Below are 57671 nucleotides of genomic sequence, written 5' to 3'. Positions count from 1 at the left end.
TTCTGGACCGACGCGCGGCGCGCCGCCGGGACGACGGGGTGAACGCGCTCAGCCTCGGCATGGCCGCGATCGCGGCGGGAGACGCCGAAGAGGCCCGCAAGCAGGCGCGCCGGGCGGAAAGACTGCTTGATGATCCCGCCAAGACCCGCCTGCTGTCCGCCCAGGCGGCGGCGCTCGGCGGCGACAGCGATGCCGCGGGCCGCTATTTCGACGAGCTGACGGAAAGCCCCGAGACCAAGTTTGTCGGCCTTATCGGCAAGCTGCGCCAGGCCCTTGATTCGGAAGACCGGGAAACCGCGCTCCCGCTGGCCCGGAAGGCCCGGAACCTGCGGCCGGACTCCGCCTTTGCCGCCCGCACCCTCTTCACGCTCGAAACCGAGGCGGAAGATTGGGACGAGGCGCAGAAGACCCTTTTCGATGCGGTACGCCGCGATCTCATTCCGGAAAGTGAAGCCAAACGCTACCGCGTCGCCATCGACATGGAGCGCGCGCGCCTTAAGGAAGCTGAAGGCCAGCTTGGCGAGGCCGCCGATTTCGCGCAGCGCGCCCTCAAGGTCGAGCCGGCATTCGCTCCGGCGGTGAAGATCGTGGCCGCGGCCGAGACCTCCAAGGGGCGGATCAAGAAGGCGCAGAAACTGCTGGAAGATGCCTGGCAACAGGCGCCGCATCCGAGCTTCGCGAAACTTTATGCGGATCTCTGGCCGGAAGATTCACCGGCTCAGCGCTTCAAGCATATCCAGAAACTCGTCGGCACCGGGACGGAAACCACCACCGGGCGGGTCGCGCTTGCCGAGGCGGCGGTCGCGGCAGAGCTCTGGGGCGAGGCCCGGACGGCGCTGGACGCCGTGCCGGTGCCGGAGCGACGGGCCGCGGTCTTCCGTTTGCTGGCTTATCTGGCTCAGGCCGAACGCGGCAATGCGAGCGAAGCCCGCGCCCTGCTTGAGCGCGCCGGCGCCGCTGCGCCCGATCCTGCCTGGACCTGTTCCGACTGCGGCGCCACCGCCGAGGTCTGGACCGTGTCCTGCGGCAATTGCGGGCACTTCGCCAGCCTGTCCTGGAAACAGCCGCCCCGGGTCTCGACCCTCGTCAGCCTGCCGCCGGAAGCGTTCTCCGAACCGGTTGCGCCGGAGCCAGCGCTGATCGTGGGCGACATTGACGCAGCCGAAGCACCGGCGCCGGATCCGGCACCGGAACGGGCCCCCGTTCCGCCAGGGAAACCGGCCGCGGCGGCAGACGGCCCCTCCAAAGAGGGGGAAGACACGCCCAACCCCGAAGACGTGGTGCGCCGTCTCGCGTGACTCTTACTGCAAGCTGAGTTAAATTGTCGGTTGGTTCCGGTACAATACCGGTTTGGGGCAAGCCGCCCCGGGTGAGCATAGGGTCCAGAATGGAGCCGTTCCGATGACATCCATATCCTCAATATCGTCTCTGTTCCGACCCACTCCGCCGGAGCCCCGCACCGTCGGCACCTCCGATACTGCACGCGGCGAGAAATCCGCGCCCCTGCCCACGTTCCGCACAGCCGGCCCGGTCGCCTTCTCCGCTTCCGTCACCTCCGGCACCCGAACGCAGAGCGGTCTCTCGGAACTTCTCGGCGACGAACTTGGCACGATCTTCGGCGCCCTCAACAAGCGCGGCGACTCCGAGGCGTTTCTGACGGAAGCGCTCGACAGCCTGAAAGACCTTACGCAGAAGGCCCTCGAAGATCCGACCGTGAGCGGGATCCAGATCCGAATTTCGAGCGTCAGCCAGCAATTTCGCTCGGCCGACGGCGAAGGCGGCGTCTTTTCCAGCATTTCCCAGCTCTCGATCGAGGTCGGCCTGGTCCGGGATGGCAAGGTTGCCGCCGGCGATGTCGAACTCCTGTCTTTCGAAGGCAAGAAGCTGTCTCTTACCGAGACGCAGAAACAGTCCGGCATTGTCAGCGGCCTGTTCACCATCGATGACAAGGAAGCCCAGACCGCGCCCAACAAGGCGCAGTCCGCCGCAATCGAAAAGGCCCTGGAGCGGCTGCGTCTCGTCAATGACGCGCTGGCGGCTTTCCGCAAGGGCGACCTGCGTCCGCTGCAGGAGATCGAGACCCTGTTCCGCGGCGGCACGCTCGACGCCGAGACCGTCCGCGCGCTTTCCAAGGCCAAGGACGTCACCGGGAGCAAGGTCTTTCCGGGGAGCGGCATTCTCGAGCTCTAAGCTCTTCCGGCACTCGACAGCACTCCGGGCTTCCGGCTAAACCGGGCGCAGGGGACAGATGTCCCGCATAGCGCGCCCATACCGGATAGGCCCATGTATATCTCGACCGACGATCAGAAAAACGAAGCCCGCGCGTGGTTCGAAGCCCTGCGTGACCGGATCTGCGCGGCGTTCGAGAAGATGGAAGACGACTACGAAGGCCCGTTGAAGGACAGGCCCGCCGGCCGTTTCAAGCGCAAGAGCTGGGAGCGCGAGGGCGGCGGCGGCGGCGTGATGTCGTTGATGCAGGGCCGGGTCTTCGAGAAGGTCGGGGTGAATGTCTCGACCGTCCACGGCACTTTCTCGGAAGAGTTCAGGAAATCCATCCCGGGCGCAGACGAGGATCCGCGCTTCTGGGCCTCCGGGATCTCGCTGGTCGCGCACATGCAATCGCCGAAAGTGCCCGCCGTGCACATGAACACACGGCACATCACCACGACGAAATCCTGGTTCGGCGGCGGCGCGGACCTGACGCCGATGGTTCCGGAACAGGTCGACACGGACGCTTTCCATGCCGGTTTCAAGGCGGCCTGCGACAGGCACGATCCGGCCTACTATCCGAAATTCAAGGAGTGGTGCGACGAGTATTTCTTCCTGAAGCACCGCAACGAGCCGCGCGGTGTCGGCGGGATCTTCTACGATTATGTCGACGGCGATTTCGAAAAGGACTTCGCTTTCACCCGTGACGTCGGCACCGCCTTTCTCGAGACCTATCCGCAGATCGCGCGGCGGCGCATGAACGAGGACTGGACCGAGGAAGAGCGACACCATCAGCTGGTGCGCCGCGGGCGCTACGTGGAGTTCAATCTGCTCTACGACCGGGGCACGCTCTTCGGGCTGAAAACCGGCGGAAACGTCGAAGCGATCCTGATGAGCATGCCGCCACAGGTGATTTGGCCTGCCCCGGACGGTCTCTAAGGCACCAAGTGATACTCCTATTTCAGTTGGGATTCGGATAAGTTTGCATTAACTTCTTATTTACCGTCCGGTGAAGAGGTCGCCGGAGGGCGTGTTTTGTGTGGCATGAGTGATGTCGATATCCGGAGCGCTTTTATTTCCGACGACGATTTCGCCTGAAGGACCTGTTGCGTCTTTCGGTGCGGATGCGCGTACGAGAGAGCTGCAGCCGGTCGGCAACGAGCGCTTTACGCAGACGCGCGAAGACCAGGCGCAAGCCCCGACGGACGAACGGGGGCAGCAGACTTCGTCACAGCCGCCTCAGCCAATCGTAAATCCAGCCAATCTCTCCCAAGCTCAGGAAGCCGGAACGCCGTCTCAACCCGCGGCGGGCCCGGAGCAACAGGTGCAAGCCGGGAGTGACGAGGAAGCGCCCCGCGCGTTCGCCGATCCGACTCGGCTTCGCGAGATGCAGCAGGGCGAGGATGGCGCAAGCGACGAGATCAGGCTCGGACTCCAGGGCGACGAGGAATCGACCGACATTGCGGCACGCCTCGTCCCGGTGGACGGCGTCGAGAACGCCGAGTCAGTTGCCCTGGACGGCCGCCCGGACTCGATCAGGGTCGGAGACCTCATCAGCGAGGATCAGCGCCTGACCGGAGATCCGCTGGAAGTCCCCAATTACGACATCGATCCGGACGAGCGCTCGATCCAGATCTTCAATGAGCGCCTGACCCGGACGACCGAGGTCCTACAGTTCCTGAGCAGCCGCCCCACTGCGGGCACGGCACGCGGCGTCAGCATCGTCGTCTGAGCCGCCGCGCTTCAGGCGAAGCGCATTTCCGCCTCTCCAAGTCCCGGAAACTCGATCTTTGCGGCAACGCCAGGGCCTGCGAACGAGACCCCGTTCCAGGATCCGGTCGTGATCACATCCCCTGCCTTGAGGCCGCGTCCAGCCATGGAGCCGGTGCGCTCCAGCGCGTGATCGGCAAGCCAAGCCATGAGCGCGAAGGGATCGCCGCCCTTGAAGCTGCCGGTATCCTCGAAGACAACCTTGCCGTCGAACAGGACCCGGACCGGCTGATTGGGGATATCGAGCGCTTCCGGCACGGGCATTTCCCTACCGAGCACCAGAGAGTCGTTGGCCTGGAAGTCCATCAGCGCCCAGAGCGGATCGACTTTCGGCCAGTCCCGGAGACGCGACTCCACGATTTCCATAGTGACGATCAGGCTGGAGACCGCCGCACGCAGATCCTCCGCCGTATAGGGGACATCGCGTGCCGGGAGATCCCGGCCGAGGCGAAAGGCGATCTCCGCCTCGACGCCGAAATTGCGATGCGCCGCCGACGGCAGCACCTGGCCCGAGGGATAGAGTTTCGATGCCGCGATCGGCGCGGCCGTCGGCGCAGCGCCCGGGCTGCTGCCGACCTTCCAGGCGCCGGGCGTGCGTCCGAGCAGGCCGAAGGTGGCATCCTGGATCGCGAAAGCCTCCTGCTGCGTTGTAGGCGCGTCCCCGTCCGGGATGTCGGCGATCGGCACGCCGCTTTCGAAGGCCGCGTGGAGTTTCGCAGCGATTCGGGCAATCTTGTCGCTCATATCTTTTCCTCGGCAATCATCCGGCGGGTTTCGGCAAGGCAGGCGTCCCGGTCCGGAACAAAGTCCCGTGCGATCCACCACGCTTCCAGGCGGCGGAGAGCCTCGCCGACGGACGGGCCTCGGGCAAGCCCCATTTCCATGAGGTCTGCTCCGCGCACCGGCAGGTCCGGTTTCGGCCAGGCCTCCGACGCCTCGATCATGGCCTTGGCATTGGCGGAACTGATCATGCCGCGGGCAACCTGCAGGCGGACCATGTCCTCATAAAGCGCGTTGCCGAGGCGGTATATATCCGGCCGGACCGAGTCCGCACCCGGGTCGATTTCGGAGCTGGAAAGCGCATGGAAGCGGGTCGCTTCGGCATTCGAGAACCGCATGCGCTCTGAGGCGCGGAAAGCATGGCCGTGCCGTTCGGGCGCGAGGGCGGCGAGCCGAAGAACCGGGTCCGCCGCTTCGCCATCGATCTCAATCAGGCGCAACAGCGCCTCCAGATCGTAGGGGCCGGGCAGGAAGATCTGGAGCACGCCCGCGCTTTCCATCAGGTCGAGCACCGGAAGAGGAGACGGCGCCGAGAGAAGCTTGAGGAACTCGACCCGGATCCGCTCGCCGGACAGGCTGTCGATCAGTCCCGCGTTCTCGCGGCAGGCTCTGAGCCCGGCCGGATCGACCTCGCCCTTGCCGTAATAGGCGTGAAAGCGGAAGAAGCGCAGGATCCGGAGCACGTCCTCGCGGATCCGCGTTGTCGGATCGCCGACGAAGCGGACCTTGCCGGCCAGCGCGTCGCCGTGCCCGCCGAAGGGATCGTCGATACTGCCGTCCGGGCGCAGGAACATCGCGTTCATGGTGAAGTCGCGCCGCGCCGCGTCCTCGCGCCAGTCCTCTGTAAAGGCCACGACGGCGCGGCGGCCGTCGGTCTCGACATCGAGCCGGAGCGTGGTGATCTCGAAATGCTCGTGATTGACCACGGCCGTGACCGTGCCGTGATCGAGCCCGGTCGGAACCACGCGGATGCCGGCCTCATTGAGCAGTTCCATCACCTTTTCCGGCGTGTGGCGGGTGGCGATGTCGACATCGGCGATCGGGAGATCGAGGACGGCACTGCGCACGCAGCCGCCGACGAAGCGCGCCATATCGCCGTCCCGGTTCAGGACCTCCATGACGGCGCGGGTCTCGGGAGCCGTCATCCAGGGTTTCGGGGAAAGGCGCATAGACGGATTCCGGACTCAGATGCCGCGTTCAGGCATCGACGCGGGGCAACAGGACGTCGACGAAATTGACCAGCATGCCGGCCGTCGCGCCCCAGATATAATAGTCGCCATAGGGCATGGCGTAGAAGCTGCGTGTCTGGTTGTTCCATTCGCGGCTGTGGCGCTGGTGGTTCGCGCGGTCGAGAAAGAACGGCAGCGGGACCTCGAAAATCTCCTGCACCTCGCCCGGCTCGGGCCTGAGCTCGAACGGCGGGGTCAGCAGGCCGACGACCGGCGTGATCTCGAAACCGGTCCGGGTGCGGTAGAGATCGAGCTGGCCAACAACCTCGATATGCCGGCGGTGCACGCCGATCTCCTCTTCCGTTTCCCGGAGCGCGGTATCCGCCGGCCCTTTGTCCTGTGTTTCGGCCCGTCCGCCGGGAAAGCTGATTTGCCCCGGATGCACCGGCAGATCGTCCGACCGCCTCGTGAAGAGAAGCGTCAGACCGCCCTCGCGTTCGACCACCGGGATCAGGACTGCGGCAGGGCGCTGGCGCTCGGCCACTTCCATGCCGGGATTGAGATCGTGATCGCCGCGCCCGGCACCGTTCCGGGCGGCGCTCGTCAGCGCCGCACGCAACCGCTCCCTGTCAAAGATGCCGGTCATATAGACCCCAACTCGTGAAAAATACCGTCACTCCAGAGACCAAGCACAGTTTCGCCATCGCGCTCCATCGCTATCGCCTGATCGACCAAATCGTAGAATACCGATCTTGTGATCAGTGCATCCAGCCCGTTTCCGGTATCGATATAGGGGCGCGGCTCGCCGCTTTCCGGATTGGTCTCGACGCGAATCTGGTGTTCCGGTCCGGCGGCCACAATGCGGTCAAGGTTTGTGCGGAGCATGAGTCTCCGAGTTGTCATGTCCTCCGCGCCGGTCTCGTCGTACCATGCGGCGACGATGGTGAAAGGCGCATCGTCAACCGTGATTCGGCCGCGCTCGACCGGAGTGCGGAGCGAATAGCCGCCGTCGTCGTCCCGGTGGAGGACGGTGGCGAAGAGCTTCACTAGAGGGAGCCGATTGATAGGAGTGCCAAGATGATACCAGGTGCCGTCGCGATCGATGCGGATTCCGTAATGCCCCATATCGATTTGTTTGCGCGGTTCCGGCTTGCCAGTTGCTGCGGCTGCGATACGCTCTAACTGATCTGATGACGGGGGGAGATCGGAAGACGCGTTCGATGCGGTCATCGGTAATGGCTGCTTCTATGAGTTCTTCGGCGTGCGCCGGCCAGTTCCGGCGGGCCAGTGATTAGAAGGAAGTATAGAGTCCATGACCAATTCCTCCACTCTCGATCAACGGCTCGAAACCGAGACCGTCGAAAAAATCGATGCCCTCGGCGCCCGTATGGCGAAAGCGCGAGCGCAGGTAGAGACGGTGATCTTCGGCCAGCGCGACGTCGTCGACCAGACGCTGACCACGGTTCTTGCCGGCGGTCATGCCCTTCTGATCGGCGTTCCCGGTCTCGCCAAGACGCGTCTCGTCGAAACCCTCGGCATCGTGCTCGGGCTCGACGACAAGCGCATCCAGTGTACCCCGGACCTGATGCCCGCCGACATCATCGGCGCCGAAATCCTCGAGGAATCGGACGACGGCAGGCGGCATTTCCGTTTCGTGAAGGGACCTGTCTTCGCGCAGATCCTGATGGCGGACGAAATCAACCGCGCCAGCCCGCGCACCCAGTCGGCGCTGCTGCAGGCGATGCAGGAACGGACGGTTTCGGTCGGCGGCCATACCTATGAGCTGCCCGCGCCTTTCCTGGTGCTCGCGACCCAGAACCCGCTGGAACAGGAAGGTACCTATCCGCTGCCCGAGGCTCAGCTCGACCGCTTCCTGCTGCAGATCGATGTCGGCTATCCCGACCATGACGCCGAGCGCCGCATGCTGCTCGCGACCACCGGCAGCGAGGATGTGAAGGTCGAGCCGGTGCTGAGCGGCCCCGAGTTGATCGAGGCGCAGAAGCTGTTGCGCCAGATCCCGGTCGGCGAGAGCGTGGTCGAGGCGATCCTCGGGATCGTCCGTTCCGGCCGTCTCGAGACCACCGAGGTGGAGGAAGTGAAGCGCCATGTGGCCTGGGGGCCGGGACCGCGCGCCAGTCAGGCGCTGATGCTCGCGGCCCGCGCCCGCGCGGTGCTCGACGGCCGGCTTTCGCCCTCGATCGAGGATGTTCTCGAACTGGCGCCGCCGGTGCTCCGCCATCGTATGGCGCTGAATTTTGCGGCCCGTGCCGAGGGCGTCTCGCTCGACGACATCATCCAGCGGCTGCTGGCCGACTACCGCTGATCCGGGGCGCGCGCCATGCGTCATCACGCCGAGGAACTCGCCGGTAAATTCCCCCCGCTGCTCGTGGCGGCGGAACGTGTAGCTGCGACCGTCTCCCAGGGCATGCACGGACGGCGGCGGGTCGGCATGGGCGAGGCGTTCTGGCAGTTCCGCCCTTATCAGGTAACCGACTCGGTGCGCCGGATCGACTGGCGCCGCACGGCCCGGAGTGACGAGGTCTATGTCCGCGAGACGGAGTGGGAGGCTTCCCAGAGCGTCTGGATCTGGCGCGACGCCTCACCGTCCATGCGCTTCGCCTCCGATCGAACCCTGCCGGAAAAGGCGGCGCGTACCGATCTTCTGGTCCTCGCGCTTGGCGCGCTGCTCACCGAAGCCGGGGAACGGATCGCGCTGCTCGGAGAAGGGGCGCCGCCGCGCGGCGGGCGGAGCGGGTTGAACCTCTTCGCGAACACGCTGGAAAATGCGCGTAGCAGCGCCGCCAGCCTGCCGGCGCTTGAACATCTTCCGCGCCACGCCGTCACCGTCATGGTTTCCGATTTCATGGAACCGGCGGAGGACTATGCCGCGATCATCGGCCACTTCGCCGCCTCCGGCGTCTCCGGTTTCCTGCTGCAGGTGACCGACCCGGCCGAGGAGGCCTTCCCGTTCCAGGGGCGCATCCGTTTCGAAGGCACCGAAGCAGAGAGCGCGCACCTGCTCCGCCGTGCCGACAGGGTGCGCGAGGCCTATGTCGAGAAGCTGGCGCTGCACCGCGCCCGGCTGAAGGATGCCTGCCGTACGGCAGGCTGGTTCTTCGCCCAGCATGTCACCTCCGAAGCGCCGGAAGCGGCCCTGCTGCAACTCTATGCCGCGATGACGCGGCAGAACGGGTAGGGAAGCGCCATGCTGAGTCTCGGCCCGCTCGCCTTCGCGTCTCCGTGGATACTCACCGCGCTCATCGTGCTGCCGGCGATCTGGCTGCTGATCCGGATTACCCCGCCGTCGCCCCGCACCGTCGCCTTTCCGGCGATCCGTCTGCTCTATGGGCTGCAGTCGCCGGAGGAAACGCCGGACCGCACGCCCTGGTGGCTCTTGCTGCTGCGCCTGCTGTTTGCAGCCCTCGTTATTCTCGCGCTGTCGCAGCCCCTGATCGGCGCCAAGGAGGAGCTCGACGGCGGAGGTCCGGTGGTGATCGTCGTCGATAACGGCTGGGCGTCCGCGCCCGGCTGGGCCGAACGCAAGGCCGCGGCGCTGGACCTGATCGAGCGCGCCGAGCGGGCCGGACGGGAAATCGCGGTCTTCCCGACCGCGCTCTCGGACTCGGCGGCGCTGGAGCGCGGCGGCCTCATGGCGCCAGAGGCGGCCCGCACTTTCGTCAATGCGCTCGCGCCCCAGCCCTGGGCCAGTGTGCCCTCCGTCGCGGCGGAACGAATGGAGACGGCACCGATCCAGCGGCCGGCCTCGGTCTTCTGGCTTTCCGACGGGATCCAGGACGCGGACGATGCCGCTATGGCCGAGCAGCTGATCCGCTTCGGCGCCCTGACGGTTTATGAAGGCGGCCAGCAGCCGATCGCATTGACGGCCCGGATCGGAGACGGCAACGCCCTGACCGCGCGGGTCACGCGGCTGAAACCGGGCGCGCAGCAGATCGTGAATATCCGCGCCGTGGCAACCGACGGACGGGTGCTCACCCGCACAGCCGCCACCTTCGCCGAGGGCGAGCCGGCGGCGGAGGTGAATGTGGAACTCCCCCTGGAGCTTCGCAACGAGCTCGCCCGGCTGGAGATTGCCGACCTGCCCGGCGCGGCCTCCGTCGCGCTCCTCGACGAGAGTTTCCGGCGGCGTCCGGTCGGCCTCGTCTCGGGCACCGGCTTCGCCGATTCCCAACCGCTGCTGGAGGAGATGTTCTTCATCGACCGGGCCCTGTCGCCGTTCAGCGAGGTCAGCCGCGGCACGCTCGCGGAGTTCCTCGAGCGCGACATCTCGGTGATCGTCCTGCCCGATACCGGCCTGCTGCCGCCGGCGGAGAAGCAGAAGCTGTTCGACTGGGTCGAGAAGGGCGGCACGCTGATCCGCTTTGCGGGTCCGCGCCTTGCCGCCGCCAGCCTGGAAAACCGCGGGCTCGGCGAATCCGAGCTGCTGCCGGTCCGTCTGCGCGGCGGCGACCGCTCGCTCGGCGGCGTGCTCTCCTGGTCGGAACCGGCCGCGCTCGCGCCGTTCGACGGCGAGACGCCGTTCGCCGATCTCCCCGACTATGACAACGTGCTGATCTACAAGCAGGTGCTGGCCGAGCCCTCGATCGAACTCGCGGACCGGACCTGGGCGAGCCTCATCGACGGGACGCCCATCGTGACCGCCATGGCGCGCGAGGACGGCCGCATTGTCCTCTTCCACACCACGGCCAACACCGACTGGAGCGACCTCTCGCTCTCCGGCGCCTTTGTCGAGATGCTCCGGCGCATCGTCGCGGTCAGCGCGGGCGTCGGGCAGCGGGCGGAAGGCGGTGCCGCGGCACCGGTCGAAACGCTGGACGGCATGGGCCAGCTCGGAACGCCGCCGGCGAGCGCACGTGCCGTTTCCTTCCTGAAGGGCGAGGCCGCGTCGGTCGATCACGAGCATCCGCCCGGCTATTACGGCAGCGAGCTCTCCCGCACGGCGGTCAATCTCGGGCCGGAAGCGGCAAAGATGACGCCGCTGGAAGCCCTGCCCGGCGGCACGTCGCGGGTCAGCTACGGCGGCGGCGACGAACTCGATCTCGCGCCATGGGCGCTGACGGCGGCGGTCCTGCTGCTGCTCGCGGACTTCATCATCACCCTGGTGATGCGCGGCCTCGTGCCGGGCGTCGGCAATGCCCGGGTGCGCGAGACCGCGGCGATTCTGCTGCTCGGCGCCGTGCTTGCAAGCGTCCCGGCATCGGTTCAGGCACAGAACATCATCTCCAGCGGCGCGCCGATGAGTGAGGAGGACCGCTGGATCATGCGGGCCGCGCTCGCGACCCGGCTCGCCTATGTCATCACCGGGGACCGGGAGGTCGACGAGATCAGCCGTTCCGGCCTCAGCAGCCTGACCGAGGTCCTGACCCAGCGCACCGCCGTCGAGCCGCTGGAGCCGATGGCGGTCGATGTCGAGGTCGATGAGCTTTCGCTCTTCCCCCTGCTCTACTGGCCGATCACCGAGGCGCAGAGCGACCTGACGCCGAACGGCGTGGCACGGCTGAACCTCTATATGCGCAACGGCGGCACGCTCTTCTTCGACACGCGGGACCGGATCGACAGCGGCAGCGGCGCCGGTCCCGGCCTGCAGCGGCTGCGCTCCCTGACCCGCGAGCTCGACATCCCCGCGCTCGCGCCGGTTCCGGAGAACCATGTGCTGACCAAGGCGTTCTACCTGCTCGACAGCTTCCCCGGCCGCTACGAGGGTGGCCGGCTCTATGTCCAGCAGGGCGAGGGCGACCGCTCCAGCGAGGTCTCCCCGGTGATCATCGGCAGCCACGACTGGGCCGCCGCCTGGGCGAAGTCCGACGACGGCTTCTACCAGTTCCCGGTGGTGCCGGGCGGCGAGATCCAGCGCGAGATGGCGCTCCGCTCCGGCGTCAACCTGGTGATGTACATGCTGACCGGGAACTACAAGGCCGATCAGGTGCATGTCCCCGCCATTCTCGAAAGGCTCGGGCAATGAGGAGGATGGCACGATGATCGGATCCGCCGTCGGCATCGATTTCTCGCCGATGATCCCCTGGTGGGCGATCGCGCTCTTCGCCGCCGCCGGGATCGGGCTGGTGGTCTATACGGCCGTCCTGCGCGGCCGCGGGGTGGTGTGGCGCAGCCTTGCGCTCGCGGTGCTCGTCGCCGCGCTGGCCAATCCCTACCTGATCGCCGAGGACCGCGATCCGCGCAACGACGTCGCCGTGCTGCTGCTCGACGAGAGCACCAGCCAGAGCATCGACGGACGCACGGAGCGGGCCGCGGCGATCTCCGAGAACCTGCAGCGCCAGCTTCAGGATTTCGAGGATCTCGACCTCCGCGTGGTGACGCTGGACGGCGGCCGCGCGCGGGCCGGCAGCGGGCGTGACGGCACCCGCATCTTCGCCGCCCTGCGCGACGTGCTGGATGACGTGCCGCAGGGCCGTCTCGCCGGCGTGCTGGCGGTGACCGACGGGCAGAGCCACGACCGGGTGGAGGAACTGCGCGGCCGCGATCTCGGCGCGCCGCTGCATGTCATCCTGACTGGCAAGCGCGGCGAACGCGACCGTCGCCTTGTGGTCGAGCATGTGCCCTCCTTCGGCGTCGTCGGCCGCTCCGTCACCGCGAAGATCCGGGTCGAGGACGCGGAGGAAGCGGCGGCGGTGCCCTTCAGCCTCTCCATCGACGGCGTCGCCCAACCCGATCAGGTGATCCGCGCCAACCAGGTGGTGGAGATCGAAATCCCGATCACCCATGGCGGCGAGACCATCGTCGAGCTTACCGCGGCGCCGGGAGAGGACGAACTGACCATCAAGAACAACCGTGCGGTGCTCGCCATCAATGGCGTGCGCGACCGGCTGCGCGTGCTGCTGGTCTCTGGCGCGCCGCATGCGGGCGAGCGTACCTGGCGCGACCTGCTGAAGGCCGATCCGTCCGTCGATCTCGTGCATTTCACGATTCTGCGCCCGCCGGAGAAGCAGGACGGCACGCCGGTGCGCGAGCTCTCGCTGATCGCCTTTCCGGTGCGCGAGCTGTTCGAGCTGAAGCTGGACGAGTTCGACCTGATCATCTTCGACCAGTACCAGCGCCGCGGCGTGCTGCCGCGCAGCTACCTGCGCAACATCGTCGAGTTCGTGCGCAAGGGCGGCGCCTTCCTGGAAGCGAGTGGCCCGCCCTTCGCCTCGCGCCTGTCGCTCGCCAACACCCCGCTCGGCGAGGTTCTGCCAGCGATGCCGACCGGCGCCATCATCGAGGAGCCGTTCCGCGCCCATACCACGCTCGATGGCCACCGCCATCCGGTGACCTCGGGCCTGACCGGCGGCCCGCAGCTCGACGCCGACGGGATCGAGGCGGAAGGGGCGACCTGGGGCCGCTGGTTCCGCCAGATCGAGGCCGACGTGCTGCGCGGCGTGGTGCTGATGGACGGGCCGGAGGGCCGCCCGCTGCTGGTGCTCGACCGCTTCGGCGAGGGCCGCGTCGCGCACCTTTTGACCGACCAGATGTGGCTCTGGACCCGTGGCTTCGACGGCGGCGGCCCGCAGGCCGAACTGCTGCGCCGCACCGCCCACTGGCTGATGCGCGAGCCGGACCTGGAGGAAAACGATCTCCGCGTCCGCGTGCGCGGCGAGGAGATCGAGGTGATCCGCCGCTCCCTCGACGGCGAGCTGCCGGACGTGACCATGACCCTGCCGGACGGGGAGACGGTCACCCTGCCGCTCACCCGCACCGGCCCCGGCCGCGGCCAGGCGAGCTTCACCACCGACCAGGTCGGGTTGCACAGTTTCGCCGACGGGGTGCTGACCAAGCTCGCCGCCGTCGGCGCGCTCAACCCGATCGAGCTCTCGGACGTGCGCACCACGGATGAGTGGCTCGGCCCAGTGGCGGAGGAGACCGGCGGCTCGGTCACCTGGGGTGCCGAGGAAGCCGTCCCCGACCTCCGCCGCGTCCGCGCCGGCCGCGCAACGTCAGGCCGCGACTGGGCGGGGCTGATCCGGAACGAGGATTACATTGTGACGGGCGTCCGCACCGTGCCTCTGCTTCCGGGCGTGCTGGTGCTGCTGCTGGTGATCGGCGGGATCATCATGGCGTGGCGGCGCGAGGCGGGGTGAGGAAATGGCACAGACCAGAACGCCAACACCGACGTATCCAGCGCAAAATAATTCACACCAAAAAACACAGCATGATCGTTTTTTATATCATGCAGAATTTTTATCTAGGAAAGATATAATCAATGGGCGTAATCCATCTGTAGGTACTTTGCTGCCACGGAATTCTTTTTTCGAAGTCAGACATACCCAGATTTTTCATTAATGCCGATACCTCCTCGTGTCGCTTTTGCCCGTCATGGTAAACGGTCAAAGTAAAGGTGACCCCTGTAACGTCTTCCTCTTTGATTTGATCGCGCTTATTGGGAATAAATCGATTCTCGCGAAACGTGCTTTTCTTTATCTGACTTTTTATGTCATGAACAGAAATGGCTTTTATGAAATTCGTTTTCCCTCGAAACATTTCAACCTCGGGCTTGAAGATAGCCCAGGCGGGAACAGGGATCCCCTCACTGCACCCCTCTTTATCCGATACATGCTTAGCGGCCGGATTTTTCAAATTTAGGCATAAATCCATTGATACCTCGTCTATATCGTATTGCAATTCAAGCTTCTTAGTAAAAGAAAATACAACATAACGCTCAGGCACACCCTCAATGTCTACCGTTTTATAGATAATTTCCCTATTATTTTTTATTGTCGAATAATAGTCACTATCCCGATCACCATACGCGTAAAAATCCTGAAGACTGTCATAGGATGATTTTAAGTGGACAAACTCGGACAGGACAGGGAAGAACTCATCCCTCATGTTAAGAAAGTATTGCTGCAACTCGGATATTCTATTGTGATAAATGGTTGGTTGAAGTTTTTTTGGCGGCAGAAAATTTATTCTATTCAAAATCAATAAATCATAGTAATCATCAATATATATCATCTCGCTCTGATCAGTGCGCGAATTCGCCTGCGTCAAAATCCCAACCAGATTAAATCGACAATCAAATACTGGAGACCCACTGAAACCACGCTCCATCGATTGATTGAAGCGGAACCTTCTATTGTTTTCATAAACAATTGTCTCTGTCTTTGTTTGTATGCGATCGTGTTGCGGTTTGAGGGTGTCCAGGAAAAGATTTCTAGCGTTCAGTGCTTCGTTGCCTGATCGATTGGCTTCACCACCATCCATTATGCCCAGCCGCAAAAGAGGCGTGGCCCAGGATGCGTAGCCGTTGTCAGACGATTGCTCGCTCGGAGTTAACCGGATGATGGCCGCCTCTCTTACAATCTCATGCGCTGAAGGTGCGGATTTCAAAAAACCTCTTTCGAGCCTGAATTCATGCCCAAGCGCGTTTCTGGCTATCAGTTTGTTGAAGTCCTTGTTTTCCACGACATGCAGGGCGGTGAGAGTATGGCCACGCCCCGAAATGATGACCCCATGTCCAATTGGAACATCCTTAGAGATTTGCGAATCACTCAGACCGTTTCTTGAATTCGCGATCGGACGGCGCTGTTCAAAAAATTTCACAAGCCAACTATTTGCGGATTGATAGAAACGGTCTCTCAACCTGGGATCGCTCTCACCGCTATCGCAGACTTCAAACGCGTTCCCTGCATTTGGTGCCGCAAAGTTTGCGAAGAAAATCAATATGTACAAAATAACCGATAATTTTTTCATAATGTCGCCCTTCCATGTTATCGTTACGTCAATAGTTCAAAGCTATTAGACGAACCGTTATGGAATGCGAATTCTTTGTCTCCAAGTCGATGCCAGATCGAAAACCTAGAAATCCCAAACTACCATCGGCATTGCGCGAGACGGTGAAGCTCCACGTATAATCAGCATATTCGGGAATCAGGAATTTGCTATTATTGATGGCATCTGTGAAGACAACTTTTGTTTGTTGTATCGCCTCGGTTAGCGCAAGACCCTCGTCATCACTGATGTTTAAATCGGGTTTTGCTCGAAAATAAAACTTCAGCCGTCGAACATTTTGCGCGGATTGAGCTGTCTCCGCACCCAGTTCAATCATCGGAGTCTTTATTGCAAGGCCGCCGACGATTTGGGTTTTTTCGACCACACTCGCATCAAGAAGCACTTCGTCAATTCGAACAGGAGATTCACGCGTTGAATAAGTTTGCGCGTTTGCAATCTCTTTATCAATGAGCTCCAGTAGCTGAGAGAATGGAGCGAGCTCTTCGGAAAGAGCGTTACTCGACAGGGAAACGTTTAAGAAAACTATTAAAAGAAAATTTCGGAGCACAACAAATCCCCCAAAATAAAGTCGCTATATCTACTCTAAAAAAACCATAATATATCACTCGCCATGATTGAAAAAACATTTTTTAACTAGGTGTTTTCAGATGCGTGCCGTCTGGCGACAACTCTTCCTATGCACCGCATTTTGCACAGTGATTATGCTGCGCACTTCGGCTTTCAGCGGATTGATCCATTAGGAGCCGGAAAAAAAAACAGAAAAATCGTCAGCAATTCAGGCTATTTGCATCCTAGAGGGAACGCAGGGCGCGACCATCGCTGCGCAGAATCATCCAAACAAACTCATCCGCCGCATCACGCCGTCCTTCTTGATCAGCCAGTGCCAGAGCGCGCCGGCGATGTGCAGGCCGATCAGGCCGGCGACGGCCAGCGCCGCGAGACCGTGCAGGGCGAAGAGGGTTTCCGAGAGCGCCGGATCCTTGGCGAGCAGTCCGGGGAGCGTCCAGTTGAAGAACTCCACCGGATAGCCGCCGGCGGCGGTCGCCGCCCAGCCGAGGATAGGAAGCGCGATCAGCATCAGGTAGAGCAGATGCTGCACCCCGGTCGCGAGGATGCGCTCGGGCGGGGTCAGACTTTCCGGCTTCGGCGGTGCGCCGAGGCGGATAAGCAGGACGAGACGGAGCAGCATCAGGGCGAGGACCAGCACACCGGCGGTCTTGTGATACTTGTAGATCGCATTGGTGAGGTCGCCGCCGAAGGTCTTCATCAACCCATCGAAGCCGAGGGTGAAGAACAGGATGCCGGCGCCGAGCGCGGCGAGGACCAGCAGCGCGATGATCCAGTGCAGCCAGCGCTGCGGGAGGGAATAGCGGTCGTCCTGCATGGGGCTCCCTGCGGGGTGGTTGTGAGGCCGCGGGTAGTTTAGCCGACATCGGTGGGTATGCGACAGATGCTCTTCAAGTCGTTACCCCGGCGAAGGCCGGGGCCTTGTCGAGCATCGAGCCAGATCCGTCGAAAGGTCCCGGGTCGGGGTCCGGGATGACGAGTTTCTATTCATGACGAATTTCAGGAGGCCCTATCCCGTGATCGCCTTGGTCTCCAGGAACTCCGCCAACCCGAACGGACCGTTCTCGCGGCCGATGCCGGATTGCTTGTAGCCGCCGAAGGGCACGTCGCTGTCGCCGTAATTTCCGTTGATATAGACGTTCCCTGCCCTGAGCCGGCGCGCGATGCGCTGGGCGCGCGGCTCGTCGGCGGTCTGGATGTAGGCGGCGAGGCCGTACTCGGTGTCGTTGCCGATCGCGACCGCCTCGTCCTCGCCGTCGAACGGGATCATCACCAGCACCGGGCCGAAGATCTCGTTGCGGGCGATATGCATGCCATTGTCGACATCGGCGAAGATCGTCGGCTTGACGAAATACCCTCTCTCGAACCCATCCGGCTTGCCGAGGCCGCCGGTCACGACGCGGGCGCCCTCCTCGATCCCCTTGCGGATATGGTCCTGCACGCGCTCGAATTGGATCTTGTTCACCAGTGGGCCGATATGGTCGCCCGGCTGCTGCGGATCGCCGACCTTCACTTCCGCGGCGAAGCGCCCGGCCATGGTGACCGCCTCGTCATAGACGCTCTTCTCCACCAGGAGACGGGTCGGCGCGTCGCAGGACTGGCCGCTGTTGGAGAAGCAGTTCTCGATGCTGAAACGCAGCGCGGTGTCGAGATCCGCATCGGCAAACAGGATGTTCGGGCTCTTGCCGCCGAGTTCCAGCGCCACCCGGCGGATCCCGTTTGCCGCCGCCTTCATCACCTCCGTTCCGGCCCGGGTCGAGCCGGTGAAGGAGAGCAGGTCGATCCCCGGATGGGCCGAAAGCGCGGCGCCGGTGCAGAAGCCGTCGCCATGCACGAGATTGAAGACGCCCGGCGGGCAGCCCGCCTCGGCCAGCACCTCCGCCACCATGCCGGCGGAGAGCGGCGCGTACTCGCTCGGCTTCAGCACCATGGTGCAGCCCGCCGCGAGCGCCGAGGCGACCTTGGCCATCACCTGGTTGACCGGCCAGTTCCAGGGCGTGATCAGCCCGGCGACGCCCGCCGCCTCGTCGCGCAGCGTACTGCCGCCGCGCAGACTCGGACGCTCGAAGACATGCGCCTCCAGCGCCTCTATCGCGGAGGCCAGCAGCGTGTCGCCGCAGGGCGCCTGGCTTTCGCGGGAGAAGTCGCGCGGCGCGCCCATCTCCATGGTCATTGCCTCGGCGAATTCCTCCCGGCGGCGGAGATAGATCTCGCGCGCCCGGCGCAGCAGGTCCACGCGCTCGGAAACCGCCGACTCGCTCCACATCTCGAACGCATCCCGCGCGGCGCGCACGGCATAGTCCACGTCTTCCGGACCCCCGAGCGAGATCACCGCCACGGCCTCTTCGGTCGCCGGGTTCACGACCTCGAAATCCTGGCCGTCCATCGGCGCGACCCAGCTTCCGTCGATGAAGAATGCGCGTCGATCCAGCATGGCGTCCCTCCCGGCTGCAGATGTTGCCTCGGAAGCGTCCCCTAAGAGCGCCCCGGGGGTACAATTTCATAACCCGGCGCCTCCGGCTCGTCATCCACCATCTCTGGCGGGAAGCCGGGCGCGGTGATGTCGAGGCCCGTCGCCTCTTCCAGCCGCTTGATGATGTTGGGCGAGAACTCGCGCGGGCCGAAGCGCGAGATACCGTCGCGGAAGATGTTGCAGAGCAGCGGCGAAACCTCCAGCGGCACGCCGTTCTTCTCCGCGATCTCCTGGAACAGGCCGACATCCTTCAGCACCAGATCCATGGTGAAGCTGATGTCGCGCGAGCCGTTCAGGATCACCTGGCTCTCGGTCTCGTGGACGAAGGAATTGCCGGAGGAGATGCGGATCGCCTCGAAGGTCGTGTTGAGATCCATTCCCGCCGCCTTCGAGGTCACCAGCGCCTCGCAGAGCGTCACCAGATTGGCTGTCGCGAGATAATTGGTCATCACCTTGAGGACCGAGGCGGTACCGAGATCGCCGGTATGCAGGATGCGGCGGCCCATCATGGTCAGCACCGGCAGGATCTTCTCGAAGGTCGGCCGCGCGCAGCCGGCGAGGATCGCGATATTCCCCGTCGCCGCCCGGTGGCAGCCGCCGGAGACCGGACAATCGACAACCTCCGCCCCCTTCGCCGCGACCAGCGCGCCGAGCCGTGTCACCTCGCCCGCGTCGGTGGTCGACATCTCCGCCCAGATCTTCCCCGGGGCGAGCCCGGCGAGAATGCCGTCCTCCGCCTCCATCACCGCGGCCGAGATCGCGGGGCTCGGCAGGCAGGTGATGACAATATCGCAGGCCTCGGCCATCGCCTTCGGACTTTCGCCCGCAGCAGCGCCTTTTGCGAGAAAGGGCTGCATGTTTGCCGTGTCGAGGTCGCGCACCGTGAGGTCGGCACCGTTCCTGAGCAGACTGCCCGCCAGCTTCGCCCCGACATTTCCAAGTCCGATGAACCCGATCTTCATTCCGTCTCCCCCGCGATCTGAACTCCGGGCGAGCTTGCAGGCGATGGCGCCGAATGGGAATCGGAGAAATGCTTATCGGAGAGACCGGCTGACTTTATGACGCCCGCGCGGTCCGTTTCCTAACCAACAGAGAGCGCGAGCGTCCGGCTGATCTCGGAGCGTGGGCGGCCGCTCTCCTCGTGCCAGGCGTTGAAGGCGGCCTGGATCTTCGCCATGGCCAATTTCGAGGTCGCCGGGCCGTCGATCACGCCAGCCAGTCCCAATGCCGTGACCACGTCCTTCGAGAGAATGAAGCCGTCCCAGCCGATGAAGCGGAGGAAATACTGTCCCGTCGCGCCGCCAAGCCTATTGCCGTGCGCTTTCAGATACTCCATCAGCCCGATCTGGTCGGCCCGGTCCCACTTCGCCAGGAAACGCCCGGCGCTGCCGTCGAGCGCCGCCATCTGCTCGACCAGCAGGGCATTGTCGCGCACCGCGAGGATTTTCGGCTTGTTGCGCACGATGCGCTCATCCGCCATGAGCGAGGCCAGTCGCTCGGCGCTCATCTCGCCATTCGCCGCGACGTCGAAATGCTCGAAGGCCTGCTCGAAACCCGGCCATTTCGCCTCGATCACCTTCCAGGAGAACCCGGCCTGGAACACACGCTTGGCCATCTCCGCAAGGATGCGGTCATCGGTGAGAGCGGCAGGATCGCCCGGCCGCAGCCCTTCGGCGATGCGCTTTTCCAGCGCCGCGGCCCCGCCTTGTTGCGCCTCCGCCCGCCGTCTTATCGCGGCAAAACTCTCAACCGGCATCGCTCGCCTCCCCATTGTAGAGCTCGGTACTGAGATATTTGACCCCACTGTCGCACATGATGGTGACCACGACGGAGTCCGGTCCGAGACGTTCGGCCTCGCTGAGGGCGACGAGCACATTCGCCCCTGTCGAGGTGCCGGCGAAGAGCCCCTCCTCGCGTGCGAGGCGGCGGGACATCTCCATCGCGTCCGCAGTGCTGACTGTCGCCACCTCGTCGATCGGCGCCGGGTCCCAGAGCGGGACCACGAACCCCGCCCCGACACCCTCGATCCGGTGCTTTCCGGAGGGACCGCCCGAGAGCACCGCCGACTCGGCGGGCTCAATGGCGACGGTGCGGATCTCCATTCGGCGCTCTTTCAGGAACTCCGCCACGCCACGCGCCGAGGCCGCGGTCCCGGTCGCTTGGACGAAGGCATCGACCCGTCCCCCGGTCTGTTCCCAGATTTCCCGGCCCATCGCGTGATAGGCCGCAAGCTGGTCGACATTGTTGAGCTGATCGGTCCAGAAGGCTCCGGTCTCGCGCTGGATGCGGTCCGCCTCGGCAATCATCGCGCGGGTCAGCGCGGCGTCCATCGCGCCATTATCGCTCGGCAGCACGGTCAGTTTCGCGCCGAGCGCCTGCATGTGCCGCCGTTTCTCGATGCTGAAGGCGTCGGAAGAAACGATGTGCAGCGCATAGCCCTTCACCGCGCAGACCATGGCGAGCGAAACGCCGGTGCTGCCGCCGGTATATTCCACCACCGAGCCGCCGGGCGCGAGCCGCCCGTCGCGCTCCGCCGCCTCGACCATGGCAAGTGCCATCCGGTCCTTCATCGAGCCGGTCGGGTTCTCGCTCTCGATCTTCAGAAAAACCCGGCCCGCCCCGTCCGGCACGATGTGCTTCAGCTCGACCAGAGGCGAGTTTCCGATCCGGTCGATGATTGTCTGTCCCCGCATCATGCCCTCCACGTGTCGGGATGCGAGGACCATATGTGGCTACCTGAACAAACCAAAGAGCGATAATATTCACCATCATGGTCAATAATTTATCCACTAACTGGGATGATCTCCGCTACGTGCTCGCCGTCGCGCGGGCCGGGTCGATCCGTGCGGCCGCTCGCGACCTCGGGGTGAATCACGGTACCGTTCTGCAGCGGCTCAACGCGGTCGAACAGGCACTCGGCACGCGACTGTTCGGGCGGACGCGCAAAGGGCTTGAAGCGACGGCGGAAGGAATGGAGCTGGCCCGGCATGCGGCCGAGATGGAGACCGCCTTCCGTACGGCGAAGCGCCTCGCCGCCGGACGGGACGCCGAGCTGAAGGGGCCGATCCGGGTCAGCATTCCCTTCGCGCTCTGTCCGGCCGGGCTCGGCGCTGCGCTTGCCGGGTTCGCGGAAGAGTATCCGGAGATCGAGATTGAACTCGAGATCACCGACCGCTTCACCCGTTTCGCCGAGCTCGAGACCGATCTCTCCGTCCGCCTCGCCTTCGAGGTCGACGACGACGCCATCGGCCAGCGGGTGATGCAGTACCGCAAGACGGTCTATGCGAGCGCGGAGACCTGCGCGCTGCTGGAGCGGGATCGCGGCGCCGTCCGCTGGCTCGGCTGGGCGGAGGGCACCGGCTGGACCGAGGAGACCGGGATCACCGGCCTCGCCATGGCGCATAAATGTCCGGAGCACTGGAGCCAGATCGAGATCGCGCGGCACGGCCCCTTCCTGACGTTGCTGCCCTGTTTCCTCGGCGACTGCCAGCCCGGGCTGGTGCGCGTGCCCGGCGCAAGGATGATCGCGGACCGGAGCATCTGGATCCTCTCGCGCCCGGACCAGAAGAACCTGGCCCGGCTTCGGGCCCTGAAGGACGCGCTCAGCCGGCATTTCGCCGAACGGGGGACGTTCTACGAAGGCGCAGACGCGCGATAGATCTTGACGCTCAGTAAGCCTTGCCACGCGCCGTCACCGGCCAGAGGCATTCGACCGTGCCGCCGCGCACCCCGACATACCAGTCGTGGATGTTGCAGGTCGGGTCACAATGGCCCGGCACCAGCTTCAGCTTGTCGTTCGCCTTCAGCACGTTGCCCGGGTCTCGGATCGTCCCGTGTTCGTCGGAGCAGCCGACATATTCAACATCGTCCCGCCCGAAGATCACCGGCAGGCCGGAATCCACGCTCTGCACCTTGAGCCCGGCATCGCAGACCGCCTGGCCCGGCTTCGCCGTGCTCATGATCGAGGTGAGCAGGAAGAAGGCGTTCCTGAATTCGGAGATCGGCGCGCCGCTTTCGTCGAGATCCTTGCCGTAATCCGCATCCATGAACGCGTAGGAACCGCATTGCAGCTCGGTATAGACCCCGGAGCTGCCCTCGAACATGTAGCTGCCGGTTCCGGCACCGGTCACCGTCGGACAGGGAATGCCGGCCGCGACGAGCGCATCGCGGGTTTCCCGCGCGAGGGCGATGGCGCCTTCGATCCGCGCTTTCCGGTCGGCGAAGGCCCGCACATGCTGGGCCGCTCCGTGATAGGCCTGAATACCCGAGAAGACGAGCCCGGGCGCGGCCACGATCGCTTTCGCCAGCTCCACCGCCGGCGCGCCCGGCGCGACGCCGCAGCGCCCGGCGCCGCAGTCGATCTCGACCAGCACGGAGATCTCGCTGCCATGCCGGACCGCCGCCGCAGACAATTCGGCAACATTGTCCGCATCGTCGACGCAGAGTCCGAGTTTCACCTCGCCCGCGAGCCGGGCCAGCCGGTCGATCATGCGCGGGCTGCGCACCTGGTTGGTCACAAGGATGTCGGTGATGCCGCCGCGCGCAAAGGCCTCGGCCTCGGAAGCTTTCTGGCAGCAGATCCCTGTTGCGCCGCCCATCTCGCCCTGCCGTCGGGCGATGTCGGCGGATTTGTGCATCTTGCCGTGCGGCCGCAGCTTCACGCCCATTCCGGCGCAAAGCGCTCCCATCTTCCGGAGATTATGCTCGAAGGCGTCGAGATCGATCACCAGACAGGGCGTCTGAATCTCGCCCTCCCGCATGCCGACCGCCGCCGGCACGTCGTATCCGACTTCCGGATTGTTTGAAGACCTGCCGCTCATCCTTGTTTCTCCCTCAGTTCAGCCTCTCGTCGCGGCCAGAGCGACGACGATCAGCATCGACAATGCCATGCCCTTGTTGATCAGGGACTGGCTGCGCTCCGACAGGTCCAGATGCTTGAGCGAAACGCCGGCCCAGAGCCAGAGCAGGTGAACCGGAACCCAGATCGCGTTGATGATCAGGAATTTCAGCGCCAGTTCCATGCTCATGTTCTCGGGCATGAAATGAAAGCCGGAAAAGAGCGTGGTGTTGACTGCGTAGGCCTTCGGATTGATCAGCTGCAGCAGGAACCCGCCGACGATTCCCGGCGCGCTCTGCCGCTCGACGAAAGCGATCTTCGAGCCGGCCCAGCCAATCCTGAAGGCGAGATAAAGCAGGTAGGCGGCCGATCCATAGAACAGCACAGGCCCGAGGATCGGATTTGCCAGCACCACCGCCGCTATTCCGGTCACGGTCAGCACCGCCACGGCGTTGGTCCCGAAGAAGAGCCCGATCAGGAACCGTATACCGGCAGCGAATCCGTATCCGGCCCCGATGCCAGCTGTCGTCAGAACCCCGATCCCTGGCGTGATGATCAGGAAAAAGATCGCCGTTGCGAATGTAAGCATGTGAATCCGGAAGACTTGGGGGGCGGGAGGTGCCGGGTGGGGAGCCTAGCCCCACGGGCGAGGCTGTCAATCGGTTCGCCGGCTATCCCGGGAAGCGGAACGCGCACTCCGATCGCGCGCCGAATAGATGGCATTTAAGATAATTGAACCAGTATTCCAGAATTAACCGCTTCTTTATTATCTCGATGATAAAACGCTGAAAATTCCAGCAGGACGAGAGAAACGATGACCAGAATTCACCTCCTTGCACTCGGGTTCTTCATGTTTGCCGCGGCAATCGCTCCGTTCGGGTCCGCGTCCGCGCTCACCCTCTCCGAGAAAGCGGCGATCCAGGCCGCGATGCAGCGGCATGTCGACAGCACACTGGTCGACGGCTCGGTTCTCTATCTCGATCCGAATGATGGCGAGGTTCACAAACTGCATCCGGTCACGGCCCATCCTATGATCCTGTCGATGGCGGATCACTATGTCCTCTGCTTCGATTTCCGTGACGATTCCGGAAAGGACGTGCCGATCGACTACTACATGGCCCGGAACAACGGCGATTATGTCGTTTTCCATACCGCCGTCGCCGACCGCGCTCTGCTGCAGCGGTTGATGAAGGACGGACGCGTGAAGCGGGTTCAATAAACCAACGCACGGCTACTCTCAGGCTGATCCGATGGGCGCCAATCCTCCATTCCCGAGACTGCTGAAGGTCAAATTGCTGGCAATTGTCGGCGTGACCTTCCTTGCGCTCATCGTTCCGGGGATCTGGCTGTTGCTCGTCACCGCCTCGCTCGCCGACGAGGAGCTCCTCGCCAGCCGGATCGGCAATCTGACCGCCCGCACGGCCCTCGCCGTCGACCGGCACGCGGCCTACGACAAGCCTTTCCTCGCCCGCGACCTGCTGTCGCCGCTCGCCGCCGATCGTGCCTTCCTCTGTGCCGAGCTGACGAAAGGTAACGAGGCACCGGCCATGGCGATGCCGTCGGCGCAGGGCTGTCCGGAAAATCTCGACGGCATGGAGATCCGAATCCCGGCCTCCAAGAACGGGCTCTGGTCCTTGCGCGTGATGTTTACGGACAAGGAAATAAGGGAAACCCGGCAGTTCGAATATACCGCCGGTGCGACAGCGATAGCCGTCGCTTTCCTTGCAGCGCTGATCGCAGTTGTCGTTGGTTTCTTCTTCCTCGTCGACCGGCCGCTGAAGCGCCTTCTTGAAGCCATCCGGGAGTCCTCGGACTGCGGCGAACTGCAGACCGTGAACTGGCAGAGCCGGGACGAGTTTGGGCTGGTCGTTCAGGCCTACAACACCATGGTGGAGCGCGAGCGCCAGCGCGAGCTGACGCTGCGGTCCGTCAACGAGGAATTGCGCCGCTCCGAGGCGGATCTCGGGGACCTCAACCGGGATCTCGAAGATCGCGTGCGCGAGCGCACCCGCGAGCTCGAGATCGCCAAGAAAGCCGCCGAATTCGCCAACAGTTCCAAGACCCGCTTCCTGCGCGCGATGAGCCACGAATTGCGTACCCCGTTGAATGCCATCATCGGCTTCTCGGACATCATGGCGCACGGCACGCTCGGCAAGCTGGAGAACGAGCGCTACAGGGAGTTCTCGGTCGATATCCGCGAGAGCGGACGACACCTGCTGAAGATCATCAACGAACTGCTGGACATCGCCCGCATCGAGGCCGGACAGGACTCGCTCGAGGAGGAGATCGTCGGCGTCGATGCGCTGGTCTCCGAAGCGGTCCGGCTGGTCAAGCCGCTGGCGGACGAGCGGGGCATCGAGCTACAGCGGTCCGAGGTCGACCCGGAACTGGTGCTCGATGTCGATCCTACGAAAATGAAACAGGTGCTGCTGAACCTGCTCGGCAATGCGGTCAAATACACACCGGCGGGAGGCACGGTCAAAGCGATCGTCTCTCTCAGGCCGCGCCACGGCGACAGCCGCCGGGGCGGGATCGAGTTCCATATCTCCGATACCGGTCGCGGTATTCCGTCGGATCAGATACCGAAGGCGCTGACCGCTTTCGAGCGGCTCGACGACGAGATTACCGCGTCGCAGAGCGGCACCGGCCTCGGTCTGCCGCTGGCGCAGATGATGGTCGAACTGCATGGCGGCACGCTCACGCTCGAGAGCGAAGTGGATGTCGGAACCACCGTCTCCGTCTGGCTGCCGGCGGCGCGCGTCGGTTATCTCAGGAACGCCCTCGACGATCTCAAGGCGACAGGCACGCACTAGCCGGAAGACCCGTCTTCCGGCAGGGCAATCGTATTGCGCCAGGTCATTTCCGCCGATTGTGCGGTGCGATATAGAATATCTGCGGCCCCGCGACATCGCCGGAGATACCAGACGTGCCGATCGAAAACCCGGATGGACTGACCTCGGCAGAAGCAGGACGGCGTCTTGCCGAGGTTGGGCCGAACCGACTTCCCGAGCCGAAACTGTCGGGACCGCTCCTGCTGTTTGCCCGGCAATTCCTCAGTCCGTTCATCTACATTCTGATCGCCGCCGCCCTTGCTTCGCTTGCCATCGGGCAGATCCCGAGCGCGGTCTTCATCGTCGCGGTCCTGGTGATCAACGCCGCGATCGGAACGGTGCAGGAATACGCCGCGCAGAAATCCGCCTCGGCGCTCCGCAAGATGGTCCGCGGCACGGCCCGCGTCCGCCGCGACGGCATCGACAGAAGCATCGACATCGAAGAGGTCGTTCCGGGCGATCTCGTCCTGCTCGCCTCCGGCGACAAGGTCCCGGCCGATATCAGCCTTGCCACCGCCTACAACCTCGCCGTCGACGAGTCCGCACTCACCGGGGAATCCCTCGCGGTCACCAAAAATGCCGAGGCGCAGCCCGACCGCGACGCGCCCATCTCGGAACGGGTCGATATGTGCTTCGCCGGAACCGTCGTCACCCACGGCCGCGCCCTCGGCACGGTGACGGCGACCGGACTTTCCACAGAGATCGGTTCGATCGCGCGGGAGATCGGCGCCGGACGGCTGTCCGAGCCGCCCCTGATGATTCGCATCCGCCGCTTCACCTATAAGGTCGCGGGCGGCATCGGGCTCTCGATCCTTGCCCTGATTCTGCTGATGCTCCAGGTCGGCGGCTACGACACCCGCGACATGGCAATGATGTCGATCGGCCTCGCGGTCTCGGCGATCCCGGAAGGCCTGCCGGCGGCGCTGACCGTCGCGCTCGCCATCGGTATGGGACGCATGGCGAAGCTGCATGTGATCATCCGCAAGCTGATCGCGGTCGAGTCTCTCGGCTCCTGCACCTTCATCTGCTCCGACAAGACCGGCACCCTCACCGTCAACGAGCTGACCATCACGAAGATCGTCCTGCCTGGCGGCACCGAGTTCGAGGTCAGCGGCTCCGGCGTCGGGCCCGGCAGCATCGGCTCGCCCGAGCAGCATCACCGTCTCCGCGACATCTGCCTGACGGGTGTCTTCGCCAACGAGAGCTATCTGGATTATGCGGGCGGCGAGTGGGCCTCGGACGGCGACATCGTCGACGTCGCCTTTCTTGTCCTTGCCAAGAAACTCGGCCTTTCGCTGCGCCAGGTCCGCGCCGAGCAGGCGCAGCTGGAGATGATCCCCTATGAGTCCGAGCGCGCCCTCTCCGGCAGCCTGACCCGGCTCGGCGAGGGCGCCTGCCTGCATGTAAAAGGCAGTCCGGAAAAGCTGGCTGCCATGTCGAGCCACATGCTGACCCATGACGGCGTGGTGCCGATCGACCGCGCCGCCATCGAGGCGCAGTCGCTCGAGCTCGCACGGCAGGGCTATCGGGTGATCGCGCTGGGGCGGCGTGAAACCGACCGCTTCACAGGCGCCATCGACCAGCTCTCAGAACTCACCTTCCTCGGCCAGGTGGCGATGATCGATCCGGTCCGCCCCGATGCAAAGGAGGCCGTCGACAAATGCCGCGCCGCCGGTATCGAAGTCGCGATGATCACCGGAGACCATCCGGCGACGGCGGGCGCCATCGCCCGGGATCTCGGCATCCGGAACATCTCCGGCGAGGTCGTGACCGGCAGCGCCCTGCGCGAAGCCGCCGAAAAAGGACAGGATGCGCTCGATACCCTGGTGAAACCGGCGCGCGTTTTCGCCCGCATCGAGCCGCTGCAGAAGCAGCAGATCGTCGACTCTCTGATGCGCGCCGGGCATTTCGTGGCCGTCACCGGAGACGGGGTCAACGACGCCCCGGCGATGCGCCGCGCCAATGTCGGCGTCGCCATGGGCAAGCGCGGCACCGACGTCGCCAAGGAGGCGGCGGACCTGATCATCACGGATGACCGCTTCGCCTCCATCGTCGCCGGCGTCGAGCAGGGCCGGGTGGTCTATGGCAATATCCGCAAGGTGATCGCCCTGCTGGTCGCGACCGGTTTCTCCGCGCTGCTATTGTTTTTCCTGACCGTCCTCGCGGGCCTGCCGATGCCGCTCAACGCGGTGCAGCTGCTCTGGCTCAACCTGATCGCCAACGGCCTGCAGGACGTCGCCCTCGCCTTCGAACCGAAGGAGGGGAACGAACTGGGCCGTCCGCCACGGCGGCCGGACGAGCCGATCTTCGACCGGCGCATCATAGAACATGTACTGGTGACCGGCACGGCGATGGGGCTGCTCGCCTTCGCCGTCTTCGACTGGCTGATCTCAAGCGGCAGAGGCGCGGACGAGGCCCGCAACCTCACGCTGATGCTGATGATCCTGTTCGGCAACATCCACGCCCTCTCAAGCCGTTCGGAAACCCGCTCGCTGTTCCGCATCCGGTTCTGGGGCAACCCTTTCCTTGTCCTCGCCGTGCCGATCGCCCAGGCCGTCCATATCGGGGCGACGCATATCCCCTGGATCGCGGACGTGCTCTCGCTCCGACCTGTGGCAGTCTCGGAATGGCTGATGCTGCTCGGCGTCTCGCTGCTGCTGCTGGCGACCGAAGAAGCGCACAAATACTGGCACCGGCGCCGGCACCGGGCTCAGACCGCGAGGTAGCTCGCCGAGATTTCCGCGTCTGCCTCAAGGTCGACAAAGCTGCCGTCGAAGCGGATATGGCCGCTGTCGATGATCAGGGCGCGCTCGGCCACGGTGCGGGCGAAGCGCAGATTCTGTTCCGAAAGCAGGACGGTGACCCCGGCGTCTTTCAGGGCCCGGATCGTCCGGGCCATCTGCTCGACGATCACCGGCGCGATCCCCTCCGACGGCTCGTCCAGAAGCAGAAGGCGGGGATTGCCCATCAGGGTCCGGGCGATGGTCAGCATCTGCTGCTCGCCCCCCGACAAGGTGCCGCCGAGGGCGTTCCGGCGCTCGGCGAGGTTGGGGAAGAGCTCGAACAGACGCTCGGGCGTCCAGAGAGGAAGACCGGTGCGCGCCGGCTGGCGGCCGACCTCCAGGTTCTCGCTCACGGTAAGGTCGGCGAAAATCCGGCGCTCCTCCGGCACATAGCCGAGCCCGAGGCGGGCGATCCGGTGCGGCGGCAGCCGGGTGATGTCGCGCCCCTCGAAGAGCACCTTCCCGCTCTCCGGGCGAACGAGCTGAAGGATCGATTTCAGCACCGTCGACTTGCCCGCCCCGTTCCGCCCAAGCAGGGCCACCGCCTCGCCCTTGCCAACGGAGAAAGACACATCGAAGAGGATATGCGCCTTGCCATAGAAGCTGTTGACCGCGGCGACCTCAAGCATGGCCCGTCTCCGCTCCGGAACCGAGATAGACGCTCCGCACCTTCGCATCCGCGCGCACGGCGTCGGGCGTCCCGTCGGCGATCAGCCGTCCCCGGTCGAGCACCATGATCCGGTCCGCATGGCCGAAAACCACGTCCATGTCGTGTTCGGTGAAGAGCACGCTGATGCCGCGCTCGGCAACGATGCCCGAGACCAGATCCATCAGCGCGTGCCGCTCCCTCGGCGCCATCCCGGCTGTCGGCTCGTCCATCAGCAGAAGCCGCGGTTCTCCGGCGAGCGCGATGGCGAATTCGAGCCGCTTCACGTCACCATAGGCAAGCACGCTGGCCGGTCGGTCCGCCTGCTCCGCCATACCGACGCGCTCCAGCAGGGAGATGGCCTCATCACGGTGAAGGGCGCGAGCGCGGCGGAAAGGATCGAAACTCTGGCCATTCCGCGCCTGCAACGCGGTCTGCACGTTCTCCGCCACCGTCATGGAGGCGAAGACGGAGGTGATCTGGAAGGTGCGGCCGACACCGAGCGCCCAGATCTCGCGCGGTTCCATGCCGACCAGATCGACGCCCTCGAAACAGGCGGTGCCTGCGTCCGGGCGGAGCTCGCCCATCAGCATCTGGAACGAGGTCGATTTGCCCGCCCCGTTCGGTCCGATCAGGGCGAGACGCTCTCCCGCCCGGAGATCGAAGCCGAGATCCTCGACTGCGTGGACGCCACCGAAGGCCTTGGAGAGACCCCGTACTTCCAGCACCGCGTTCATGAAGCCTCCCGGCGTCGGAGCAGACGCCCGGCAAACCCCGCAATTCCGGTCGGAGCAAGGAGCACGATGGCGATGACCGCGAGGCCGAGCAGCAGCCGCCAGCTTTCGAGGCGGGAGAGCCAGTCCTGCAGCAGGGTCAGGGCCGCCGCACCGACGAGCGGTCCGCCGAGCGCGTCGACGCCGCCGAGGAAGACCATGATCAGCGCGTCGAAGGAACGCGCGATCTCCAGCGCGCTCGGAAAGACGCTGCCCTTGGAGAAGACGAAGAGCCCGCCCGCCAGCCCGGCCATGGTGCCGGAAACCACCATCGCCGCGAGCCGGACCCGGTCGACCCGGATGCCGGAGACGCGGGCCCGCTTCTCGGAATCCCGCGCCGCCCGGAGCGCGTATCCGAAGGGAGAATGCGCAAGGTGCCGCAGCATCAGGATCGCACCGCCGCCGAGGACGATGGTCAGGTAGTAATAGACCGTGCCGTCGGAGGCCCAGGCCGCCGGCCAGATCCCGATCAGCCCGTCGTCGCCGCCGGTCACCTCCGTCCACTGGAAGGCGAGCGACCAGAGCAGCTGGGCGAAGGCGAGGGTCAGCATGGCGAAATACACTCCGGTCAGGCGCAGGCAGAACCAGCCGATGGCGAAGGCAAGCCAGCCGCCCGCCAGCGGCGCCAGGAGCAGCGCAAGCTCCATCGGGGTTTCCGCGTAGGTCACGGCAAGGGCCGCCGCATAGGCACCGCCGCCGAACAGGGCCGCATGGCCGAAGGAGATCAGCCCGCCGAGCGAGAGCATGAAATGCAGGCTCGCGGCGAAAAGCGCGAGCACCACGATGTCGGTCGCGAGCACCAGCGCGAAATCGCTTCCGATGAGCGGCAGCACGGCGAGCAGTCCGATGAGCGCCAGTGCAGCGGTCCGCCAGCGCGGCCCGAGCGGCGCCAGCGGCCGGTCCGGGATCCCGGCGGCAGGAGGTCCCGCCTGCAGCTCGGCCCGGCCGAAGAGACCGTGCGGACGCACCAGAAGCACCACGGCCATGACGACATACATCAGCACCAGCGTGCTTTCCGGCAGGTAGAGCACGCCGAAGACATTGACGACGGAGATCAGCACCGCAGCGACGAAGGCGCCGCCGATTGACCCCATTCCGCCGATCACGACGACGACGAAGGCGGGCGCGAGGATACCGAGATCGAGCGTGAGGTCGGCCCCGCCCTTCGGGAGCTGCAGCGCGCCTCCCAGACCGGCGAGCGCTGCGCCAAGAAAGAACACGCCGCTGAAGAGCAGCGACTGGTTGATGCCGAGCGCGCCGACCATCTCCCGGTCCTGGGTCGCCGCCCGGATCAGGATCCCGGCCCGCGTTTTCGTCATCAGCAGCCAGAGGCCGAGCAGCACGAGCGGCGCCACTGCGATGAGGGCGAGGTCGTATTCCGGGACCGGCTGGCCGAACAGCATCACCGCGCGGTCGAGCCCCGGCGCGCGCGGCCCGAGCAGGTCCTCCGCCCCCCAGAGCATCAGGGTCAGATCCTGCACGACCAGCACGACACCGAAGGTCGCGACCAGCTGGAACAGTTCCGGCGCCTTGTAGAGCCGCCGCAGGATCAGGCACTCGACCAGCAGGCCGAAGAGACCGACGGCAACGGCGGCGGCGAGCGCCGCCGCCCAGAAGCCGAGCGGTCCGGTCAGATATTGCAGCGCCGTGTAGCCGCAATAGGCGCCCAGCATGTAGAGCGAGCCGTGGGCGAAATTGACGATCCGGGTGACGCCGAAGATCAGCGACAGTCCGGAGGCGACGAGAAACAACGCCGCCGCGTTCGCCAGCCCCGCCAGAAGCTGGGCAACCAGAAGTCCCATAAGACCTTCCCCGGCCCCTGCGCCCGGCGGTTACTCCGCCGGACGGAGCGCGCGCACCTCGTCGTCGGACGGCAGATAGTCGGCACCGTCGCGATAGCTCCAGTCCACCATCACGCCCTTGCCGTCCTTGACCGCCGTCTTGCCGACGAAGGCGCCCATGGTCGACTGGTGATCGATCGCCCGGTAGGTGATCTCGCCGACCGGGGTCGCGAGTTTCAGACCCTTGAAGGCCTCGACCAGCGCTTCGGTTTCGGTGCTGCCCGCCTTCTCGATCGCCGCGGCGATGGAGAGCATGGTGTTGTAGCCGACGAGCGAGCCGTTGCGCGGATAGTCCCCGTAGCGCTTCTCGTAGGCTTCCTTGAAAGCCGTGTGCTCCGACGTCTCGATCGCGTACCAGGGATAGCCGGTGACGATCCAGCCCTCCGGCGCCTCGTCCTTCAGCGGGTCGAGATATTCCGGCTCCCCGCCGAGCAGGCCGAGCATGGTCTTGCCGTCGAACAGATTGCGCAGCGACCCCTCGCGCGCGAATTTCGCGAGATCGGAGCCGAAGGTGACGTTGTAGATCGCCTCCGGATTGGCCGCGGCGAGCGCCTGGGCCTCGGCGGCGGCATCGATCTTGAAGAGGGCGGGCCACTGCTCGGCGACGAACTCGACGTCCGGCACGAGCTTGGTCAGCACCTGCTTGAAGGCCGCGACCGCCTCCTTGCCGTAGGCATAGTTCGGCGCGATGGTCGCCCAGCGCTTGGCGCCGGTCTTCGCCGCTTCCTCGGCCAGCATCGCCGCCTGCATGTAGGTCGAGGGGCGGAGGCGGAAGGTGTAGCGGTTACCCTTCTCCCAGACCAGCGCATCGGCCAGCGGCTCGGAGGCGAGATAGAGCTTCTTCTTCTGCTTCGCATAGGAGGCGAGCGCCAGGCCGACATGGCTGAAGAGATTGCCGGAGACCAGCGCGACGCCATCGCGGCTGAACATCTCCTCGGCGATCTTCACCGCCTCGTCCGGCTTGCCGAGATCGTCGCGCGAGACCACCTCGATCATCCGCCCGCCGAGCACCCCGCCCCTGGCGTTGATATGCTCGACCGCGAGATCGAGGCCCATCTTGTAGGGCACGGTGAAGGCCGGCAGCCGCGTGTAGCTGTTCATGTCGCCGATCTTCACGCTCTCGGCGGCATGGGACGGTGCGGTAGCGGCGGCGGTGAGCAGCGCCGCGCCGAGCGCAAGTCCGGTGAAAACGGTCCTGATGGTCATTCCGGTCCCTCCTCTGTGGCAGTCCGGCTGCGCTGTTGCTGCGCGCCGCGGCGCCGCTCGCGCCATCGGTCCCAATCCCGACTGCCCTTCAAACCTGGAAAAGGGGACCCTTCGACAAAGCCCCCCGCAAGTCAACCGTCACCCGCACCGCCGCGCGGGAATTTCCTGATCGCAGAACGGAACCAGTGACCCGGCATGAATTGGCGCCGGAGCCCGGCGACGGCAAGGCTGCGAAGTGCGGCGCCCGGCGTCCGGACTTGCCACCTGCCCCGCCCGCTCCCAGAATTCCCGAAAAACAGATCCGGGAGGGGGCGATGGCAGGGACCGCAACAGGCATCTATCCGATGCTCTACGCGCTGTTCGGCGCGGACGGAAAGCTCGACAAGGACGCGCACGAGGCCCAGATCGAGGCCTGTCTGCGCGCCGGGGTGCACGGGCTCGCGGTCGGCGGACTCGCAAGCGAATGCAACAAGCTGACCGTCGCGGAGCGCCGGCGGCATGTGGAATGGACGCTGGCGACAGTTGCGGGACGCCGCCCGGTCAGCGTGACGATCAGCGACAATACGGTCGAGGGCCAGATCGAGGGCGTGCGTCATGCGGCCGATCTCGGCGCCGCCTGGGCCGTGCTGCAGCCGCCGCCGGTGAAGACCGCCTCCGAGGCCGCGCTGATCGACTTCTTCGGCACGGTCGCCGACGCCTCCCCGGTCCCGGTCGGGATCCAGAACGCGCCGGAATATATCGGCATCGGGCTGTCCAACGCCGGGCTCATCGAGCTGAACCGCCGCCACCCGAACGTCTCGATCCTGAAGGCGGAGGGCCCGGCACTCTATATCGGCAAGCTGGCGGAGGACGCAGCCGGACGCTTCGAGCTGCTGAACGGGCGCAACGGCATGACCCTGATCGACGATCTCAGGGCCGGCTGCTCCGGCTGCATTCCTGGCGTCGAATGCTCGGACGTGGAAAGCCGGATCTTCGAGCTCTGGCAGGCGGGGAAACAGGCGGAGGCGGAGGCGCTCTTCCGCGAAATCCTGCCCCTGCTGCATTTCCTGATGACCGGGATCGACCACCTGCTCTGCTACGGCAAGCGCCTGGCGGCGAAACGCATCGGGCTGAAGGAGGTGCACGACCGCGGCCCGGCGGAAGCGCCGCATCCTTTCGGCCTGCAGGTGCTGGACGCCTGGTCGCGCGATCTCGGACCGCTCTGAGCCGCTAGCCCTTCGCCTCCAGCAGGTCGTACATCGCACCGAGCGCCGTCACGTAGCCGCGCGGGCCGAGGCCGCAGATCACGGCGGTCACCGCCGAGGACATGATCGAGTGCTGGTGCAGCGCGTCGCGGGCATGGATGTTGGAGATATGCAGCTCGATCTTCGGACCCTCGAAGATCTTCAGCGCGTCAAAGAGCGGCACCGACTGGAAGCTGAGGCCCGCCGGATTGATGATCAACCCGTCCGCCTCGTCCTCGGCCTCGTGGATCATGTCAATCAGCGTGCCCTCGTGGTTGCTCTGCCGGAATTCGATCGGCCCGCGCGCGGCCTCCCGGCACCAGCCCTCAATAGTCTCGAGCGTGGTGCGCCCGTAGATCGTCGGCTCCCGCTTGCCGAGCTTGTTCAGGTTCGGGCCGTTCAGGATGTGGATCGTGTGGGTCATTTCAGGTCCCCCCCCTCAGGACGTTTTCCCTTTTCTAGCCCGGGTTCCGCGGATGCAGAAGCGGCGGCTTTTCCACCTCACTCTTTCCCGACGTCCCGCATACGCTATCTCCCTTTCACAAACACAACCGGCCGCAGGGAGGCAGGGACATGGACGAACAGAAAATCGATCCGAAGATCTACGCGCTTTACGACGAATACTGCCACTCCGCGATGGAGCGGCGCGAGTTTTTGAGGCGGGCGGCGGCGATGGCCGTGGTGGGCGGTTCGGGGCTGGCGATGGCCCAGGCGCTGCTGCCGAAATATGCCGCGGCACAGACCATCTCCTTCACCGATCCGCGCATCAAGGCGACCTACGAGCTCTACGACTCGCCCGGCGGCAACGGCGGCGAGATGCGCGGCTATCTGGTGCAGCCGGCCGGCAGCGGGCCGTTTCCGGCGGTGCTGGTGATCCACGAGAACCGGGGCCTCAATCCCTATATCGAGGACGTGGCGCGGCGCGCGGCGGTCGCCGGGTTCCTCGCCTTCGCGCCGGACGGGCTCTGGCCCCTCGGCGGCTATCCGGGCAACGACGACGACGGCAAGGCGATGCAGGCCAGTCTCGACCGGGACAAGCTGATGGTCGACCTGCTGAACGGCGCGAAGTTCCTGAAGGGCCACGAGCTCTCGAACGGCAAGCTCGGCGCCACCGGCTTCTGTTTCGGCGGCGGCGTGACGAACTGGCTCGCGGTCGAGATGGGCGCGGATCTCGCCGCGGGCGTGCCGTTCTACGGACGCGCGCCCGAGGATGCCGGCGTCGCCAACATCAAGGCCGCGATGATGATCCAGTATGCCGAGGATGACCCGCGGGTGAATGCCGGCAAGGACGGCTACGAGGCGGCGCTGAAGGCGCACGGCGTCGATTACGAGATGCATGTCTATCCGGGCACCAAGCACGGCTTTCACAACAACTCGACCCCGCGCTACGACGAGGCGGCGGCGAAGCTCGCCTGGGAGCGGACGACGGCCTTCTTCCAGAAGCATCTGGCGGGCTGACCGCCTTCAGTACGGCCCCGGATAATGCGCCGCGACCTCGGTGCCGGCCTCGACCAGAAGCTCGATCATGCGCTTCTGAGAGAGCGTCGGACGCCAGCCGCGGCGCAGCGACAGGCCGATCCGGCGCGGGGCCGAGGGCACGTGGAAATTCAGCCGCGCGAGGATGTCGAGCGACTCCTCGTGCCGCACCTGATGGGCAGAGATCAGCGCGACCGCATCGCTCTCGGTCAGGATGCCGCGGATCAGGATCAGCGAGCTTGCCTCGACGATATGGGTCGGCGGGGCATCGCTGCCGGCGAACATCTCGTCGAACCTGGCCCGGGTCGGCGCCCCCGGGCGCGGCACGATCCAGGTATAGTCGGTAAGGTCCTCGAGGGTGAGATCGTCCCGCCCGGCGAGCGGATGTGCCGGCCGGGCGACAAGCTCAAGCCGGTCCTCGAAGAGAGTGCGCTGCTCGATATCCGCGACGATGCCGGGCTCCCGGAGCGCGCCGATCAGCATGTCGATAGCGCCATGGCGGAGCGCCTGCAGAAGCGCGTTATAGGGTCCGTCGACGACGCTGATATAGGCATCCGGGCGCTCGGCCAGAAAAGCGGTGATGGCGCGGGGCAGAATGTAGGTGCGGGCGAGCGGCAGCGTGCCGAGCGTGATCCGTGCTGTGTCGCGTCCGTTGCGGGCCGCGACATCCTCCATCCCCTGCGCCAGCTCGCCAAAGGCGAGGCCGGAATGGCGGGCGAGGCGCTCTGCCGCCCGCGTCAGCACGACGCCCTGCGACACCACCTCGAAGAGCGGAACGCCGGCATCCTTCTCGAGGCTGCGGGCGGTCCGGTAGAGCGCCGACTGGGACATGCCGAGTGAGCGGGCAGCAATCGAAAAATTTCCCGTCTTGGAGACCGCGAGCAGGGCCCGCAGCTGCGCCGCCGTGACCCGGCGCTCGAAATTCTCCGCCGGGCGGGAGCCCTTGCGGCCGCCAGTCCGCGCGCCGTCCGCGATATGGCCGAGCGCGCGCTTGGCCCGCAGCAGGAAAAGCTTGCCCGACTCGGTTAGGTTGAGCCCGTCCGCCGTCCGCTCGAACAGCGGTGCGTCGAGCAGGGTCTCCAGTTTGGCGATCGCCTGCGTCACGGCCGGCTGCGAGAGATGCACCTGCTCCGCAGCGCGGCTGATACTCCCGAGAGCGGCCGCCTCGCAGAACGCCCTCAAGTGCCGAAGATTGAGGCGATCAGGCTCCACGGCCGCGCTGCTCCACCATTCAGAAACACACCTTATGCATATTTCTTATATCGCGCATCGCCCTTTGAAGTTGGCCCCTTTCCGCATCGCGGCGCATAGTCGGGCAGAAAATCAAACTCAGAGGCCAAAATGTCCGAGAAGAAAACCGCGCTCGTGATCAGCGCGCACGCCGCCGACTTCGTCTGGCGCGCGGGAGGAGCCATCGCGAAACACCAGAGCCTCGGCTACGACGTCACCGTCGTGTGCCTGTCTTATGGCGAACGCGGAGAGTCCGCGAAGCTCTGGAAGGAAAGCGGCATGACGCTGGAGAAGGTGAAGGCCGCGCGCCGCACCGAGGCGGAGAACGCCGCCGCCGCACTCGGCGTCGCCGACATCCGCTTCATGGATCTCGGCGACTATCCGCTGATCCTGGAGCGCGAGGACAAGTACAAGCTGGTCGACATCATCCGCGAGGTGCAGCCGCGCTTCATGATGTCCCACTCGCACTACGATCCCTACAACACCGACCACATGTACACGACCTCGGTGGCGCTCGAAGCGCGCATGATTGCGCAGGCCTGGGGACACAATCCGGGAGAGACGGTGCTCGGCGCGCCGCAGCTCTATCTCTTCGAACCGCACCAGACCGAGCAGATGGGCTGGAAGCCGGACACCTTCCTCGACATCACCGATGTCTGGGACAAGAAGCAGGCCGCCATCGAATGCATGGAAGGCCAGGAGCATCTCTGGAAGTACTACACCAACGTCGCGGAGAACCGCGGCAACCATTTCCGGCGGAATTCGGGCGGCCAGTCCGGCGGGCGCAACGCGCGCTATGCCGAGGGCTTCCAGTCCGTCTTCCCGCGCACCGTCGACGAGCTTTGAGCCATGGCAGAACCCTGTTTTGACGTCGCCCACCTCGCCCATGTCGAGCTCCTGACCGACAAGTTCGAGGAGAGCCTGAATTTCTTCGTCAATGTCTACGGCCTGACTGAAAGCGGACGGGACGAGTCCTCCGCGTATCTCCGCGCCTTCGACGATTACGAGTATCACAGCCTGAAGCTGACCCGCTCGGACACCACCGGCGTCGGCCATGTCGCCTACCGCACCAGTTCCCCCGAGGCGCTGGAGCGGCGCATCAAGGTGATCGAGGAGATGGGCTGCGGCATCGGCTGGGTCGACGGCGATCTCGGCCACGGCCGCGCCTACCGCTTCACGGATCCGGACGGGCATGTGTTCGAGCTTTATTACGACACGAACAGGTACGTCGCCCCGCCGGAGGAAAAACCGGCGCTGAAGAACATCGCCCAGCGCTTCCACGGGCGCGGCGTCGGCGTCCGCCGGCTCGACCATTTGAACCTGCTCGCCACCAACGTCGAGGCGATCCGCGACTTCATGCAGAAGGCGCTCGGCTCCCGCGTCACCGAACAGATCGTGCTCGATAGCGGCGCCCTTGCCGGCTGCTGGTTCACGGTCAACAACAAGACCTACGACATCGCCTACACCAAGGACATGACCGGAGTGAAGGGCCGCTTCCACCACGTCACCTACGCGGTCGACCAGCGCGAGGAGATCCTGCGCGCCGCCGACATCTTCCTCGAGAACGGGGTCTTCATCGAGACCGGCCCGCACAAGCACGCCGTCCAGGGCACCTTCTTCCTCTATGTCTGGGAGCCGGCCGGAAACCGGGTCGAGGTCGCCAATGCCGGCGCCCGCCTGATCCTCGCGCCGGACTGGGAGACCGTCACCTGGACCGAGAGCGACCGCAAGAAGGGTCAGGCCTGGGGCCTCAAGACCATTGAATCGTTCCACACCCACGGAACGCCGCCCGTCGAGGGAGGAGCACACTGATGTCCGTCGTCGTCCAGAATATCGAGCGGGCCGATCCCGCGATCATCAAGGCACTCGGGGAGTGCGGCGTCGCCGCGGTGCACGAGGCACAGGGCCGCAAGGGACTGCTCGCCTCCTACATGCGGCCGATCTATGCCGGCGCCGCGGTCGCCGGCTCGGCAGTCACCATCCTCGCCCCGCCCTGCGACAACTGGATGATCCATGTCGCGATCGAGCAGCTGAAGGCGGGCGACATCATGGTCATGGCGACCACCTCGCCGTCGGACGCCGGCTATTTCGGCGACCTGCTGGCGACCTCCGCCAAGGCGCGGGGCTGCGTCGGCATGGTGCTGGATGCGGGCGTGCGCGACGTGAAGGACCTGACCGAGATGGGCTTCCCCGTCTGGTCGAAGGCGATCTGCGCCCAGGGCACGGTGAAGGAGACCCTCGGCTCGGTGAACGTGCCGGTTGTCTGCGCCGGCGCCGCCGTCGATCCGGGCGACATCATCGTCGCCGACGATGACGGGGTCTGTGTCGTGCGCCGCGCCGAGGCCGAAGAGGTGCTGGAGAAAACCCGCGCCCGGATCGCCAACGAGGGCGAGAAGCGGGCGAAACTGGCGAGCGGCGTGCTCGGTCTCGACATGTACGACATGCGCGGCAAGCTGGCCGAAAAGGGCCTCAAATATGTCTGACGGCGTCCGCGCCATGTGGATGCGGGGCGGGACCTCCAAGGGCGGTTACTTCCTCGCCTCCGACCTGCCGGCAGATACCTCGGAACGGGATGCCTTCCTGCTTCGCGTCATGGGTTCGCCCGACCCGCGCCAGATCGACGGTCTCGGCGGCGCCGATCCGCTGACTTCCAAGGTCGCCGTGGTGAAGCCGTCCAAGCGTCCCGGGATCGACGTCGACTACCTCTTCCTGCAGGTCTTCGTCGATCAGGCCATCGTCACGGATGCGCAGAATTGCGGCAACATCCTCGCCGGCGTCGGCCCCTTCGCCATCGAGCGCGGGCTGGTCAAGGCAGAGGACGGGGAAACCCCGGTCTCGATCTTCATGGAGAATACGGACCAGACCGCGACGGCGACGGTCCGCACTCCCGGCGGCAAGGTCAGCTACGAGGGCGAGGCAAAGATCGACGGCGTGCCGGGAACCTCGGCACCCGTCCCGATCGCCTTCCGCGACACGGCGGGCAGCACCTGCGGCGCGCTGCTCCCGAGTGGAAATGTGATCGACGTCATCGAAGGTGTGGAAGCGACGCTGATCGACAACGGCATGCCCTGCGTCATCCTGCGCGCCGCCGATCTCGGCATCGCCGGAACGGAGACCCGCGAGGAGCTTGAGGCGAACGATATGCTCCGGGCAAAGCTGGAGGCGATCCGCCTCAAGGCCGGTCCGCTGATGACTCTCGGCGACGTGACGGAAAAGTCGGTACCGAAGATGACCATGCTGTCTGCTCCCCGGAACGGCGGGGCGATCTCCACCCGGACCTTCATCCCGCACCGCTGCCACGCCTCCATCGGCGTGCTCGGCGCCGTTACGGTCGCCACCGCCTGCCTGACCGAAGGCGCGGTCGGCTCCGAGCTGGCTGTGATCCCGGACGGTCTGCGCAAAACGCTCTCCATCGAGCATCCGATCGGCGAAACCACCATCGTCGCGGAGATGGATGCGGCCGGGAGCGTCACCAGCGCCGCGATCCTGCGCACCGCGCGGAAGCTGTTCGACGGGACGGTTTTTGCCTGACAGAATGCGTCACTTTCTTCGCGACGGAACGAGATTCATGGACCAGAGAATTGCCTTCATCGGCTTCGGCGAAGCCGGCAGCGCCATCGTCAGCGGATGGAAAGATGTGCCGGACATCCGCGTCTTCGACATCAAGACCGACGACGAGGCTGAGCGACCCGCCATGCTTTCGCGCTATCAGGAATTCGGCGTCGCCGGCCGGATGAGCGCGGCCGAAGCAGTCCAGGATGCGGACATGGTGTTCTGCACTGTGACGGCGGACCAGGCGGCGATCGCGGCCGGCGGTTGCGCGCCGTATCTGAAACCCGGAGCGCTCTGGCTCGACCTGAATTCCTGCGCGCCCTCGACGAAGAAGAGCGCGGCGGAGACCGTCGAGGCGGCCGGCGCGCGCTATGTCGATATCGCGGTGATGGCGCCGGTCTATCCGAAACGGAACATGGTGCCGCTGCTGCTGGCGGGGCCACATGCCGAAACGGTAAAGCCGCTGCTGGAAGCCCTGCCGATGGCGCCCCGCGTGGTCGAGGGACCGGTCGGCTCCGCCTCCTCGATCAAGATGATCCGCTCCATCATGATGAAGGGCATGGAGGCGCTGACCGCCGAATGCGTGCTCGCCGCCGTCCGCGCCGGAGTCGATGACGAGGTGCTGTCCTCGCTGCAGGCGAGCAATCCCGATTTCGACTGGCGCGCCCGCTCCGCCTACAATTTCGAGCGCTCTCTCGCCCATGGCATCCGCCGGGCGGCGGAGATGCGCGAGGTGGTGAAGACCGTGGCGGATCTCGGCTTTTCTCCGGACATGGCGAGCGCGACGGTCGAGTGGCAGGCCCGCATGGGTGCGCTCGGACTCGGCCCGGAGGTCAACGAGGACGACAATTACCGCGACATCGCCGGCAAGGTCCTGAACCGGCTCGACACGAACGATTAGGCCAGCACGGCAAGAGTCCGCACGGCACCGCCCGTGAGCGCATAGACACAGTCCACCTCGGTGCCGTCCGGCAAGGCGTCCGACAGCCGGCGCACCAGCCGGAGCCGGGCCCGGCCGTCGCCGATCGAGGCGAGTTCCGCGTCTTCGAAGCCGGTAAAAGTACCGAGCGACGGAGCGATCGCCTTGTAGAGGCTCTCTTTGAGAGAGAAGACCAGCGTCGCCCCCTCCTCGAAGGAAACTCCCGCCAGAGCGGCGATCCCCTTCCTGTCGGCCGGGCGCAGGACGAGGTCGGATATCTCTTCCGCGACCTCCCCGGTCATGCAGATCTCGTAATCGAGCCCGAGGCCCCGGCACGCATCGGCGCGGATGACCGCGGCTGCCGCCAGTTGTCCCGCATGCGTGATCGATCCGAGATATCCGGCGGGCCAGATCGGTGCGCCCGACCGGTCCCGGCCGACCATATGCTCGGCTGCTCCTGCCGCACGCAAGGCCTCCCGGGCGCAGATCCGTCCGGCGAGATGGGCCGCGCGGCGCATCGGCACGGCCTCGGCCAGATCCTCCGGCATCGGGATGCCTGCCGCGGCGAAATCGGCCGGTTCCGAGAGACGGTGCTCGAAGACAGCCTCCGCCATGAAGACCGGAAGACCGGGCTCCGGAAAATGCCAGGATGCCGAAGGCGCTGGAAAACCGCTCATACCGTCCCTTCGATCCGCTTTCGGTCGCGACACCTTGTCGCAAAATATTCTGACAACCTACCGCATCGCCTGCTAAACTTCTGCAATTCTTGAGTTTTACATCGATCAACTCCGGGGACAGGCGAACGTTCCGAAGGAGGCCGGGTGCCAGCGAAGATCATCACCTTCGTCACCATGAAGGGCGGAAGCGGCAAGAGCACGTCCGCGATGTGCCTCGGCGCCTATTGGCACAAGCAAGGCGCCAAAGTCGCGCTGATCGATGCCGATCCGGCCGGAACGCTGGTGCGCTGGATCGAGGCCGGTGAGGATCTCGCGGACCTGGCGGCGGCCACCGCCGGCCCGGGGACGGTCGAGAAACAGATCGACGCCTTTCTGAAAGACGGGTTCGAGACCATCATCATCGATACGCCCGGTTTCCAGTCCGAGGCGACGGACGCGGCGATCCGCCGAGCGGACCTGCTGCTGATCCCGATGCGCCCCTCGCCGATCGACTATCAGGTGGCGGCCGACACGGCGGAGCATGTGGCCCGGCTCAGCTCCGCGCCGGTGCGCTTCGTCCTCAGCCAGACCACGCGGGGCAGCGTGATCGCGCGGCACATGCGCGCGCAGATGGAAGATGCCGGGCTTCAACCCATGAATGTAGAATTTCCGGCCCGAGTCGCTTATGGTGAAGCCGCTCTGGCGGGAACCACACCGAGCTATTACCAGCCCCGCGGCGCGGCCGCGGCGGAGATCGCACAATTTGCGGCCGAGACCGACAGACTGCTGTCTCGCCGCCGCGCGAAGGCAGGAAAAGCAAGCGAGACGGTATGAGCAAGAAACTCCCGGAACTGCGCCGCACACAACGGCCCGGCACTTCTTCCAGAACGACGGGACGTACCGCCGCGCGCCCGGCAAACACCGCACCCGGCGCTGAAAAGAGCGCCGCGAAAGCGGGGGCGAAGAAACCTGCCGCAGCGAAGAAATCCGCCGCGGCAGCTTCATCCGGAGCAGCAACGCGCAGCGCGCGACCGTCCTCAAGAACCACCGACAAGCGGCCGGAAAAGGCCGCTGCCTCTTCGTCAACCACGTCTCAAACAACCTCAGCAGGTGTTGCCATGACTGCAGAAACCGAAGCCGTCGCTTCCGAACCCGTTGTCGTCAACCACACGCTCCGGCGCGCCCAGGCGAACGCGATCGTCTCGAAATACGCCGCCTGGTCGTCCGCCTTCGGCGTGCTGCCGATCCCCTTCGCGGACATCGCCGGGATCTCCGGTACCCAGGTCGCCATGGTGGTGGCGCTCTGCAAGCATTACGACGTTCCCTTCTCCGAGAAGTGGGTTCGCGCGATCCTGAGCGCGATCGCCGGCGGCGTCGCGCCCTGGGCCGTGACCAGCGGTGTCGTCAGCACCTTCCTGAAGGGTGTTCCCGGCTGGGGCCTCGGTGTCGGCTTCGTCGGCATGGCGGGCCTCTCGAACCTCGCCAGCCGGACCATCGGCAAGCTCTTCATCGAGCATTTCGAGTCCGGCGGGACACTCGAAGATGTCGACACGGCCGCGATGAAGGCCTCGCTCTCCGAGGAAATGAAGAAAAAGAACTGAGTCCTCTCCCTGGGCTCAGAAGAAAAGCCGCGGTGGATGCCGCGGCTTTTTTTCATGTCCGGCAGTTGGACGCCCTTAGAAGGTGAGGCCGAGCGCCGCGTTCTCCGCCCGTCCCTTCGAGCCGGCGAAGCTGTGCAGACCGGCATCGAGATCGTGCCGCGTGCCCTCCATGACCAGTGACATCACCCGGCCGCGCTCCTCGAACAGCAGCCCCAGCTCCTGCAGATAGGCGAGGCTGTCGGCATTCATCTCGCGCGCCTTGGAGATCGCCTGCGGCGTTTCAAGCGCCCGCAGCAGTTCGACATCCGGATCGTCGAGTTCGTGCTCGACCTTGTGGCCGGTCCGCTGGTCCTCGACCAGCCAGCCATAATCGTCCTCGATCAGGCGGAGCCGCGGCGCTCCCGCCTCGGATTCCCAGCGCGCCCGCCACTTCGTCACCGCCTCGCGCAGATGCGCCAGATGCTCGGCGAGATCGACCTGGTAGGGCGCATCGATGTTCCGGTCGCGGAAATAGTAGGCCATGTTCCAGACCACCTCTTCCGGGAAGGGATAGTTCAGCTCGTGATAATCCAGCGGCTCGAGATCGAGCCCGAAGCTGTCCGCCTGGGTGAAATAGGGACTGAACCGGTCAAAGCGCACCGGGAAGACACCGGAGGGCGGCGGCAGGTGGGTCAGCCGCGGCAGGTTCTTGCGGTACATCTCGAAGGTCTCGGCGGACTCGCCCGGGAAGCCGACGAGCAGGTTCCAGACCGGCTTCACCCCCTCGGCCGCGCAGTCGGCGAGGAAGCGGATATTGTTGAAGGCGGTCGTACCCTTGCGCATCAGCTTCAGGGTCTCGGTCGCGATGGACTCGACCCCCGGCTGGACCTCGACCACCCGCGCCGTCGCCAGCGTCTTCAGCTGCTCGCGGGAAAGATCCGCCTTCACCTCGTAGAAGAGGGTGACGTGGTCCGGCACCTTCAGCGCCGGCAGCAGGTCGTCGGTGTAGGATTTCGGGATGATGTTGTCGACGCTGGCGAAGCGGGTCACCCGGTCCGCATACTTGTCGACCATCTCCTGGATCGTCTTGCGCGCGAGATCCACCCCCATCTCGCGGAACTTCATGGTCGCGCCGTTCAGGCCGCAGAAGGTGCAATGCGCCTTCTCGCCCCACCAGCAGCCGCGCGAGGTCTCGAAGAGCAGCTCGACCTCGTCCGCGCGATGGTCGCCGAAATGGCGCTGGTAGGAGTCGAGATAGACCTCGTAATCGAGCGGCACGTCGCTGTTGAGCGAACGCTCCGGCCCGTCGACCTTGATGCCCTCCACCTGCAGTTCCGGCTTCGCATCCGAGGGACGCTTTGCTTTCACCGACGGATCGAGCGCGGTGATCGAACGGCTGTTGCTCCGGCTGAAGATGCCGTCGATCCTCGACATGGCCTCGGTCTCGCCCGCTCTGAAGGCGTCTAGGAACTTCGGGAAATTGACCAGCGCGTGACCGGAGAAGACATAGTCGAGCCAGGGCACGTTGTTGACGATCTCGATCCCCATATTGCCTTCGCAATTAGCCCCGCCCATCAGCACCAGCGCCTTCGAACCCGTCTCCTTCAGACGCCGCGCCAGCGCGAAGCTCGGCATGTTCTGGAAGAACATGGAGGTGAGCCCGACGATATCCGCATCCGCCAGCCCGTGGGTCTCGATCATCTCGTCGAGAATGCGCGGCAGGTCGGCACGCACCGGCGCCAGTTCGCGGTGATAGCGTTCGACCTGTTCCTTGCCGAAATGGTGCAGGTAGCGGGCGAAATAGGCCTCGGTATTGTCGCCGTGCTCCGGGAAGGCGGCATGGCGGAACAGCCATTCACCAAAGCCGCAGGTATGGCCGGCGAGGCTTTCGGAAATCCAGGCATAGAGGTCGGGTCCGACCAACGCCCCGAAATCGTGGTTCAGGTAATGCACGCTGGTCTCGGCGTCGGAGAATTTCTCGCGGACCACGGTCTCGAGCTGGTGCAGCGCGATCGACGGGATCTGCAGCGACGAGAACGGCATGTTGACGAGCGCAATGCGCATGGACGGCCTCCCAGCCTCTTACTTCTCGCGGTCTATTCAGCCGCGCCCGCGACCTGCTCAATTTCGGAATGCATCCGGCCCATGCTGACCAGCACCCGGCGCGAACCGGTGAAGGGCCGGCGGGCATGCGAGGCCAGCATATTGTCGACCAGCATGACGTCGCCCGCCTGCCAGTCGAACTGCCGGGCCTCTTTCTGGAAGGCCGCGCGGACTTTCTCCAGCACCTCGCCCGGGATTGGCGTGCCGTCGCCGTAGCGCGCATCGCGCGGCAGCCCGTCCTCGCCGAAAATATCGACCAGATCCTCCAGTACGTCCTCGCCGAGCGCGGAGGCATGGAAGAGATGCGCCTGGTTGAACCAGAGCCGCTCGCCGGTGACCGGATGGCGCGCGGTGCCCTGACAGGTCTGCGCCGTCTTCAGATGGCCGTCCGGCGTCCATTCGAAATCAATATCGTTCGCCCGGCAGAAGCTTTCGACCTCGCCTCTGTCCTCGGTCTGGAACACCGTCTTCCAGTCGAGATCGAAGCCCTCGTGATAGTTCCGGATATAGCGGATGCCCCGGCGCTCGACCTCGTCGAGGATCTCGTCTCCGATATCCCGCGTCACCTTGCGCACGTCGGCGACCGGCGTCTGCCCGCCCGTCTCCGCCGGCTTGATGCAGCAGAAGACCAGACGCAGCGGCCAGTCGCGCTGATAGGCGTTTTCACAATGCATCAGGATCTCTTCGCTCGCCGGATATTCCGTCGCCGTCAGCACGCCCTCGAGCACTTCGGTGCGCGGGGTCGAGCGATAGACATAGTTCGCCGGCCGGCCGACCAACAGGTCGCGCACCGGCGGAAAGCCTTTCTCGTCGGACAGGCCGATGCCGCGAAGCACGACGACCGGATGAGTCTTCGCCAGGTCCTCGATGCCCGCGATATTGGCCGAGACCCAGGACGCCGCATTGTCGCTCGTGCCGTCCGCCTCGACGATGACAGCGAAATCCTCGCCCGCGAACAATTGCCGTACGGTTCCGTCTACCGTTGCCATCCCTATCGCTCCCCTTGCTCGTGCCAAAGCAATTCGATCAGCTTCGTCAGCCCCGCGAGATCTCCCTCGCGCAGCAATGTCTGATGTGTCCCTGCAGCCTCTTTAGCGGTCACGCGCTCGAATACCGCCGCCCAACCCAGCCCGTCGTCCGCTCCGGGACGTTCGGTGCCGCGTGCTTTTATGACCGCGGCCGGTCCGCTCACCGGCGCGAAGCGATGCTCCGCCGCGATGCGGACATTGTCCCGCGCGCGGGCCGCGATCTCCGCGTCGGCGCCGGCTTCCGCCGCCGCGGCTTCGATCTCCGCCGCATCGATTTCGGCATCGCCGGCTGACGGTGCGGCGGCATCCAGAAGCACCAGCCTCACATCCCTACCCGCTTTGCGCAACTGCGCCGAAACAGCGGCAGCGATAACCGCGCCGAGCGACCAGCCCGCGAGCAGGATGGGTGCAGCCTCATCCGCCGCTTCCATAACGACGTCCGCATAGACCTCTGCCTGTGCCGCGAGGGTCTCGAAACCGGCACCCTGCTCCAGGGCGACGATACGGCGCTCCCCGGCCCAGACATCGGCAAGCTTCTGATAGACAGCGCCGGATCCGTCGACCGGGTGAACAAGATAGGCCGCCGGCTCCGCACCGTCCCGCAAGGTGCGGAGCAGGCACGGACCGCGTTCCTCCTGTTGTCCCAACACCAGTACGGCAAGGCCTGCAGCGGTCGGATTGGCGAAGACCCGCGGCAGCGGCAGTTTGCATCCAAACGTCTCGCCCAACCTCGCCGCCAGACGAACAGCAAGGAGCGAGTGGCCGCCAAGGGTGAAGAAGTTCCGGTTCCGTCCCGGGCGCTTCCCAAGCGAGAGCACCTCTCGGAAAATATCGAGAATCTCCGCTTCGGCTTCAGAGCGCGGCGCCTCATCCTCATCTGCCTTGGCGCTTTCCGGCAACATCAGCGCGGTCCGGTCGACCTTGCCCGTGACGGTCATCGGCATCGCTTCGAGGACATTGAGGAAAGCCGGCAGCATGGTCTCGGGAAGCTTTTCCCCGAGCGCCCTGCGAACCTCGCCCGCAGCATTCTCGGCCGGCCCGGTCACCCATGCGGCTAGCGCCGGTCGCCCGTCCGCGCCCGAAACTGCCTTCACCGCCGCCTGCGCGACGCCGGCAACATGGCGCAGCGCATGCTCGATCTCGTCGAGCTCGATGCGCACGCCGCGGACCTTTACCTGCCGGTCTTCCCGCCCGACGAACTGGAGCCGCCCGGAGCCCGTGACCCGCGCCATGTCCCCGGTCCGATACATCCGCGCACCGTCCGGCCCGTCAAAGAACCTCTCCGCAGTCGCGTCGTCATTGCCGAGATAACCCAGCCCGACGCCAATCCCGCCGATCACGATCTCGCCGACCGCGCCCGGAATGGCTGGCTGCCCGTAGCGGTCGGTTACCGTGACGGACATCCCCGCGATCGGCGTACCGATATCGGACGACGTCCCGGCCGTGCAGAGCCCGTGCGTCGCGCAGACCGTGGTCTCGCAGGGCCCGTAGGCGTTCAGTAGACGACGCCCCGGCGCCCAGAGATCCGCAAGATCGGACGGCAGCGGCTCACCCGCAGCGACCACCGTCCGCAGATCCGGGAAGTCGTGCTCGCCGAGCGCCGCCAGGGCCGACGGCGTGATCGTGACATGGCTGACGCGGCGCTCCTCCAGGGTTGCAGCCAGCGGCGCGCCCGCCTGCAGCGCCTCGCGGTCCGCAAGAACCAGCGTGCCGCCCGCGCCGAGCGTCGTGAAGACTTCCCAGACCCAGGCGTCGAAGGCCGGAGCCGCCAGCTGCAGCACCCGGCTGCCCGGCCGGATTTCGAGATCGCTGCCGATGGTTCGGATCAGGTTGGCGAGCCCGGCACGCCCGAGCAGCGCCGCCTTGGGCGTGCCGGTCGAGCCACTGGTGAACTGGGCATAGGCGCCGTCCGTTCCCTCGGACACCTCGGCGAGCGTCCTGCGCATCTGTTCCCTGCGCGCTTCCGGCAGCGCAGGATCAATCAGCGCCAGGACCTTGCCCGACAGCAGCGCGGCGAGCGCTTCGACCACGCGCTCGACAGGATCGCCGGTCGCCACCATAGCGACCGGACCGGAAACCGGCGACACGGCGCGTGCCCGTCCTTCGAGGTCGGCATAGGTGAGCACGGCGCCATCGAAATCGAGCGCCGGCCGATCCGCATGTTCCGCCAGGCTCCGCGCCAAGAGCACATCCAGACCTGGAAGCTCCCTTGATTCGGGACCCTGCAACACGGAGCGCGGAAGATCCTCGTCGGCCACGGCCGAAAGCGCTCCGACGAATTGTCCGAGGGCTCCGACCAGGCCCTCGAAAAGCGTCGCGAAAGATCGGGTCCAGGCCGCGACCGTGGCCTCGTCCAGCAGGGCACCGTCATAGATGAAGCCGCCGGCAATCCCCCCTTTTGCATCTCGGGAGAGACTGACGGCGAGATCGAACGGCGCCGTCGCCACCGGCAGCGGGACCAGATCCGTCCCCAAAGCGTCGCCGGTCGCCGCCTCGCGCCAGTCCAGCACGGTCTGCAGCAACGGCGTGCGCCCGGAAAGGCGCTCCGGATTGACCGCTTCGACGATCCGGGCCAGCGGCAGTCCGGCATGGCTCAGCAGTTCCGTCATGCCCTCGCGGACACGGCCGAGCAGTCCGGCACCGCTCTCGGTGCCGTCCATGGTCAGGCGCAGCGGCAGGGTGTTGAGAAAGAGCCCCGCGACATCCTCGAACCCGTCAGGACGGTTACTGACCGGAATGCCGAGCACCAGATCCTCCGCTCCGGTCAGGCGGTGCAGGAACAGCGCATAAGCGGAGACCAGCAGGCCCTGCAAGGTCCCGCCCTGCTCCCGCGCCAGTGTCTCGGCACGGCGCGCAAGCTCCGGATCTATCCGCAGCAGCACCGAAGCGCCCCGAGACCGGTGCCCAGGCCGACGCGCCCGATCTGCCGGCAGATCGAGCGGACCCGGCGCATCGGTCAGCTTCGCTTTCCAGAACTCCGTCTCGGCCGCCTCCGTCGCGCAGACCTGATCGCCGCGCCATTTCGCGTAGGCCCGGTAGTCGGCCTGCGGCGCCGATGGCAGCGTACCGCCTTTCAGCAGCGCGGTCAGATCTCTCAGCAACACACCGAGGGTCGTTCCGTCGGAGACGATATGGTGCAGGGAGAGGACCAGCACGCCGCTTCCGGCACCGTCCCCGACATAGGTGAGCCGTGCGGTTTCGCCATTCTCGATGGCAAAGCGGCCTTCCGCATCGGCGCGCGCCGATGCCTTGACGGAAGCGTCGAGATCCTCGCCTCCACGAAGACACCTGATCGCGGGCTTCGGTGTGTCGGCAATCGTGACTGACGCACCATCGACACCGCCCGGATAAGACGTGCGCAAGACCGGATGCCGGTTGGCAAGGGCGGCAAAAGCCGCCGCGATTTCCGTTTCAGGGTCGTTCAGAGCAACACGGATCGCCGCCTGCATGACATAGGCGCTCGCATCGGCGCCAAGCGCGTGTTCGAGCCAGAGTTGGGCTTCACCGGGGGATGCAACGGGCGTCTCGCCCTCGGCCAACGTCCGCGCCGGACCGCTATCAGTCGCCGCCGTTTCCATCTTATCGAGCAGCGCGGCGATGCCCGTAGGCGTCAATCCCCGATGCACCACGTCGCTCGCGACCTCGCGGCCGAGCGCGCGTTTCAGACGGGCGACAATGCGGATCGCCGCGAGCGAGGTGCCGCCGGACTTGAAGAAATCCGCGTCGGGACCCAGATCCGGCTGTTTCAGGACCGTCCGCACGATCTCCAGCACCTCCGGCAGAAGCGCCGGTTCGGTTGCCCCGTCCCCACCGAAGAGACGGGCAGCCAGCGCCGCCGGGGTCGGCGCAGAAGCAAGGTCCGCAAAACTCGGCTCTACCCCGAAGTTCCGCTTCAGCCGCGCGATCAAACGGATCGCCGCAAGCGAGGTGCCGCCGGACTTGAAGAAATCGGTCCCCGCGTCCGCCGCATCGTTCTTCAGCACGGTCCGCCAGAGTTCGACCAGCGCCGCGCATTTTTCGGGATCGGCTCCCGTCGCCGCTTCGGCTACGGCGGGCACAGACGACGGTTCCGCCGCGAGCGCCGCGAGTTGCCGCCGGTCGATCTTTCCGCTCCCGGTCAATGGCAGCGCGAGGTGCTTCTGGATCTGGTCCGGCACCATGTGCGCGGGCAAAAGGGCCGCGAGCCGCGCCCGGCACTTTTCGGGATCGGCCTCTCCGGTCACGAAGGCGACCAGCCGCTTGTCGCTGCCCTCGCCGGCCGCGATCACCGCCGCGTTCTGAACACCGTCGATGGAACGAAGTCCCGCCTCGATCTCGCCAGGCTCGATCCGGAAGCCGCGGACCTTCACCTGCTCGTCCGCCCGGCCGAGATACTCGAGCGTGCCGTCGGCGCGCCAGCGCACGAGATCGCCGGTCCGGTACATCCGCGCGCCCGGCTCCGCAGCGAAGGGATCGGCGAGAAAGCGCTCCGCCGTCAGACCCGGCCGCCGCCAGTAGCCCCAGGAGACGCCCGCGCCGCCGACATAGAGCTCGCCCGTCACACCCGCCGGCAGCGGATCGAGATTGCGGTCGAGAACATAGAGCCTCGTGTTCCAGATCGCCTTGCCGATCGGCTCCGACGCGCCGCCGGAGGCATCCGCCTCATGCCAGGTGCAGCCGACCACGGTCTCGGTCGGACCGTATTCGTTCATCAGCCGGATATCAGGCGCGCCGCGGCGCCAGGGTGCGGTCGAGGCGACGGCCAGCGCCTCGCCGCCGATCACGAACATCCGCGCGCCTGTCTTCTGCGCCGCGACCGACTTCAGCTCCGCCAGCAGGTCGAGATGCGCGGGTGTCATCTTGACGAAGCCGTAACCGGCCCCGACGGCGAGCCGTTCGGCCAGTTCCTCGACGGCGCCTTCCTCGGGCAGCAGATGCACCGGCTTGCCCGCGACGAGCGGCAGCCAGAAGGACAGCACGGTCGCGTCGAACGCGGTCGCGGTCAGCACCGCGGTGCCGTCACCCTCGTCGATGGTGTAGGCGTCGCGCGCCCAGCCAAGATAGTTCATCACTCCGCGATGGGGGACCATCACGCCCTTCGGCCGTCCCGTGGAGCCGGAGGTGTAGATCATGTAGGCGAGATCGTCCGGGCGCGCCGCAATCCGCGCTGCCGCCGTGCCGCCGCCGCGCACATGCCGGAAGCCGGTTCCGTCCGCCTCGAACAAGGCAACTGTGTCAGCGACTTCCACGGAGGCACCCGCCGCGCAGATCAGCGCCGAGGGCTCCGCGTCCGCGACGACGTCCTTCAACCTTTGCTCCGGGACTCCCGGATCGACGGGGACATAGGCCGCCCCGGCCCTGAGCGCGCCGAGCATCGCCACCGGCAGGGCCAGCCCGCGCGGCAGTATGACGAGGACCCGGTCGCCGTGCCCGGTGCCTGCGGAAGCGAGCTGCCCGGCGAATGTTTCGGCCGCAGTGACCAGTTCACCGAACGTCAGGCGGCCGTCCGGCGCGGTGACCGCGATGCCGTCCGGATCGCGTTCCGCGGCAGCAAGGACCCCGCCGTCGAGCGTATCGTCCGGAACAGCCCGCACGTCGCCCGTTCCAAGCGTCTCGACCCGATGGCTTTCGCCGGTCTCAAGCAGTGAGAACTCAGAGAGCGCAGGATTCCCCGCCGCGCAGAGCCAGTCCAGCGCCCGATGGAACCGGTCCGGCACCGAGCGCGCGACCTCGGGCGGTAACACACCGAGCGCATGATCGAACCCGGCGCGGATGCCGTCACCGCTCCGCACCATGGACATCATCAGGTCGAACTTGGCTGTGCCCCGGTCGCACTCGAGGATCTCCAGCGCCACTCCCGGCAGGTCCGGAGGCGCGATCCCGGCATCGTCGAAATTGAAGAAACAGCGCACCGCCGGCGCCGTATCGCCGCGCTTTTCGGCGAGGCCGCGCATGATCTGCTCGAACGGAATCTCCCGCGCGTCGAGGGCATCGACCACCGCATCGCGCAACCGCCCAAGAAAACGGTCCCGCGTCAGCGACCGTTCGAGATCGACCGTGAAGGCCACGGTATTGACGAAGCAGCCCGCCGTGCCATGCACCTCGCTCCGGTCCCGCAGAGCCACCGGCATGCCGAGGGCGAGCCGGTCCCTGTCGCAGAGACGCCCGATCACGAGGCCGTAGGCCCCGGCGAGCAGGGCATAAAGGCTGACCCCGAGGCGCCGTGCCGTTTGCTCCGCCCGGCCGACGGTCGCGCCGTCCAGCTCGAAAGGCAGCATTTCGGCGCCGTTATCCGCCTCGTTCCGCAGGGCCGGACGCGGCGGCAGGCCGAGATCCTCCTCGATGGCTGCAAGCCGGTCGATGGCGGCCCGGCGCAGAGCCTCCGCCTCGGGCCGCGCGAGCTTTTCCTGCTGCCAGGCGCCCCAATCGGCGTATTGCAGATCCGGCTCCGGCAGCTCCGGCGCGTCTCCTTCGAGGAAAGCACGGTAGGCGGCCGCCAGCTCTTCCAGCAACAGGCGCAGCGACCAGCCGTCGACGGCGATGTGATGAAAAACAAGCACCAGAGCGCCGTCGTCCGGCCCGGCTGAAATATAGGCCGCATGCAGCGGGAGCTCGGATTTCAGGTTGAAGACATGTCCCGCTTCGCGCCGCGCGGCCGTCCCGAGCGCTTCCGGCGTTTCGACGGACGCGACCGTCAGAAGGTCCGGTGCTTCCTCGGCGATCGCCTGCACGGGCCCGTCCGGACTGTCGCGGTAGACCGTGCGCAGGACCTCGTGCCGCTCCGCCAGCCAGACAAGCGCCGCGCGCAGCGCGCCAAGATCCGCCCGGCCGCGGACGCGAAAGGCGACGGGCACGTTGTAGCGCGTGCTCCCGGGCGCCATCCATTGCTCGGCGAGGATACCGAGTTGCATCGTCGAGAGCGGCAGATCGGGTTCGAGGACGACATCCAGCCTGTCGCCAAGACCGTCGGGGCTCATGTCAGCTCCATGCCTTTCCTGCCGGACCGCCGCGCCCGGCGCGTGATCGGACCGTCACCCGCCGTGGCCGCGGCATCGCCCTCCGCCGGTCGCAGCGCATCCACCGCCCGTGCCATGGCCCCGAGGCCGGGCTGCTCGAAGATCGTGCGTAGCGGCAGCGCGACGCCGAAGCGCTCGCGGATCCCCGCAACGAGGCGGACGCCGAGCAGCGAATGGCCGCCCACATTGAAGAAACCGTCATCGGGCCGGAAGCTCCCCCCACCCAGAAGTTCGCTCCAGAGTGCGGCAAGCTCCCGCTCGGTGTCCGTGGCATATGCCACCGGTCCGGCATCCTCCGCTCTAGCCGCTGCCTCGGGCAGCGCAAGAGCCGTCCGGTCGAGCTTGCCGTTCGGCGTGAGCGGCAGCGCGTCGAGCAATGCGATCCGCCGCGGCACCATCCAGCCCGGCAACCGTTCGGCCAGAGCATCGCGCCAGCGTCGCGTATCCGTGCCCTCCGGCGCGACTGCCCAGCCGTAGAGCGCACGGTCGCCGGCGCTTTCGCGCACATCCACAACGACCTGATCGGCGCCGGAAACCTCGCGCAGCACCGCCTCGATCTCGCCCGGCTCAATGCGGAAGCCGCGCAGCTTGATCTGCCGGTCGATACGGCCGAGATACTCGACCGCGCCGTCCGCCCTTCGCCGGACGAGGTCGCCCGTCCGGTACATGCGGGCGCCGGGCTCGTCTGCATACGGGTCTGCGAGGAAAGCTTCCGCCGTCTGCCCGGGCCGTCCGACATAACCGTCCGCGAGCCCGGCGCCACCGATATAGAGCTCGCCGGCGACACCGCGCGGCACAGGCTCCAGATTGGCATCGAGCACATAGAGCGCCGTGCCCCGGATCGGCCCACCGATCGGCACGTTGCCTGCCCCCGCCGCGATCTGATCGACTGGGTAATGGCTCGCGAAAGTGGTCGTCTCGGTCGGACCGTAGACGTTGGAAATCCGGAGCCCCGGCCAGCGATCCAGCGCCGTGCGCATTGCATCCGGATCCACCCGTTCGCCGCCGACCAGGATCTCCTCGATCCCGGCAAACACATCCGCTTCGGCTGCGGCTGCACGATTGAAGACCGCCGTCGTGAGGAACATCGAATGCGGCCGTGCCGTGCCGAATGCCGCCGCGAGCGCATCCGGATCGTAGGTCGCCTCACGTCCCACGACGACAGTGGTCGCGCCGTTCAACAGGGCGCACCAGATCTCGTAGGTCGCGGCATCGAAGGCCGTGGTCGCAATCTGCGCGACACGCTTGCCGGGACCGAACTTCGCAAAGCCCGGCTCAACCGCGAGCCGAAGGATCGCACGGTGCGGCACCCGGATGCCTTTCGGACGTCCGGTCGAGCCGCTGGTGAACATGATATAGGCGGCGTCCGCACCCAGGGTCGCGGGGCACGTCACCTTGCCGCCCGGAACCTTGAGCGCATTGCAATCGACCGCCTCCACTCCGGCGGGCAGCCATGCCGTCCCGCCATCCGTCACCACGAACGCGAGACCGGCATCCGCCGCCATTTCGGCAAGCCGCGCTCCGGGCTGTTCCGGGTCGAGCGGGACATAGGCACCGCCCGCTTTCAGCACCGCGAGGAAGAGCGCGATCTGTTTGGGTCCGCGCGCCATGCTGACACCGACCGGCGTCCCTCGCCCGACGCCCCTCGCCGCAAGACCGGCGGCCAGTTCGTCCGTCAGGCGGTCCAGCTCGGCATAGGTCAGAGACGCACCGTCCTGGCCTTCGAGCGCCGGCAGCGATTCGTGCGCCGCCGCCATTTCCGCGAACCGCGAGACCACCGTGCCCTCCGGCGCGCCGCGCGCATCGACGATCTCCGCCCCCGCGATTTCCGCCGACCGCTCCGGCGAGCCCGGCGCGAAGAGGGAGACCGCCGCCAGATCCGTTTCCGGTTCGGCGACGAGATCGGAAAGCACCTTCTCGTAATATCGGGCGAAACGGCGGGCGCTCGCGTCGCTGAACAGGTCGGAGGCGTAGTGCACGACGAGGCCGAGTCCGTCGCCGAGATCGTCGAAGGCGAAGGTCAGGTCGTAACGCGCGCTGACCGCGTCGATATGCATCGGCGTCACCGTCGCACCGTCGAGCGCGAGCGCCATGCGGTCGGCCGGCTGCAGCACCAGCATGACCCGGAAGAGCGGTGTTCGTCCCGCTGCCCGGTCCGGGCCGAGCGCCTGCACCACCCGGTCCATCGGCAGATCCTGATAGGTGAATCCTTCCAGAACCTCGCGCCGCGCGATCTCGACCGCGTCGTCGAGCGAGCCGGCATCCTCGAACCGCAGACGCAGCGGCACCGTGTTGACGAAATAGCCGACAAGGTCCTGAACCTCTCCGCGGTCCCGTCCGGAGGCCGGGGCGCCGACGACGATGTCGCTCTCGCCCGAAAGTCTCTGCAGCGTGACGCCGAGACCGGCGAGCAGAAGCATGAAGAGCGTCGCCTGCTTGTCCCGCGCCTTGCCGCGCAGGGCCCGGGCGAGCTTTCCGGGCACGGGCAGATGCAGCATGGCTCCTTCGAAGCCCTGCGGATCGGCGCGCTGGAAATCCTCCGGTAGATCGAGGGTCTGCGGCGCCCTGGCGAGCCGCCGCGCGACCTTCTCGACATTCTCCGCCGTCTCCGGCGAGGCCATGCGCTCCCGCTGCCAGGCCGCCCAGTCGAAATATTCGATGGAGAGCGGCGGCAGGGCGAGTGCCCGGCCGCGGCAGCGGGCGTGATACGCCATGGTGAGATCGCGATAGACCACCGGGGCAGAACCGCCGTCGGTCGCACTGTGATGCATCACAAGCGCCAGCAGATGCCGCCCGTCGGGCAGCGCCGCGACGGAGGCACGGACGGGGATGTCCCGGCCAAGATCGAAACTCTCGAGCCCCTTTCGCTCGAACCAGGCCCGGATCGCCGCCTCATCGCTGCTTTCCAGGGTTTCCAGCGGGACATCGACCGGCGCAGGCGGCTGCACCTTCGCGATCAGCCGGCCATCTTCCTCGACGAGCACGGTCCGCAACGCCTCGTGGCGGGCGACGATGTCGCTGACCGCGCCGGAAAGCGCCGCCAGATCGAGCGGCCCGTCGATGACGAAACCGTCCGGGACGTTGTAGGCGTTGGAGCCTTCGAGGCTGGAGAGGAACCAGAGCTGTTCCTGCCCGAGCGACGGCAGCACGGTCTCCCGCTCCACCTTCACGATCGGCTTTTCGTCCGCCCTCTTCGCCTCTCTTACATGTTTAGCGAGGTCTCTGGCTGTGGGGTGAGCGAAGACGGCGTTTGCGGGGAGGTCTATGCCGAGCGCCTTGCG

45 protein-coding genes (1 of these 45 running past the window's edge) are annotated in these 57671 nt (G+C 65.8%); 21 read left to right on the top strand and 24 right to left on the bottom strand.

Translation table 11 applies throughout. The features are described from left to right. From JJ959_RS13130 to JJ959_RS13115, 4 genes are all read left to right on the top strand, one after another. A protein-coding gene (locus JJ959_RS13130) for a heme biosynthesis HemY N-terminal domain-containing protein (protein ID WP_292884252.1) crosses the window boundary here: on the top strand, positions 1-1298 show its 3' portion. Its footprint begins 214 nt before the window's first position; only the last 1298 of its 1512 coding nucleotides appear in the window; the start codon falls outside the window, past its left edge; it ends in the stop codon at positions 1296-1298. 103 nt (positions 1299-1401) lie between these two features. Next, positions 1402-2190 (top strand): hypothetical protein, encoded by a 789-nt coding sequence (locus tag JJ959_RS13125; RefSeq protein ID WP_292884251.1) that lies wholly within the window; start codon positions 1402-1404, stop codon positions 2188-2190. 93 nt (positions 2191-2283) lie between these two features. Next, the gene (hemF, locus tag JJ959_RS13120) at positions 2284-3147 is read left to right on the top strand and encodes an oxygen-dependent coproporphyrinogen oxidase (protein ID WP_292884250.1); all 864 of its coding nucleotides are present in this window, start codon (positions 2284-2286) and stop codon (positions 3145-3147) included. Positions 3148-3532: 385 nt separating this feature from the next. Further along, positions 3533-3940 (top strand): hypothetical protein, encoded by a 408-nt coding sequence (locus JJ959_RS13115; protein WP_292884248.1) that lies wholly within the window; start codon positions 3533-3535, stop codon positions 3938-3940. A gap of 11 nt (positions 3941-3951) precedes the next feature. Here JJ959_RS13115 and JJ959_RS13110 read toward each other — a convergent pair whose 3' ends face one another. Genes JJ959_RS13110 through JJ959_RS13095 form a run of 4 tightly spaced genes read right to left on the bottom strand, consistent with a single transcriptional unit; the run spans position 3952 to position 7157 of the window. Continuing rightward, a complete protein-coding gene (locus JJ959_RS13110) occupies positions 3952-4722 on the bottom strand; it encodes a fumarylacetoacetate hydrolase family protein (protein WP_292884246.1) in 771 nt (256 codons plus the stop codon). Further along, positions 4719-5927 (bottom strand): CCA tRNA nucleotidyltransferase, encoded by a 1209-nt coding sequence (locus JJ959_RS13105; protein ID WP_292884244.1) that lies wholly within the window; start codon positions 5925-5927, stop codon positions 4719-4721. Before JJ959_RS13105 ends, JJ959_RS13110 begins: the two co-directional genes overlap by 4 nt. Positions 5928-5955: 28 nt before the next feature. Beyond that, entirely contained in the window at positions 5956-6573 is a 618-nt protein-coding gene (locus JJ959_RS13100; protein ID WP_292884242.1) for a CoA pyrophosphatase, read from the bottom strand. Then, the gene (locus JJ959_RS13095; RefSeq protein WP_292884240.1) at positions 6570-7157 is read right to left on the bottom strand and encodes a DUF1285 domain-containing protein; all 588 of its coding nucleotides are present in this window, start codon (positions 7155-7157) and stop codon (positions 6570-6572) included. Before JJ959_RS13095 ends, JJ959_RS13100 begins: the two co-directional genes overlap by 4 nt. A 157-nt stretch (positions 7158-7314) precedes the next feature. Here JJ959_RS13095 and JJ959_RS13090 point away from each other — a divergent pair, with 157 nt between their 5' ends. The 4 genes from JJ959_RS13090 to JJ959_RS13075 are packed head-to-tail and all read left to right on the top strand — an operon-like array spanning position 7315 to position 14020. Further along, complete coding sequence (locus JJ959_RS13090) at positions 7315-8250, top strand: MoxR family ATPase (RefSeq protein WP_292884344.1); 936 nt, start codon at positions 7315-7317, stop codon at positions 8248-8250. Between the two features lie 15 nt (positions 8251-8265). After that, the gene (locus tag JJ959_RS13085; protein WP_292884239.1) at positions 8266-9123 is read left to right on the top strand and encodes a DUF58 domain-containing protein; all 858 of its coding nucleotides are present in this window, start codon (positions 8266-8268) and stop codon (positions 9121-9123) included. Positions 9124-9132: 9 nt separating this feature from the next. Next, positions 9133-11907, top strand: coding sequence for a DUF4159 domain-containing protein (locus tag JJ959_RS13080; protein ID WP_292884238.1), 2775 nt, complete (start codon positions 9133-9135; stop codon positions 11905-11907). Positions 11908-11920: 13 nt separating this feature from the next. Further along, on the top strand, positions 11921-14020 hold the full coding sequence (locus JJ959_RS13075) for a hypothetical protein (protein WP_292884236.1): 2100 nt from the start codon (positions 11921-11923) through the stop codon (positions 14018-14020). Between the two features lie 100 nt (positions 14021-14120). Here JJ959_RS13075 and JJ959_RS13070 read toward each other — a convergent pair whose 3' ends face one another. From JJ959_RS13070 to JJ959_RS13040, 7 genes are all read right to left on the bottom strand, one after another. Further along, entirely contained in the window at positions 14121-15632 is a 1512-nt protein-coding gene (locus tag JJ959_RS13070) for a serine protease (protein ID WP_292884234.1), read from the bottom strand. Positions 15633-15660: 28 nt separating this feature from the next. Further along, positions 15661-16218, bottom strand: a complete 558-nt coding sequence (locus tag JJ959_RS13065; RefSeq protein ID WP_292884233.1) for a hypothetical protein — start codon at positions 16216-16218, stop codon at positions 15661-15663. Between the two features lie 282 nt (positions 16219-16500). Beyond that, positions 16501-17055, bottom strand: a complete 555-nt coding sequence (locus tag JJ959_RS13060) for a cytochrome b/b6 domain-containing protein (RefSeq protein ID WP_292884232.1) — start codon at positions 17053-17055, stop codon at positions 16501-16503. Between the two features lie 192 nt (positions 17056-17247). Then, positions 17248-18672 (bottom strand): aldehyde dehydrogenase family protein, encoded by a 1425-nt coding sequence (locus JJ959_RS13055; RefSeq protein WP_292884231.1) that lies wholly within the window; start codon positions 18670-18672, stop codon positions 17248-17250. 41 nt (positions 18673-18713) lie between these two features. Next, positions 18714-19673 carry an NAD(P)-dependent oxidoreductase gene (locus JJ959_RS13050; RefSeq protein WP_292884229.1) on the bottom strand — a complete coding sequence of 320 codons (960 nt, stop codon included), beginning with the start codon at positions 19671-19673 and terminating at the stop codon, positions 18714-18716. Between the two features lie 119 nt (positions 19674-19792). Continuing rightward, positions 19793-20467, bottom strand: a complete 675-nt coding sequence (locus tag JJ959_RS13045; RefSeq protein WP_292884227.1) for a DNA-3-methyladenine glycosylase I — start codon at positions 20465-20467, stop codon at positions 19793-19795. Beyond that, complete coding sequence (locus JJ959_RS13040) at positions 20457-21404, bottom strand: cysteine synthase family protein (RefSeq protein ID WP_292884225.1); 948 nt, start codon at positions 21402-21404, stop codon at positions 20457-20459. Before JJ959_RS13040 ends, JJ959_RS13045 begins: the two co-directional genes overlap by 11 nt. 77 nt (positions 21405-21481) lie before the next feature. Here JJ959_RS13040 and JJ959_RS13035 point away from each other — a divergent pair, with 77 nt between their 5' ends. After that, positions 21482-22369, top strand: coding sequence for a LysR family transcriptional regulator (locus tag JJ959_RS13035; RefSeq protein WP_292884224.1), 888 nt, complete (start codon positions 21482-21484; stop codon positions 22367-22369). Positions 22370-22379: 10 nt separating this feature from the next. Here JJ959_RS13035 and JJ959_RS13030 read toward each other — a convergent pair whose 3' ends face one another. Continuing rightward, positions 22380-23531, bottom strand: a complete 1152-nt coding sequence (locus tag JJ959_RS13030) for a DSD1 family PLP-dependent enzyme (RefSeq protein ID WP_292884223.1) — start codon at positions 23529-23531, stop codon at positions 22380-22382. A gap of 18 nt (positions 23532-23549) precedes the next feature. Beyond that, complete coding sequence (locus JJ959_RS13025; protein WP_292884221.1) at positions 23550-24137, bottom strand: LysE family transporter; 588 nt, start codon at positions 24135-24137, stop codon at positions 23550-23552. A gap of 225 nt (positions 24138-24362) precedes the next feature. Here JJ959_RS13025 and JJ959_RS13020 point away from each other — a divergent pair, with 225 nt between their 5' ends. The 3 genes from JJ959_RS13020 (at position 24363) to JJ959_RS13010 (ending at position 29105) form a co-directional block, all read left to right on the top strand. Then, positions 24363-24767, top strand: coding sequence for a hypothetical protein (locus tag JJ959_RS13020; protein WP_292884220.1), 405 nt, complete (start codon positions 24363-24365; stop codon positions 24765-24767). Positions 24768-24798: 31 nt separating this feature from the next. Beyond that, a complete protein-coding gene (locus JJ959_RS13015; RefSeq protein WP_292884219.1) occupies positions 24799-26361 on the top strand; it encodes an ATP-binding protein in 1563 nt (520 codons plus the stop codon). Between the two features lie 113 nt (positions 26362-26474). Then, on the top strand, positions 26475-29105 hold the full coding sequence (locus JJ959_RS13010) for an HAD-IC family P-type ATPase (protein WP_292884218.1): 2631 nt from the start codon (positions 26475-26477) through the stop codon (positions 29103-29105). On the opposite strand, the gene JJ959_RS13005 is transcribed toward JJ959_RS13010, so the two are convergent. The 4 genes from JJ959_RS13005 to JJ959_RS12990 are packed head-to-tail and all read right to left on the bottom strand — an operon-like array spanning position 29090 to position 33628. Beyond that, entirely contained in the window at positions 29090-29791 is a 702-nt protein-coding gene (locus JJ959_RS13005) for an ABC transporter ATP-binding protein (protein ID WP_292884217.1), read from the bottom strand. The two genes, JJ959_RS13010 and JJ959_RS13005, sit on opposite strands and share 16 nt — an antisense overlap. Next, a complete protein-coding gene (locus tag JJ959_RS13000) occupies positions 29784-30545 on the bottom strand; it encodes an ABC transporter ATP-binding protein (RefSeq protein WP_292884216.1) in 762 nt (253 codons plus the stop codon). The genes JJ959_RS13005 and JJ959_RS13000 overlap by 8 nt, the downstream gene beginning before the upstream one ends. After that, on the bottom strand, positions 30542-32383 hold the full coding sequence (locus tag JJ959_RS12995; RefSeq protein WP_292884215.1) for an ABC transporter permease: 1842 nt from the start codon (positions 32381-32383) through the stop codon (positions 30542-30544). Before JJ959_RS12995 ends, JJ959_RS13000 begins: the two co-directional genes overlap by 4 nt. Positions 32384-32413: 30 nt before the next feature. Further along, positions 32414-33628 carry an ABC transporter substrate-binding protein gene (locus JJ959_RS12990; RefSeq protein WP_292884213.1) on the bottom strand — a complete coding sequence of 405 codons (1215 nt, stop codon included), beginning with the start codon at positions 33626-33628 and terminating at the stop codon, positions 32414-32416. A 314-nt stretch (positions 33629-33942) separates the two neighbouring features. Between JJ959_RS12990 and JJ959_RS12985 the strand changes: the two genes are divergently transcribed. After that, on the top strand, positions 33943-34833 hold the full coding sequence (locus tag JJ959_RS12985) for a dihydrodipicolinate synthase family protein (protein WP_292884212.1): 891 nt from the start codon (positions 33943-33945) through the stop codon (positions 34831-34833). A gap of 4 nt (positions 34834-34837) precedes the next feature. On the opposite strand, the gene JJ959_RS12980 is transcribed toward JJ959_RS12985, so the two are convergent. Further along, positions 34838-35275 (bottom strand): type II 3-dehydroquinate dehydratase, encoded by a 438-nt coding sequence (locus tag JJ959_RS12980; protein WP_292884210.1) that lies wholly within the window; start codon positions 35273-35275, stop codon positions 34838-34840. A 149-nt stretch (positions 35276-35424) separates the two neighbouring features. Here JJ959_RS12980 and JJ959_RS12975 point away from each other — a divergent pair, with 149 nt between their 5' ends. Beyond that, the gene (locus tag JJ959_RS12975; RefSeq protein ID WP_292884208.1) at positions 35425-36309 is read left to right on the top strand and encodes a dienelactone hydrolase family protein; all 885 of its coding nucleotides are present in this window, start codon (positions 35425-35427) and stop codon (positions 36307-36309) included. Positions 36310-36315: 6 nt separating this feature from the next. Here JJ959_RS12975 and JJ959_RS12970 read toward each other — a convergent pair whose 3' ends face one another. Further along, a complete protein-coding gene (locus tag JJ959_RS12970) occupies positions 36316-37539 on the bottom strand; it encodes a LysR family transcriptional regulator (RefSeq protein ID WP_292884206.1) in 1224 nt (407 codons plus the stop codon). A 129-nt stretch (positions 37540-37668) separates the two neighbouring features. Here JJ959_RS12970 and JJ959_RS12965 point away from each other — a divergent pair, with 129 nt between their 5' ends. The 5 genes from JJ959_RS12965 to JJ959_RS12945 are packed head-to-tail and all read left to right on the top strand — an operon-like array spanning position 37669 to position 42010. After that, the gene (locus JJ959_RS12965; RefSeq protein WP_292884205.1) at positions 37669-38403 is read left to right on the top strand and encodes a PIG-L deacetylase family protein; all 735 of its coding nucleotides are present in this window, start codon (positions 37669-37671) and stop codon (positions 38401-38403) included. Positions 38404-38406: 3 nt separating this feature from the next. Then, positions 38407-39369 carry a catechol 2,3-dioxygenase gene (locus JJ959_RS12960; RefSeq protein WP_292884203.1) on the top strand — a complete coding sequence of 321 codons (963 nt, stop codon included), beginning with the start codon at positions 38407-38409 and terminating at the stop codon, positions 39367-39369. Further along, positions 39369-40040 (top strand): 4-carboxy-4-hydroxy-2-oxoadipate aldolase/oxaloacetate decarboxylase, encoded by a 672-nt coding sequence (locus tag JJ959_RS12955; protein WP_292884201.1) that lies wholly within the window; start codon positions 39369-39371, stop codon positions 40038-40040. The genes JJ959_RS12960 and JJ959_RS12955 overlap by 1 nt, the downstream gene beginning before the upstream one ends. Continuing rightward, positions 40033-41088, top strand: a complete 1056-nt coding sequence (locus tag JJ959_RS12950; RefSeq protein ID WP_292884199.1) for a 4-oxalomesaconate tautomerase — start codon at positions 40033-40035, stop codon at positions 41086-41088. The genes JJ959_RS12955 and JJ959_RS12950 overlap by 8 nt, the downstream gene beginning before the upstream one ends. Positions 41089-41125: 37 nt before the next feature. Then, entirely contained in the window at positions 41126-42010 is an 885-nt protein-coding gene (locus JJ959_RS12945) for a DUF1932 domain-containing protein (protein ID WP_292884197.1), read from the top strand. On the opposite strand, the gene JJ959_RS12940 is transcribed toward JJ959_RS12945, so the two are convergent. Continuing rightward, on the bottom strand, positions 42007-42705 hold the full coding sequence (locus JJ959_RS12940) for a 4'-phosphopantetheinyl transferase superfamily protein (RefSeq protein WP_292884196.1): 699 nt from the start codon (positions 42703-42705) through the stop codon (positions 42007-42009). The two genes, JJ959_RS12945 and JJ959_RS12940, sit on opposite strands and share 4 nt — an antisense overlap. Before the next feature lie 144 nt (positions 42706-42849). Here JJ959_RS12940 and JJ959_RS12935 point away from each other — a divergent pair, with 144 nt between their 5' ends. Then, entirely contained in the window at positions 42850-43518 is a 669-nt protein-coding gene (locus JJ959_RS12935) for a ParA family protein (protein ID WP_292884194.1), read from the top strand. Between the two features lie 284 nt (positions 43519-43802). Then, complete coding sequence (locus JJ959_RS12930; RefSeq protein WP_292884193.1) at positions 43803-44285, top strand: DUF697 domain-containing protein; 483 nt, start codon at positions 43803-43805, stop codon at positions 44283-44285. 75 nt (positions 44286-44360) lie between these two features. Here JJ959_RS12930 and JJ959_RS12925 read toward each other — a convergent pair whose 3' ends face one another. From JJ959_RS12925 to JJ959_RS12910, 4 genes are all read right to left on the bottom strand, one after another. Next, complete coding sequence (locus tag JJ959_RS12925) at positions 44361-46328, bottom strand: RiPP maturation radical SAM C-methyltransferase (RefSeq protein ID WP_292884191.1); 1968 nt, start codon at positions 46326-46328, stop codon at positions 44361-44363. Between the two features lie 32 nt (positions 46329-46360). Beyond that, positions 46361-47356 carry a TauD/TfdA family dioxygenase gene (locus JJ959_RS12920; RefSeq protein ID WP_292884190.1) on the bottom strand — a complete coding sequence of 332 codons (996 nt, stop codon included), beginning with the start codon at positions 47354-47356 and terminating at the stop codon, positions 46361-46363. A 2-nt stretch (positions 47357-47358) separates the two neighbouring features. Continuing rightward, complete coding sequence (locus JJ959_RS12915; RefSeq protein ID WP_292884188.1) at positions 47359-54351, bottom strand: non-ribosomal peptide synthetase; 6993 nt, start codon at positions 54349-54351, stop codon at positions 47359-47361. Then, the coding region (locus JJ959_RS12910; RefSeq protein ID WP_292884186.1) for an amino acid adenylation domain-containing protein at positions 54348-57671 on the bottom strand (3324 nt) is incomplete at its 5' end. The genes JJ959_RS12910 and JJ959_RS12915, both read right to left, overlap by 4 nt.

The sequence above is a fragment of the Nisaea sp. genome (assembly GCF_017640745.1).
GTDB lineage: Bacteria > Pseudomonadota > Alphaproteobacteria > Thalassobaculales > Thalassobaculaceae > Nisaea.
This window is presented reverse-complemented; position numbering and strand designations above follow the sequence as displayed.

Bases quoted from the DNA above. Each gene is read 5' to 3' on its own strand.
- JJ959_RS13040 (WP_292884225.1), bottom strand. From the start codon at position 21,404: ATGCGGGGACAGACAATCATCGACCGGATCGGAAACTCGCCTCTGGTC.
- JJ959_RS12955 (WP_292884201.1), top strand. From the start codon at position 39,369: ATGTCCGTCGTCGTCCAGAATATCGAGCGGGCCGATCCCGCGATCATC.
- JJ959_RS13035 (WP_292884224.1), top strand. From the start codon at position 21,482: ATGGTCAATAATTTATCCACTAACTGGGATGATCTCCGCTACGTGCTC.
- JJ959_RS12980 (WP_292884210.1), bottom strand. From the start codon at position 35,275: ATGACCCACACGATCCACATCCTGAACGGCCCGAACCTGAACAAGCTC.
- JJ959_RS13085 (WP_292884239.1), top strand. From the start codon at position 8,266: ATGCGTCATCACGCCGAGGAACTCGCCGGTAAATTCCCCCCGCTGCTC.
- JJ959_RS13075 (WP_292884236.1), top strand. From the start codon at position 11,921: ATGATCGGATCCGCCGTCGGCATCGATTTCTCGCCGATGATCCCCTGG.
- JJ959_RS12995 (WP_292884215.1), bottom strand. From the start codon at position 32,383: ATGGGACTTCTGGTTGCCCAGCTTCTGGCGGGGCTGGCGAACGCGGCG.
- JJ959_RS13050 (WP_292884229.1), bottom strand. From the start codon at position 19,673: ATGAAGATCGGGTTCATCGGACTTGGAAATGTCGGGGCGAAGCTGGCG.
- hemF (WP_292884250.1), top strand. From the start codon at position 2,284: ATGTATATCTCGACCGACGATCAGAAAAACGAAGCCCGCGCGTGGTTC.
- JJ959_RS13015 (WP_292884219.1), top strand. From the start codon at position 24,799: ATGGGCGCCAATCCTCCATTCCCGAGACTGCTGAAGGTCAAATTGCTG.
- JJ959_RS13045 (WP_292884227.1), bottom strand. From the start codon at position 20,467: ATGCCGGTTGAGAGTTTTGCCGCGATAAGACGGCGGGCGGAGGCGCAA.
- JJ959_RS13055 (WP_292884231.1), bottom strand. From the start codon at position 18,672: ATGCTGGATCGACGCGCATTCTTCATCGACGGAAGCTGGGTCGCGCCG.
- JJ959_RS13100 (WP_292884242.1), bottom strand. From the start codon at position 6,573: ATGACCGGCATCTTTGACAGGGAGCGGTTGCGTGCGGCGCTGACGAGC.
- JJ959_RS12950 (WP_292884199.1), top strand. From the start codon at position 40,033: ATGTCTGACGGCGTCCGCGCCATGTGGATGCGGGGCGGGACCTCCAAG.
- JJ959_RS12940 (WP_292884196.1), bottom strand. From the start codon at position 42,705: ATGAGCGGTTTTCCAGCGCCTTCGGCATCCTGGCATTTTCCGGAGCCC.
- JJ959_RS13030 (WP_292884223.1), bottom strand. From the start codon at position 23,531: ATGAGCGGCAGGTCTTCAAACAATCCGGAAGTCGGATACGACGTGCCG.
- JJ959_RS13095 (WP_292884240.1), bottom strand. From the start codon at position 7,157: ATGACCGCATCGAACGCGTCTTCCGATCTCCCCCCGTCATCAGATCAG.
- JJ959_RS12920 (WP_292884190.1), bottom strand. From the start codon at position 47,356: ATGGCAACGGTAGACGGAACCGTACGGCAATTGTTCGCGGGCGAGGAT.
- JJ959_RS13025 (WP_292884221.1), bottom strand. From the start codon at position 24,137: ATGCTTACATTCGCAACGGCGATCTTTTTCCTGATCATCACGCCAGGG.
- JJ959_RS12945 (WP_292884197.1), top strand. From the start codon at position 41,126: ATGGACCAGAGAATTGCCTTCATCGGCTTCGGCGAAGCCGGCAGCGCC.
- JJ959_RS13080 (WP_292884238.1), top strand. From the start codon at position 9,133: ATGCTGAGTCTCGGCCCGCTCGCCTTCGCGTCTCCGTGGATACTCACC.
- JJ959_RS13005 (WP_292884217.1), bottom strand. From the start codon at position 29,791: ATGCTTGAGGTCGCCGCGGTCAACAGCTTCTATGGCAAGGCGCATATC.
- JJ959_RS13105 (WP_292884244.1), bottom strand. From the start codon at position 5,927: ATGCGCCTTTCCCCGAAACCCTGGATGACGGCTCCCGAGACCCGCGCC.
- JJ959_RS13070 (WP_292884234.1), bottom strand. From the start codon at position 15,632: ATGAAAAAATTATCGGTTATTTTGTACATATTGATTTTCTTCGCAAAC.
- JJ959_RS12930 (WP_292884193.1), top strand. From the start codon at position 43,803: ATGACTGCAGAAACCGAAGCCGTCGCTTCCGAACCCGTTGTCGTCAAC.
- JJ959_RS12965 (WP_292884205.1), top strand. From the start codon at position 37,669: ATGTCCGAGAAGAAAACCGCGCTCGTGATCAGCGCGCACGCCGCCGAC.
- JJ959_RS13125 (WP_292884251.1), top strand. From the start codon at position 1,402: ATGACATCCATATCCTCAATATCGTCTCTGTTCCGACCCACTCCGCCG.
- JJ959_RS12990 (WP_292884213.1), bottom strand. From the start codon at position 33,628: ATGACCATCAGGACCGTTTTCACCGGACTTGCGCTCGGCGCGGCGCTG.
- JJ959_RS13020 (WP_292884220.1), top strand. From the start codon at position 24,363: ATGACCAGAATTCACCTCCTTGCACTCGGGTTCTTCATGTTTGCCGCG.
- JJ959_RS13110 (WP_292884246.1), bottom strand. From the start codon at position 4,722: ATGAGCGACAAGATTGCCCGAATCGCTGCGAAACTCCACGCGGCCTTC.
- JJ959_RS12925 (WP_292884191.1), bottom strand. From the start codon at position 46,328: ATGCGCATTGCGCTCGTCAACATGCCGTTCTCGTCGCTGCAGATCCCG.
- JJ959_RS13000 (WP_292884216.1), bottom strand. From the start codon at position 30,545: ATGAACGCGGTGCTGGAAGTACGGGGTCTCTCCAAGGCCTTCGGTGGC.
- JJ959_RS12985 (WP_292884212.1), top strand. From the start codon at position 33,943: ATGGCAGGGACCGCAACAGGCATCTATCCGATGCTCTACGCGCTGTTC.
- JJ959_RS12975 (WP_292884208.1), top strand. From the start codon at position 35,425: ATGGACGAACAGAAAATCGATCCGAAGATCTACGCGCTTTACGACGAA.
- JJ959_RS12915 (WP_292884188.1), bottom strand. From the start codon at position 54,351: ATGAGCCCCGACGGTCTTGGCGACAGGCTGGATGTCGTCCTCGAACCC.
- JJ959_RS13090 (WP_292884344.1), top strand. From the start codon at position 7,315: ATGGCGAAAGCGCGAGCGCAGGTAGAGACGGTGATCTTCGGCCAGCGC.
- JJ959_RS13060 (WP_292884232.1), bottom strand. From the start codon at position 17,055: ATGCAGGACGACCGCTATTCCCTCCCGCAGCGCTGGCTGCACTGGATC.
- JJ959_RS12960 (WP_292884203.1), top strand. From the start codon at position 38,407: ATGGCAGAACCCTGTTTTGACGTCGCCCACCTCGCCCATGTCGAGCTC.